Origin of the sequence: Streptomyces naganishii JCM 4654 (assembly GCF_014650575.1) — a bacterium.
Lineage (GTDB): Bacteria > Actinomycetota > Actinomycetes > Streptomycetales > Streptomycetaceae > Streptomyces > Streptomyces naganishii.
The window spans coordinates 57,672-114,663 of sequence record NZ_BMVF01000019.1 but is presented as its reverse complement, the minus strand read 5'-3'; the positions used below and the strand labels follow the sequence as shown (position 1 = coordinate 114,663).

The following is a 56,992-nucleotide window of genomic DNA, read 5'->3' as shown; positions in this document are numbered from 1 at the left end:
TCCCCCTCGCGTGGTTCTCCCCACTGTTCTGCCCAGAGCGTGGCTCGCACTCACGTTTCCCGGCGGCGGGCCGGTCGTTGGGCAGCCCGTGAGGCATGCACAAGGGCGCGCACGGCGCGCGGGGGCCGCGCTGGCCGCCGTACTGACATGGGCAGGACTGCTGGCCGGGGCCGCCGGCTGCACCTCGGGCGGCCCGGGCGGGCTGGACGGGGTCTTCGGCAAGCCGCCGGAGGCGAAGGACGTGATCCGCGTCGACCCGGACGACGGCAGCAAGGACGTGCGCCCCGGCAGAAAGCTGCGGGTACGGGTCGCCGACGGCCACCTGGAGTCCGTCAGGGCCGTCAAGTCCCAGGACGCGCAGGACACCCCGGTCGCCGGGCACCTCTCCCGCGACGGCCGGACCTGGCGGCCCGACGACGACCGGCTCGCGCTGGCCGCCAAGTACACCGTCGACGTGGTGGCCGTGGACGACGCGGGCCGCCGCTCCGCCCGGCACACCACCTTCACCACCTACGTCCCCGACGAGCGCTTCATCGGCTACGTCACCCCCGAGAACCGCTCCGTGGTCGGCACCGGGATGATCGTCTCCCTGGCGTTCAGCCGGGAGATCGCGAACCGCGCCGCCGTCGAACGCGCCGTCCACGTCACCGCCAGGCCCCCGGTGGAGATCCGGCCGCACTGGTTCGGCAAGGACCGCCTCGACTTCCGCCCCCGGCACTACTGGCAGCCGGGCACCCAGGTGACCGTGGAACTGCGCCTGCGGGACGTCGAGGGGGCGCCCGGCGTCTACGGGCTCCAGTACAAGACCTTCTCCTTCACCATCGGCCGCAGCCAGGTCTCCCTCGTGGACGCGGCCGCGCACACCATGCAGGTGCGGCGCGACGGCGAGCTGCTGGCCACCGTGCCCATCACGGCCGGGGCGCCCAAACACACCACCTACAACGGGAAGATGGTGGTGATGGAGATGCTCGAGGTCACCCGCATGAACAGCCGCACGGTCGGCTTCGGCGGCGAGTACGACATCCCCGACGTCCCGCACGCCATGCGGCTGACCGACTCCGGCACCTTTCTGCACGGCAACTACTGGTCCACGCCCGACCCGTTCGGCCGCGTCAACGTCAGCCACGGCTGCGTGGGGCTGAAGGACGTCAAGGGAGGCGGCTCGCAGACCCCGGCGGGCTGGTTCTTCGACCGCAGCCTGGTCGGTGACGTGGTGGAAGTCGTCAACAGCAATGACAAGGAGGTCTCTCCCGGCAACGGCCTCGGTGGGTGGAACATGGGATGGGAGGCGTGGAAGGCGGGCAGCGCGCTCGAGTAGCCGGCGGGGTGGGCCCTGGAACCGGTCCACGAGTGGTCGCAGTTGGGACGGAACAGTGACATTCGTCTGACAACTTGCCCCTGACCTTGTGGTTACTATGCGCCAGGGCGCGCGGGAGGCGCGCCGGGGCGCGGGTCGTGGACCGGCCCGGGGAGGGGAGAACAACTTGAACGTGCGGCCGATATCGGGGGCTTCGGTGGACGCGCGGGGACGTCGCAGGGGGGCGCTGGCACTCGTGTCGGGCGCGCTGCTCCTCGCGGTCACCGCGTGCGGCGGGGGCGGCTCGGGCCCGGGGTCAGCCGGCGGCGGGGGCAAGGGCTCCGGCACGGAACGGAGCAAGCAGTCGCAGGCGGTCGTCACCATCGCGCCCAAGGACGGCGCCAAGTCCGTCGACACCAGCGGGACGCTCAAGGTCGGCGCGAGCAAGGGCCGGCTCACCCAGGTCGTCGTCAAGGACGCCAAGGGCACCGCGATACCCGGGACGCTGTCCGGCGACGGCACCTCCTGGACGCCGTCCACCCACCTGGCCGCCTCGACCCGCTACACCGTCCACGCGGTCGCCAAGGACTCCGCCGGCCGCCAGGCCGCCGAGGACTCCAGCTTCACCACGCTGACCCCGCAGAACACCTTCGTCGGCAACTTCACGCCCGAGGACGGCTCCACGGTCGGCGTCGGCATGCCCTTCACCGTCAACTTCACCCGGGGCATCACGCACCCCGACGCCGTGAAGAAGGCCATCCAGATCAAGACGGAGCCGGCCGTCGACGTCGAGGGCCACTGGTTCGGCAACGACCGCCTCGACTTCCGCCCCGAGCACTACTGGAAGGCCGGCACCAAGGTCACCGTCAAGCTCAGCCTGGACGGCGTCGAGGGCCGCCCCGGCGTCTACGGCAAGCAGACCAAGACCATCTCCTTCACCATCGGCCGCGACCAGGTCTCCGTCGTGGACGCGGCCAAGCACACGATGAAGGTCATGCACGACGGCAAGGTCGTCAAGACCATCCCCGTCACCACCGGCAAGCCCGGCTACGACACGTGGAGCGGCCAGATGGTCATCAGCGAGAAGCTGGCGGTCACCCGCATGAACGGCGAGACGGTCGGCTACGGCGGCGAGTACGACATCAAGGACGTCCCGCACGCCATGCGCCTGACCACCTCGGGCACCTTCATCCACGGCAACTACTGGGGCGGCGACGCCTTCGGCAACTACAACGCCAGCCACGGCTGCGTCGGCCTGCGCGACGTGCGCGGCGGCTACGACAGCGGGGTGCCGGCCGCCTGGTTCTTCAACCACTCGATGGTCGGCGACGTGGTCGTCGTCAAGAACTCCCACGACCGCACCGTCGACCCGGCCAACGGGCTCAACGGCTGGAACATGTCCTGGGACGCGTGGAAGGCGTGAGCGCCCCCTCCTGACGGCCCGTACGGCTCCGGGGGAGTGGGCCCGTACCGCCCCGGCCCGGTGTGATCGACCGCACCGGGCCGGCTGTCGTTAGTCGCCGTTAACCTGCTTCCCATGACCGTAACCCTCGAAGTGGCGGACGGTGTCGGCACCCTCCGCCTCGACCGCCCGCCCATGAACGCGCTCGACGTCGCCACGCAGGACCGGCTCAGGGAACTCGCCGAGGAGGCCACCCGCCGCGAGGACGTGCGCGCCGTGGTCATCTACGGCGGGGAGAAGGTGTTCGCGGCCGGCGCGGACATCAAGGAGATGCAGGTGATGGACCACGCGGCGATGGTCCTGCGCGCCCGCGCCCTCCAGGACTCCTTCACCGCCGTGGCCCGCATCCCCAAGCCGGTGGTCGCCGCGGTCACCGGCTACGCGCTCGGCGGCGGCTGCGAACTCGCCCTCTGCGCCGACTACCGCATCGCCGGGGAGAACGCGAAGCTCGGCCAGCCGGAGATCCTGCTCGGCCTGATCCCGGGCGCCGGCGGCACCCAGCGGCTGTCCCGGCTGATCGGCCCCTCCAAGGCCAAGGACCTCATCTTCACGGGCCGTCAGGTCAAGGCGGACGAGGCCCTGACGCTGGGCCTGGTGGACCGTGTCGTCCCGGCCGGCGAGGTCTACGAGGCCGCGCACGCGTGGGCCGCCCGGCTCGCCAAGGGGCCGGCGATCGCGCTGCGCGCCGCCAAGGAGTCGGTCGACACGGGCCTGGAGACCGACATCGAGACCGGACTCGCCGTGGAGCGGAACTGGTTCGCGGGCCTGTTCGCCACCGAGGACCGCGAGCGCGGGATGCGCAGCTTCGTGGAGGAGGGGCCGGGCAAGGCCAAGTTCCTCTGAGCCGGATCCGCCTGGGACGGGCGGGGACATAAAGGGACCGCAGGACACTTGCTGTTGACGCCGTGTCTGGTCCGGTTCCCCCGATGGGGCGGTTTATGGCCGCCTTAAGGCAGCCTTAAGCGTGTCTTGTCGGGGGAGCGGCCCAGTCGCGGTAAAGCACCCCGTCCACGCAGGTCAGCCAGGTTGCGGCGACCCCCGAAATGCCTTTGGCATATGTCGGGCGAATGCGGGTGCGAGGGGGCCCCGACCGGGCGTATTCCGCAGGAACGGCCCCGGAGGGGCCTGGGGACGGCCATGATGGGGGCATGGCGGGGCTGGAAGGCATGGGACAGCCGCGGGGACCGGCACGTGCGACCGCGGCGCGCTGGTCGCCAGCGGTCGAGGACGAAGGCGCGCTCAAGGCGCTGGAGCTGTACGGCAACCCCACGGAGTCGGAGGTTCCGCTCCCGTCCCGTCCCGAGTCCGCCGCCACCGCCCGCCGGCTCGCCCAGGTCGTGGTCCTGCGGCAGTGGGCACTGAGTCCGATGCTGGCGGAGGACGTCGTCCTGCTCGTCTCCGAGCTCGTCGGCAACGCCGTACGGCACACCGGCGCCCGGGTGTTCGGGCTGCGCATGCGCCGCCGCCGCGGCTGGATCCGCATAGAGGTCCGCGACCCCTCCCGGGGACTGCCCTGCCTGATGCCCGTTCAGGAACTCGACGTCAGCGGCCGGGGCCTGTTCCTCGTCGACAAACTCGCCGACCGCTGGGGCGTGGACCTGCTGCCCCGGGGCAAGACCACCTGGTTCGAGATGCGCGTGGCGGACCGCTGACCGCGCTGACCGAGGCTCACCCGGCGCTCCATACGTGTGAATCGCCCGTTTTCTTACCTCGCCCCTCTTAAATGGTTCGGGTGACCACGACCGATCGACGCGGTGTGCTGAGGGCCGGGGCCGGGCTCGTCGCCGGGGGTGTCCTCGGCGCCGGGTGTTCCGCGGCCGGCACCGCCCCGCACCCCGCCCCGGACTCCGCCGCCTCCGGTGCTGCCGCCGACCCCTCGCACACGGACGCGCGCACCTCCGCCCCCCCGCTCGCCGCGCCCGCCCCGCGCGCCTTCCCGGGCGAGCCCGCCCAGATCACCCACGGCCCGCGCGACAAGCCCCGCCTCGCCCTCACCTTCCACGGCCAGGGCGACCCCGGGATCGCCCGCGCCCTGCTGGCCACGGCCGAGAAGCACGGGGCCCGCCTCACCGTGCTCGCCGTCGGCACCTGGCTCGACGAGCACCCCGAGATGGCCCGCCGGATCCTCGACGGCGGTCACGACCTCGGCAACCACACCCAGCGCCACCTGGCCGTCAACGCCATGTCCGAGACCGACGCCCGCGCGGAGATCACCGGCTGCGCCGACCGCCTGAAGCGGCTCACCGGGTCCATCGGCACCTGGTTCCGCCCCTCCCGCGCCCCGACCGCCTCCCCGCTGGTCCAGCGGCTCGCGCACGGCGCCGGATACCCGCACGTGCTCTCCTACGACGTCGACTCCCTCGACTACACCCGGCCGGGCGCCCCCGCCGTCGTCCGCAAGGTTCTGGCCGAAGCCCGCGGCGGCTCCGTGGTCAGCATGCACTTCGGGTACCCGGACACGGTCGCCGCCCTCCCCGACGTACTCAAAGAACTCGACCGCCGCGGACTGCACGCGGTCACCACCACGGAGCTGCTGAGCTGATGCCTTCCACGTCACCCTCCCGCATCACCCGCGCCCTGATCGCCGGCGCCGTCTGCGCCGCGCTGGCCGCGCTGTCCGGCTGCGACAGCGGCGGCTCGGGCCACCACGCCGACGAGGCGCTCGGCAGCAAGGCGCCCGTCAATCCCCAGCCGCCCAAGCAGCAGACCGACGGCCTGCCCGGCATGCCGCCCGTCCTGGATCCCACCGACGTCTACGCCGCCGACCGCCCGGGCAAGCTCTCGCCCGTGGTCAAGGACTTCCCGTCCCGGATCTACGTCCCCAACACCAACTCCGACACCGTCACGGTCATCGACCCGGCGACGTACAAGGTCATCGAGACGATCCCGGTGGGCCGCCAGCCGCAGCACGTCGTGCCGTCCTGGGACCTGAAGACCCTCTGGGTCAACAACGACCTCGGCAACTCGCTGACCCCCATCGACCCGAAGACCGGCAAGGCGGGCAAGCCCGTCGACGTGCACGACCCGTACAACCTCTACTTCACGCCCGACGGCAAGTACGCCGTGGTGATGGCCTCCAAGGACCGCCAGCTGGTCTTCCGCGACGCGCACACCATGAAGCGGGTCAAGACCGTCCCGGTCAGCTGCGCCGGCGTCAACCACGCCGACTTCTCCCTGGACGGCCGCTACTTCATCGTCTCCTGCGAGTTCAGCGGCGAGCTGCTCAAGGTCGACACCGCGCGCATGGAGGTCGTCGGCCGGCAGAAGCTGGACTTCCACGGCGCCATGCCGCAGGACGTGAAGGTCTCGCCCGACGGCAAGAAGTTCTACGTCGCCGACATGGTCGCCGACGGCCTGTGGATCCTGGACGGCGCCACCTTCGGCAAGCCCTCGTTCCTGCACACCGGCAAGGGCGCCCACGGCCTCTACATCAGCCGCGACTCCCGGGAGATGTACGTCTCCAACCGGGGTGAGGGCACCATCTCCGTCTTCGACTTCACCCAGGACAAGCTCACCAAGAAGTGGCGCCTGCCCCACGGCGGCAGTCCCGACATGGGCGGAGTCTCGGCCGACGGCAAGGTGCTGTGGCTCTCGGGCCGCTACAACTCCGAGGTCTACGCCATCGACACCCGCACCGGCGAGCAGCTGGCCCGCATCAAGGTCGGCAGCGGCCCGCACGGCCTCGCGGTCTACCCCCAGCCGGGCCGCTACTCGCTCGGCCACACCGGCATCTTCCGCTGAGCTTGAGTCTCCACCCGCTGGAAGCCCCAGACTCGCGTACGTGAACGACGACGGCACCGCACTCCTCACCATCGGCGACCTGGCGCGGGCCACCGGACTGACCGTGCGGACCATCCGCTACTGGTCCGACGAGGGCGCCCTGCCCCCGGTGGCCCGCTCGCCCGGCGGCTACCGCCTCTACGACGCGGCCTGTGTGGCCCGCCTGGAGCTGATCCGCACCCTGCGCGAGCTGGGCCTCGGCCTGGACGACGTGCGCACGGTGCTCTCGGGGGAGCGCACCGTGGCCCAGGTCGCCGAGGCGCATGTGGCGGCGCTGGACGCGCAGATCAGATCGCTGAAGGTGACCCGCGCGGTGCTGTCGAGCGTGGCCCGGCGAGGCTCGAGCGCACAGGAGACGACCTTGATGAACAGACTGGCACGGCTGTCGGCGGCCGAACGCAAACGGATCATCGACGACTTCATGGCGGAGGTCTTCGAGGGGCTCGACACGGCCGACCCCGACATCCGCACCCGGCTCCGGTTCGCCACGGCGGACCTCCCGGACGACCCCACGCCGGAGCAGGTGGACGCGTGGGTGGAGCTGGCCGAGCTGATCCAGGACCCGGAGTTCCGCGCCCTGATGCGCAGGATGATCGAGTTCAACGCGGCCGACCGGGGCCCGGACGTCCCGGCGGGCACCTCCCTGTGGTTCATGAGCCGCCTGGTGCAGCTCGCCGGCGAGGCACTGCGCCGGGGCGTCGCCCCCGAGGCGCCCGAGGCCGGGGAGATCCTGCGGGGACTGATCGGCGACGCCGACCCGGCCGCCGTACTTCAGCGCCTGACGGCCGCCTCGAACGAACGCGTCGCCCGGTACCGCCGGTTGTCGGCCACCCTGAAGGGCCTGGAGCCGCTGCCGTCGTACGAGGAGGAGTTCTCCTGGGTGGTCGCCGCACTGAGGTGCCGCGCGGGCAGTTAATCTGACCTGCGTCAGTACGACAGCACGTCAGAGCAGACGCGACACAAAGGGGCGGATCGGTGGCGGACATCGAGGAAGCACGCAAGGAGTTCCAGCGGATCGATGCGGACGGCGACGGTTTCATCACCGCCGCCGAGTTCAAGTCCGCCCTCGCTCAGGGGGGCGACTGGAACGTCACCGACACGGTGGCCGAGGCCGTCATCAAGACCCGTGACCTCAACGGCGACAAGGTCCTGTCGTTCGACGAGTTCTGGGCGTACCTGAGCAAGTGACCCAGGCACCCGGGGGTGCCCGTCCGTTTGGCGGCGGGCGCCCCCGCGGTCCGGAATAGCCCGCCCGTCGCGGAGGTTGCACAGCCCCGTCAGAGCTGCGCACGACAGCGACCCCGAAGGACGAGGCGAGCGGACATGAAGATCGGCATCATCGGCGCGGGCAACATCGGCGGCAACCTGACCCGGCGGTTCACCGCCGTCGGCCACGACGTGTCCGTGGCCAACTCACGCGGTCCCGAGACCCTCAAGGCACTGGCCGAGGAGACCGGCGCGACCCCCGTCCGCGTCGAGGACGCGGCGCGCGGCGCCGAGGTCGTGGTGGTCACCGTTCCCCTCAAGGCGGTGCCGGACCTGCCGTCCGGCCTGTTCGACGGGGCGGCCGAGGGCCTCGTGGTGATCGACACCGGCAACTACTACCCCCGGCAGCGCGACGGCAGGATCGCCGGCATCGAGGACGAGGGCCTCACCGAGAGCCGCTGGACCGAACGGCACCTCGGCCACCCGGTGATCAAGGCGTTCAACGGCACCTACGCCCAGGACCTCCTCGACCGCCCCCGCCCGGCCGGCGACCCCGGCCGCCTGGCCCTGCCGGTGGCGGGCGACGACGAGGCGGCCAAGGCGAAGGTCCGGGCGCTGATCGACGAGATCGGCTTCGACACCGTCGACGCGGGCGGCCTCGACGACTCCTGGCGCCAGCAGCCCGGCACCCCCGTCTACGGCCTCCGCGCCGGCACGCGGGCCGTCACCGAGGCCCTGGCACAGGCCCCGAAGGAGCGCCCGGCGGACTTCCGGGGCTGACGGGCGGCGGACGGACGCGAGGGGCGGCCGCCGGGCCCTCGGGCTCAGCCCGCCCACTCCTTCAGGGCCGCCTTGCCGGGGAAGTCGGCCACGTTCTGGTCGTGGGGCTCGTCGGTGTACTGGTGGAAGCGCCACTTGGCCTTGATGCGGGGGTGGCCGGCGCTCACGTAGTCGGCGATCCACAGGCCGTCGCCCGCGTACGAGGTGGTGTCGACGTTGAGCCAGAAGTCCCGGTTGGTGTAGAGGATCACCCGGTTGTGCGGCCGCAGGGCCTTCACCTTGCGGATGAACTGGTCCTTCTCGGCGTTCGTCGCGTGGGTGCCCTCGGCCGTGCGCTCCCAGTCGACGGCGAGGATGTCGCCGGCTCTCTCGGGGGCGTGCGAGAGGAAGTACTCGGCCTGGGCGGTGACGTCGCCCGGCCAGAGGAAGTGGTAGAAGCCGACGACCAGTCCGGCGTCGCGGCCGTGCTTGGTCTGGGCGCTGAGCCGCGAGTTGACGTACGAACGGCCCTCCGTCGCCTTGATGAAGACGAAGGAGAGGCCGTCCGTGCCGTACGTCGCCGACTGGTAGGCGCTCACGTCGATGCCGTGCAGCATGCGTACTCCCTGAAGGTGCCGTGGGGGGAAGGAGACGGTTGGTTGAGTTCTGCCCCGTCTCCCGTACGGCCCATCCCTCAGGGGTGTTCGAACATCAGCTCCGGTCGGTTACCGCGCCCAGTACGGCGGGGGACTTGGCCGACCAGTCGGACGTGATCAGACTGGCGTGGTCGGCGGCCAGCAGGGACAGCCGGGCGGCCACCTCCGCGTCCGTCGGAGTGGTCGAGGAGATCGCGGGCGAGACCCCGGCCGCGTCCGTGGTGATCAGGATGTAGTGGTTCCTGGAGTAGAACGACGTGTCGTAGCCGTTGCCGACGTACGCCGCCGCGTCGCCGTCGAAGAAGACGAACCAGGGCTGGATCGAGGCGTCGTAGCGGCTGGTGCGCGGGTCGCCCGCGGCGGCGCCGAGGACGGCGGGGAAGGCCTCGGCCTCGCCGATGTTCCCGGCCGCGTACAGGTCGCGCAGGTGGTCGCCGTACTCGCGGTCGGTCCAGTAGTGGTCGAAGGGGTTGGCCTGCTCGACCGTGCCGGGGATCAGCTCGAAGAGGACCTTGCCCCGCAGCGCGTCGCGCGAGGGCCAGGCATCGGCCCGGGCGGCCGCGTCCAGCGTCGGGTACGCCCCGCCCAGCAGGTCGGACGGCCTGTAGACCATGTCGCCGAGCTTCTGCCGCACCAGGGTGTCGAACTCGTCGGGCCCGAGGCCGATGTTGTTGTTGAAGCCGTTCTTCATCTCCACCTTGAAGACGATCGGCCGGTGGTCCGGGTGGAGCTGGTGCCAGGCGGCGATGTTGTCCAGGCAGCTGCCCAGGTCCTGGTTGCGGCTCTTGCTGTAGAGCTCGGCCGGGGTCCTGGCGGCCTCGCAGTTGTTGTCGTCGCCGAACGGGTTGCTGTGGCTGACCCGCCAGCGGCGGCTCAGCGGGTCGGTGTAGACGTCCAGTTCGAGCAGCGAGGCGCCGGAGTCCAGCGCCTGCGCGAAGTACGTGTACTTGGCCTTGTCGTACGCGTTGTGCGTGCCGATCGCCGTCGTCCGCGAGAACTTCGGCGCCTCGGCCGCACGGGCGTTGCCGGCCAGTCCTAACAGCATCGCGGCGGCGCCCAGCAGCGCCGCCGCCCGTCTCACCCCACGCATAATCCAACTCCCCTTCGCCGATGCCGAGTTGGCGGCAGCGTAGGGGTAAGTGGTTACCGTGCGGTAGCCCCCGGAGGAACGGGAATCAGCACTCGATGATGTTCACGGCGAGCCCGCCGCGGGCCGTCTCCTTGTACTTGACGGACATGTCGGCCCCGGTGTCCTTCATGGTCTTGATGACCTTGTCCAGGGACACCTTGTGCGAGCCGTCGCCGCGCATCGCCATCCGGGCGGCGGTGACCGCCTTGACCGCGGCCATGCCGTTGCGCTCGATGCACGGGATCTGGACCAGGCCGCCGACCGGGTCGCAGGTCAGGCCCAGGTTGTGCTCCATGCCGATCTCGGCGGCGTTCTCCACCTGCTCGGGCGTGCCGCCCAGCACCTCGGCCAGCGCGCCCGCCGCCATCGAGCAGGCCGAGCCGACCTCGCCCTGGCAGCCGACCTCCGCGCCGGAGATGGAGGCGTTCTCCTTGAACAGCATGCCGATCGCGCCGGCCGCGAGCAGGAAGCGGACCACGCCGTCCTCGTCCGCGCCGGGGATGAAGTTGATGTAGTAGTGCAGGACCGCCGGGATGATGCCGGCCGCGCCGTTGGTCGGGGCGGTCACGACCCGGCCGCCGGCCGCGTTCTCCTCGTTGACCGCCATCGCGTAGAGCGTGATCCACTCCATCGCGCGGGTGGCCGCGTCGCCCTCGGCGCGCAACTGGCGCGCGGTGACGGCCGCCCGGCGGCGCACCTTGAGGCCGCCCGGCAGGATGCCCTCACGGCTCATGCCGCGCTCCACGCACGCCTGCATCACCCGCCATATCTCCAGCAGGCCGGCGCGGATCTCCTCCTCGGTGCGCCAGGCGCGCTCGTTCTCCATCATCAGCGAGGAGATCGACAGGCCGGTCTCCTTCGTCAGCCGCAGCAGCTCGTCGCCCGTGCGGAAGGGGTACTTCAGGACCGTGTCGTCCAGCTTGATCCGGTCCGCGCCCACCGCGTCCTCGTCCACCACGAAGCCGCCGCCGACCGAGTAGTACGTCTTGGTCAGCAGCTCGGCGCCCGAGGCGTCGTACGCCCACAGGGTCATGCCGTTGGCGTGGTAGGGCAGCGCCTTCCTGCGGTGCAGGACCATGTCGTCGTCGAAGGAGAACGCGATCTCGTGCTCGCCGAGGAGGCGCAGCCGCCCCGAGGCCTTGATCGCCTCCACCCGCTCGTCCGCCGTCTCCACGTCCACCGTGCGCGGCGAGTCGCCCTCCAGGCCCAGCAGCACGGCCTTCGGGGTGCCGTGGCCGTGGCCGGTCGCGCCGAGCGAGCCGTACAGCTCCGCGCGCAGGGACGCGGCCCGCTCCAGCAGGCCCTCGCCGTGCAGCCGGCGGGCGAAGATGCGGGCCGCGCGCATCGGGCCGACCGTGTGGGAGCTCGACGGGCCGATGCCGATCGAGAACAGGTCGAAGACCGAGATGGCCACGGTGACTCCTCAATACGGGATGGTGCGGGGCTGCCGGGGTGTGGCGGAAGCCGGGGCGGTGGCCGGCACCGCGCACGGCCGGGGTCGCCGGCCGTGCGCGCTGTCGTTCCGGCGCGGTGGGTGTCTTACTTGTTCAGACCCGGGTACAGCGGGTGCTTGTCGGCCAGGGCGCGAACCCGGGCCTTGAGCGCCTGTGCGTCGTAGGACGGCTTCAGCGCCTCGGCGATCACGTCCGCGACCTCGGCGAAGTCCTCGGCGGTGAAGCCGCGGGTCGCCAGGGCCGGGGTGCCGATCCTCAGGCCGGAGGTGACCATCGGGGGGCGCGGGTCGTTCGGGACGGCGTTGCGGTTGACCGTGATCCCGACCTCGTGCAGCCGGTCCTCGGCCTGCTGCCCGTCCAGCTCCGAGTCGCGCAGGTCCACCAGGACCAGGTGCACGTCGGTGCCGCCGGTCAGCACGTCCACGCCGGCCGCCTTCGCGTCGTCCCGCACCAGGCGCTCGGCCAGGATGCGGGCGCCCTCCAGGGTACGACGCTGGCGGTCCTTGAAGTCGTCCGAGGCGGCCACCTTGAAGGACACCGCCTTGGCGGCGATCACGTGCTCCAGCGGACCGCCCTGCTGACCGGGGAAGACCGCGGAGTTGATCTTCTTCGCCAGCTCGGCGGTGGACAGGATCACACCGCCGCGCGGGCCGCCCAGCGTCTTGTGGGTGGTGGTGGTGACCACGTGGGCGTGCGGCACCGGGTTCGGGTGCAGCCCGGCCGCGACCAGGCCCGCGAAGTGCGCCATGTCGACCATCAGGTACGCGCCGACCTCGTCCGCGATCCGGCGGAACTCGGCGAAGTCCAGCTGCCGCGGGTACGCCGACCAGCCGGCCACGATCAGCTTCGGCCGGGACTCCTTGGCCAGCTTCTCCACCTCGGCCATGTCGACCAGGCCGTCCTCGCCCACGTGGTAGGCGACCACGTCGTAGAGCTTGCCGGAGAAGTTGATCTTCATACCGTGGGTCAGGTGCCCGCCGTGCGCGAGGTTCAGGCCCATGATCGTGTCGCCGGGCTTGAGCAGCGCGAACATCGCGGCCGCGTTGGCCTGGGCGCCCGAGTGCGGCTGCACGTTGGCGTGCTCGGCGCCGAACAGCGCCTTGACGCGGTCGATGGCGATCTGCTCGACCACGTCGACGTGCTCGCAACCGCCGTAGTAGCGGCGGCCCGGGTAGCCCTCGGCGTACTTGTTGGTGAGGACCGAGCCCTGCGCCTCCATCACCGCGACGGGGGCGAAGTTCTCCGAGGCGATCATCTCCAGCGTGGACTGCTGGCGGTGCAGCTCGGCGTCGACCGCCGCGGCCACGTCCGGGTCGAGCTCGTGCAGGGGTGTGTTCAGAACGGTCATGCGTGGGCTCCTCAGTTGCCGGAGAACTCGGCGTACTCGTCGGCGGAGAGCAGGTCGGCGGGCTCCTCGGTGACGCGCACCTTGAACAGCCAGCCGCCCGTGAAGGGCTCGGAGTTCACCAGCGACGGGTCGTCCACCACGTCCTGGTTGAACTCGGTGACCTCACCGCTGACCGGGGAGTACAGGTCGGAGACCGACTTGGTCGACTCCAGCTCGCCGCAGGACTCGCCCGCGGTCACCGTGGCGCCGGCCTCCGGGAGCTGGGCGTAGACCACGTCGCCGAGCGCGTTGGCCGCGAACTCCGTGATGCCGACCGTCGCGACGCCGTCCTCGGCGGCCGACAGCCACTCGTGCTCCTTGCTGTAACGCAGCTGCTGGGGGTTGCTCATGGCCTGGATTCTCCTGTACGCGGGGAAGTGCTGGTGAAAAGGGGGACAGCGAAGGACGTGCGTGACCAGGGGCGACGGGCGCCTCACGCGCCTCGCCCCGCGGACCGGTTACGACAGTGTCACTTCTGGCGCTTGTAGAACGGCAGTGCCACGACCTCGTACGGCTCGTGACTGCCCCGGATGTCCACGCCGACACCGGCGGAGCCGGGCGCGGCGTGCGCGGCGTCGACGTACGCCATGGCGATCGGCTTGCCCAGGGTGGGGGAGGGGGCGCCGGAGGTGACCTCGCCGATCACCTCGCCGCCCGCGACGACCGGGTAGCCCGCGCGGGGGACCCGGCGGCCCTCGGCGACCAGGCCGACCAGCACGCGCGGCGGGTTCTGCTCGGCCCGCCCGGCGGCGGCCAGCAGCGCCTCGCGCCCGACGAAGTCGCCCTCCTTCTCGAACTTGACCACACGGCCGAGCCCGGCGTCGAAGGGGGTGAGCTCCGTGGTCAGCTCGTGCCCGTACAGCGGCATGCCCGCCTCCAGGCGCAGGGTGTCGCGGCAGGACAGCCCGCACGGCACCAGACCCGCGTCCGCGCCGGCGTCGGTCAGCGCCTGCCACAGCTTCTCGGCGTCGCCGGGGGCGACGAACAGCTCGAAGCCGTCCTCGCCGGTGTAGCCGGTGCGCGCGATCAGCGCGGACACGCCGGCCACCGTGCCGGGCAGGCCGGCGTAGTACTTCAGGCCGTCGAGGTCGGCGTCGGTGAGGGACTTGAGGATGCCGGGGGACTCGGGGCCCTGCACGGCGATGAGCGCGTAGTTGTCGCGGTCGTCGCGCACCTCGGCGTCGAAGCCGGCCGCGCGCTCGGTGAGCGCGTCGAGGACCACCTGGGCGTTGGAGGCGTTGGCGACGACCATGTACTCGGTCTCGCCGAGCCGGTAGACGATCAGGTCGTCCAGGATGCCGCCGTCGGTGCGGCAGATCATGGTGTAGCGGGCGCGGCCGACGCCGACGGAGGCGATGTTGCCGACCAGTGCGTAGTTCAGCGCGGCGGCGGCGGCCGGGCCGGTGACCGTGATCTCACCCATGTGGGACAGGTCGAACAGGCCGGCCCTCGTGCGCACGGCGAGGTGCTCGTCGCGCTCGGAGCCGTAGCGAAGGGGCATGTCCCAGCCGGCGAAGTCGGTCATCGTCGCACCGAGCGAGCGGTGCAGCGCGTCGAGCGCGGTACGGCGGGGCTGGGGGGACGCGTGATGCGGTTCGGTACTGCTCATCGGTCGGTCTCCAAGGCAATGACGGACGAGGACGGATCTCGTGTCCTCCCCATCTGTCATCGGAACCTGAGAGGTTCGCCACGACCGCCGGGCGGACGATCACGGCTTGCACCTTGGGTGGAGCCGCCTGCGCCGGCGGCCCGCTTTTCAGATGTGCCTCGCCCGCGCGGTAACGGTGCCTGAGAGATTCAAGGGAGGGACTTGCTCCTTCGGCGCCCCAGCGGTGGGCTGAGAACTCTCCCGCGCGGATTCAAACGGCCGGTATGCAGTTGGCGCGCCCATCATTGCACGCCCGGGGCCGCCCGCGGCAGGGCCGGATCTGTAACCGGCCTGTGTCCGTACGCGCACGAAATGGCGAGGCGCCTGGCATTACCTTCTCTTTACACTCGACGGGGAGGCGAACCGTCACCACCCCAGGGGAGACGATGCCGGTGAACGAGACCGCGGCCTGCGCCACGACCCACCCCCTCACCCAGCCCCGCACCGGGCCGGCGCGGGCCCCCGGCCGGTCGCGCGGACGCGACGCCGCGCACCCCGCGCGCCCCGCGCCCGTCGTCCGCGACCTGCGCGGCCGGCGGGCCGGGCAGGGGCCGGGCGTGCTGCTGTTCGGGCCCGGCGACGTCGTGGTGGTGACCGGGCTGCCCGGTGGCGGCAAGTCCACGCTGATGCGGCGCGCGGTGCCCGGCCCCCGGATCGACTCCCAGGACACCCGCGACCGCTGGGACGCCCGCCTCGCCGGCCGCCTGCCCTACGCCGTCTACCGCCCCCTGGTCCGCCTCGCCCACTACGCCGGCCTGCGCCGCGCCCTGCGCACCGGCGAGGGCCTGGTCGTCCACGACTGCGGCACCCAGGCCTGGGTCCGCGCCTGGCTCGCCCGCGCCGCCCGCCGCCGCGGCGGCGCCCTGCACCTGCTCGTGCTGGACGTCGACGCCGGCACCGCCCTGGCCGGCCAGCGCGCCCGCGGCCGGGGCGTCTCCCGCTACGCCTTCCGCCGCCACCGCCGCGCCGCCCACCGCGTCCTGCACGCGGTGGAGCGCGGCGACCTGCCCGGGGGCTGCGCCTCGGCGCTGCTGCTGGACCGCACGGCGGCGACAGGACTGCGGCGGATCGGCTTTCCGGGTGAGGCCGCCAGGGCCGGCACCGGATAGCCTTTCCGCCCAGCGGCTCCGGGCGCCCCCAGCGGCTCCCGGGGCGGTATCGACAACTCCCAGCAGTTCCAGTGGTTCCCAGCAGGCGGTAGGCAGATGGACATCCCGGCGGACTTCTCCGCGGACTTTCCCCCGCACTTCCCGGCACAGCCGCACCCCCACCCGCACGGCGGCTGGCCCGGCAACGAGCTGGAGGAGGTGCTGTCGGCCTCCCTCGGGATCCCCGCGGCGGCCGGCCGGATCGTCGAGGTGCTCGGCCGCAGCTTCGTATGGGTGCCGCTGCCGAGCGGCCGCGGCCCGCACGGCGGCCCGCTCGACCTGCCCACCCTGGAGATCGACGGCCAGGCCTACGTGCCGGTGTTCAGCTCCGAGGAACAACTGCGCCAGGTCGCCGGCTCCCACATGCCGTACACCATCGCGCCCGCCGTGGAGTTCGCGCGCGGCCTGCCCGCCCAGGTCGGCATCGCCGTCAACCCCGACGGAGTGGTCGGCGTCCCGCTGCCGCCGCCCGCCGTGGCCGAACTGTGCCGGGCCGGCCGCACCCCGCTGGACGGCCCGGCGAGCGGTGGCCGGGTCCGCCTCTACGAGCCCGACTGGCAGGACGACCCGGTGGACTTCCTCGCCGCCGCCTCCGCGGAGTTCGCCGCCACGGGCGTGGTCCGCACCGCCCGCCGCTGCCTGGCCGCCATCGAGACGGCCGAACCGGTGATGTTCGTGGGCGTCGAGCTCTCCCAGTGGGAGGGCGACCTGAGGGCGCTGCCCCTGCAGGCCCTGGAACGCGCCCTGAGCGGCAACCCGGTGGTCTGGCCGGTCAACCTGGTGCTCCTTGACGTGGCCCAGGACCCGGTCGCCGACTGGATGCGGGACGGCGTCCGGCCCTTTTATCAGTACGATCGCTGAAACCCACGGCCGCACGACTCCGGCACGTACCCGGCCGGAACGCGGCCTTAAGCTAGACCGACGACTCGGTCGGAACGTCGGTCGTATGAAGGGGCGGTAAAAGTGACTGCCAGCGGCACCGCGGCCGGGCAGGTCGAGCAGACGCTGCGCCAGGTGACGCCCGGGCGTTACGACGCCTACGAGGCGCTGCTGCGCGCCCTCGCCTCCCCGTCCTCCGGCCAGGTGTGGATGCTGCTGTGGCACGGCCAGGCCGGCTCCCCCGACGCCCAGTACGGCCACATGGAGGTCGACGGCCACGGCTACGCGCCCTGCGTCACCTCCGCCCAGGAGCTCTCGGCGAGCGGCTGGATGCGGTCGTACGAGGTGGTGGACGGCCTCGACGTGGCCCGCACCCTCTACCCCGACCACTACGGCCTCTGGCTCAATCCGCACGCCCCCGGCGGCGGCGTGGGCATCCCCTGGCTGGACCTGCGCCGCATCGCCACCGGCCTCGACCGCCAGCCGGCCGGCCCCCTGCGCCTGTCCGAACCGGCCGTCGAGGTGTCCCAGTTCTACGCCCTGCTCGCGCAGAGCGCCCACCGCACCCCGGCGGTGCGCTCCCTGCGCCGCGCCTGGGTGCAGCCGGCGCTCGGGGCGCCGTACCTCGCCATCGGCCTGGACGTCTACGACACCTCACCGCCGGCCGTCGACTCGGTGCGGGCGATGATGCAGCAGTCCATCGGCGCCGTCCCCGACGGCCTGCCGGTGTCGACCGTCGCCATGTCCGACGAGTACGACCCGGTCGCCCTGTGGATGCGCGCCAACTCCCGCCCGTTCTACGACCGCGAATCCCACGCGTCCCCGTCCCCGGCGACGGGGTACGGGTATCCGCCGGCGCGTGGCGGATACTGAACCGGAACGCTTCCCACCGGGACGCCGACTCGTGTGCCAGGGCAACTTCTTCGCGCGTAGATGAGGGTGAATAGTCCGGTTCTCAACCGGAAAGCCCCAACTCGACCGCGTCCGACCCCCGTTACCCAGCGTCCGGATAACGGAACCCTCCTGCCCGCATCACGTTTACGCATCCATTCACCGCCAAGTCTGGCAACAGATCGCCAATGCGTTGAAGACTCCCGCAACAAGGGGGTGTTCGCCCCTGTGTACGACGGACTGATCATGCCGCCACAGCGGCAAGTGCGGGCCGGCTACCGCCGGTTGAGAGGGGTCCCTGCCTAATGACGGCACCATTGCACGAGCCGACCGCGGAAGCGGCCCCGAGCGCGGCCGAGGAAGCGGCGGTAGCCACCACCGGCGCCAAGGCCGTCCAGGGACGTTCCCTGGGCCGGATCGCCTGGGAGCGCCTGAAGCGGGACAAGCTCGCCCTGACGGGCGGCGTCGTCGTGCTCGTCCTCGTCCTGGTGGCGCTGCTCGCGCCGGTGATCACCAGCCTCGTCGGGCAGGACCCCGACGTCTACCACGAGAACCTGATCGACCCGCTCTTCGGCACCCCCACGGGTTCGCTGGGCGGCATCAGCGGCGACCACCTGCTGGGCGTCGAGCCGGTCAACGGCCGCGACATCTTCGCCCGCATCCTCTACGGCGCCCAGATCTCGCTGCTCGTCGGCTTCCTGTCGGCCCTGGTCGCGGTGGTGCTGGGCACCATCCTCGGCATCCTGGCGGGCTTCTTCGGCGGCTGGGTGGACGCGGTCATCAGCCGCGTCATGGACGGCCTGCTCGCCTTCCCGCAGCTGCTCTTCATCATCGCGCTGGTCTCCGTGATGCCGAACAACATGCTGGGTCTGACCGGCTCGAGCGTGCGCGTCTTCGTGATGATCCTCGTCATCGGCTTCTTCGGCTGGCCCTACATCGGCCGCGTGGTACGCGGCCAGACGCTCTCGCTGCGCGAACGCGAGTACGTCGAGGCGGCCCGCTCGCTCGGCGCCGGGCGCTTCTACATCCTGTTCAAGGAACTGCTGCCCAACCTGGTCGCGCCGATCATCGTCTACACGACGATGATGATCCCCACCAACATCCTCACCGAGGCGGCACTCAGCTTCCTGGGCGTGGGCGTCAAGCCGCCCACGGCCTCCTGGGGGCAGATGCTCTCGAACGCGATCGACTACTACGACTCGGACCCGATGTACATGATCGTTCCGGGCGTGGCGATCTTCATCACCGTTCTTGCCTTCAACCTCTTCGGCGACGGCGTGCGCGACGCGCTGGACCCGAAGGGCTCCCGCTGAACTGCCGTACCCCAAGCGACCCGTGGCACTTCACACGGGGTCTCTCATCTAATCCGGAGGATCCGAGATCGTGACTACCCAACGCACCTCAGGGCGGCGCAAGCAGGCATTGGCCGCTGCGGCTGTGGTCGCAGGGCTGCTGACCACGGCGGCGTGCGGCGGCGGCAACGACAGCGGCGGCGGTTCGAAGAACGGTGCGGCCGGCTTCGACGCGGCCAACAACAAGGTCGCTCAGGCCTCCGCCGTCAAGAAGGGCGGAACGCTGAAGTTCGGTGGCGCCCAGGACGCCGACTCGTGGGACACCACGCGCGGCTACTACGGCTTCATGTGGAACTTCGCCCGCTACTACAGCCGCCAGCTGGTCACGACCAAGGCGGAGCCCGGCAAGGCCGGCGCCGAGCTGACCCCGGACCTCGCCACCGGTCTGGCCAAGGTGTCCGACGGCGGCAAGACCTACACGTACACCCTGCGTGACGGGATCACCTGGGAGGACGGCAAGCCGATCACCTCCAAGGACGTCAAGTACGGCATCGAGCGCGTGTGGGCGCAGGACGTGCTGTCCGGCGGCCCGACCTACCTGAAGGACGTCCTGGACCCGGACGCCAAGTACCAGGGCCCGTACAAGGACAAGGCCGCCGACCACCTCGGCCTGAAGGCGATCGACACGCCGGACGACAAGACCATCGTCTTCCACCTGCCGAAGGCCAACTCGGACTTCGAGGAGATGCTGGCCCTGGTCTCGGCCTCCCCGGTCCGCCAGGACAAGGACACCAAGTCCAAGTACACCCTGCACCCGTTCTCCTCGGGCCCCTACAAGTTCGAGTCGTACAACCCGGGCAAGGACCTCACCCTGGTCCGCAACACCAGCTGGAAGCAGGCCTCGGACCCGATCCGCAAGGCGTACCCGGACAAGATCACGGTCAAGTTCTTCTCGAACGCCAACGAGCTGGACCAGCGCCTGATCAACGGTGACATCGACCTGGACATCAACCAGACCGGCATGTCGCCGCAGGGCCGCACCGAGGCCCTCAAGCAGCACAAGGCCAACCTGGACAACCCGGTCTCCGGCTACATCCGTTACGCGGTGTTCCCGCAGAGCGTGAAGCCGTTCGACAACGAGCACTGCCGCAAGGCCGTGATCTACGGCGCCGACCACGTCTCCCTCCAGACCGCGCGTGGCGGCCCCATCGCCGGCGGCGACATCGGCACCAACATGCTGCCGCCGTCCGTCCCGGGCTCCGAGGGCCAGAAGTACGACCCGTACGAGCTCGCCGGCGCCAACAAGAACGGCAACGTCGCCAAGGCCAAGGAGGAGCTGAAGGCCTGCGGCCAGCCCAACGGCTTCAGCACCACCATCGCCGTCCGCAACAACAAGCCGGTCGAGGTGGCCACGGCCCAGTCGCTCCAGGCGTCGCTGAAGAAGATCGGCATCAACGCCCAGATCGACCAGTACGACGGCTCGCAGACCACCGGCATCATCGGCAGCCCCGCCAACGTGAAGAAGAAGGGCTACGGCATCATCATCATGGGCTGGGGCCCGGACTTCCCGACTGTCCAGGGCTTCGGTCTGCCGCTGTGGGACAGCAAGTACATCCTGCAGAGCGGTAACAACAACTACGCCCTGATCAAGGACAAGACGATCGACGGCCTGTTCGACAGCTACGTCAACGCCACCGACGCGTCGAAGAAGCCCGGCATCGCCACCGAGATCAACCACAAGGTCATGGAGGGCGGCTACTACCTGCCCTTCGTGTTCGAGAAGTTCATCAACTGGCGCTCCTCGAACCTGGCGAACGTCTACACCACCGACGGCTACAGCGGTATGTACGACTTCGTCAACCTCGGCCTGAAGAACCCGAAGTAAACCCGGCACACCCGCCGTACGGCACGAAAGGCAGGTGAAGGCCGGCGCGGCGTGATGGCGGGCCGCCGGAAGACCTCCGGCGGCCCGCGGTCCGCGGCGGGCCGTAAGCTGTGCTCGCTTACCTCATCAGGCGGCTGTTCGCCGCCGCAGTGATGCTGGTGGTCATCATCATGGTGGTCTTCGGCATCTTCTTCCTCGTCCCCAAGTGGGCGGGCGTCGACATCGCCCTGAGCTTCGTGGGCAAGCAGGCCGACCCCGCCGCGGTCGCCGGTGTGCGGGAGAAGCTCGGTCTGAGCGACCCGATCTACATGCAGGTCTGGGAGTTCTTCAAGGGCATCTTCGCCGGCCGCACCTACTCGGCCGGCGGTGACGTCACGCACTGCGCCGCACCGTGCTTCGGCTACTCGTTCAAGAGTGAGCAGGCCGTCTGGCCGGTGCTCACCGACCGCTTCCCGGTGACCCTGGGTCTCGCGCTCGGTGCCGCCGTCCTGTGGCTCGTCTTCGGTGTCGCGGCGGGTGTCCTCTCCGCGCTCAAGCGCGGCAGCCTCTGGGACCGCAGCGCGATGGTCGTCGCCCTCGCGGGCGTCTCCCTGCCGATCTACTTCACCGGCATGCTCTCCCTGGCGATCTTCGCCTTCGGGCTGAAATGGCTCAACGCCCAATACGTGCCACTGGACCAGAGCTTCACCGGCTGGTTCGGCGGCATGATCCTTCCGTGGATCACCCTCGCCTTCCTCTACGCGGCGATGTACGCCCGGATCACCCGGGCGACCATGCTGGAGGTCCTCGGCGAGGACTACATCCGCACCGCCCGCGCCAAGGGCCTGCGTGAGCAGACCGTCATCGGCAAGCACGCCATGCGCTCCACGATGACGCCGATCCTCACCATGCTGGGCATGGACCTCGGCGCCCTCATCGGCGGCGCCATCCTGACCGAGTCCACGTTCAACCTGCCGGGCCTCGGCCGGGCCGTGCTGGACGCGATCAGGAACCAGGACCTGCCCATCATCCTGGGCGTCACCCTGATCACCTCCCTCGCGGTGCTGCTGGCCAACCTCGTGGTGGACATCCTGTACGCCGTGATCGACCCCCGAGTGAGGCTCGCATGACCGAACTCAGCAAGAGCGGCGCGGCCGTGGGTGAACCCACCGCGGCCTCGCACGCCGCGACCGCCTTCCTGGAAGTGCGCGACCTCAAGGTGCACTTCCCCACCGACGACGGCCTGGTGAAGTCCGTCGACGGGCTCAGCTTCAAGCTGGAGAAGGGCAAGACCCTCGGCATCGTGGGCGAGTCCGGCTCCGGCAAGTCGGTGACCTCGCTCGGCATCATGGGCCTGCACACCGCCGGCCAGTACGGCAAGCGCAAGGCCCGCATCTCCGGCGAGATCTGGCTGAACGGCACCGAGCTGCTGTCCGCCGACCCCGACCACGTGCGCAAGCTGCGCGGCCGCGACATGGCGATGATCTTCCAGGACCCGCTGTCCGCGCTGCACCCGTACTACACGATCGGGCAGCAGATCGTGGAGGCGTACCGGATCCACCACAACGTCGACAAGAAGACCGCCCGCAAGCGGGCGGTCGAGATGCTCGACCGGGTGGGCATCCCGCAGCCGGACAAGCGGGTGGACAACTACCCGCACGAGTTCTCCGGCGGTATGCGCCAGCGCGCGATGATCGCGATGTCGCTGGTGAACAACCCCGAACTGCTCATCGCGGACGAGCCGACCACCGCCCTGGACGTGACCGTCCAGGCGCAGATCCTCGACCTGATCCGGGACCTGCAGAAGGAATTCGGCTCCGCGGTCATCATCATCACCCACGACCTGGGCGTCGTCGCCGAACTCGCCGACGACATCCTGGTGATGTACGGCGGCCGCTGCGTCGAGCGCGGACCGGCCGACAAGGTGTTCTACGAGCCCCGGCACCCCTACACCTGGGGCCTGCTCGGCTCGATGCCGCGCCTGGACCGCGAGCAGCAGGACCGGCTCATCCCGGTCAAGGGCTCCCCGCCCTCGCTGATCAACGTCCCCTCGGGCTGCGCCTTCAACCCGCGCTGCCCGTACGCCGACGTCCCCAAGGACAACCTCACCCGCACGGTCCGCCCCGAGCTGACCGAGGTCGGCAGCGACCACTGGGCCGCCTGCCACATGACGCAGGAGCAGCGGGAGCGGATCTGGACCGAAGAGATTGCGCCGAAGCTGTGAGTGAGAACGCAGAGGACAACGCAGTGAGCATCCCTGCACAGAGCGACGGCACGCAGGCCGCGACCTCCGCGACGGCCACCCTCACCAAGGACGCCGGCGCCGGCGAGATCCTGCTGAAGGTGACCGGGCTGCAGAAGCACTTCCCGATCAAGAAGGGCCTCTTCCAGCGGCAGGTCGGCGCGGTGCGCGCGGTCGACGGCATCGACTTCGAGGTGCGCGCGGGCGAGACCCTGGGCGTCGTGGGCGAGTCCGGCTGCGGCAAGTCGACGATGGGCCGGCTGATCACCCGGCTGCTCGAACCGACGGCCGGCACGGTCGAGTTCGAGGGCAAGGACATCACGCACCTCGGCGTGGGCGGCATGCGCCCGATGCGCCGCGACGTGCAGATGATCTTCCAGGACCCGTACTCGTCGCTGAACCCGCGCCACACCATCGGCACGATCGTCGGCGCTCCCTTCAAGCTCCAGGGCGTCACGCCCGAGGGCGGCATCAAGAAGGAAGTGCAGCGGCTGCTGTCGGTCGTGGGCCTCAACCCCGAGCACTACAACCGCTACCCGCACGAGTTCTCCGGCGGTCAGCGCCAGCGCATCGGCATCGCCCGGGCGCTCGCGCTCAACCCGAAGCTCGTGGTCGCGGACGAGCCGGTCTCGGCGCTGGACGTGTCGATCCAGGCGCAGGTCGTCAACCTCCTGGACGACCTCCAGGAGGAGCTCGGCCTGACGTACGTGATCATCGCGCACGACCTGTCGGTCGTCCGGCACGTCTCGGACCGGATCGCGGTGATGTACCTCGGCAAGATCGTGGAGCTGGCCGACCGGGAATCGCTCTACAAGGCGCCGATGCACCCGTACACCAAGGCGCTGATGTCGGCCGTCCCGATCCCGGACCCGAAGCGGAAGAACGCCAAGAGCGAGCGCATCCTGCTCAAGGGCGACGTGCCCTCGCCGATCTCCCCGCCGAGCGGCTGCCGTTTCCACACTCGGTGCTGGAAGGCGACGGAGATCTGCCGGACGACCGAGCCGCCGCTGCTGGAGCTGAAGCCCGGCCAGCGGGTGGCCTGCCACCACCCGGAGAACTTCGAGGACCAGGCGCCCCAGGACACCGTCCTGCTCACGGCGGCCAAGGAGGCGGCCGAGCTGGTCGCCGACGAGGTCCTGGCGGAGTCCGCGGCCACCTCGGCCGCGGTCGCCGCGGAGGTCGCCGAGATCGCGGAGGCCGCCGAGGCGGCGGAGACCGCGGAGGAGACCCCCGCGGCTGCCGAGAGCGCGGACAAGACCGCCGCGGCTGCGGAGACCGCGGACGAGACCGCCGAGGCCGAGGCCGCCCCCGCGTCCCCGTCCGCGGAGAACTCCTCCGAGCCGGAAGGCGAAGGCAAGAAGTAAGCGGCGAATCACCGACGCGTGGGCCCCGGAAACCAGGAATCGGTTTCCGGGGCCCACGCGCAGGAAAAGCCGGAGCCGGAGAAATCCGGATCAGGAACTGGTCTCCCAGTAATGCCACCCGACCGAGGTCGCCGGCAGTTTGGCGGTGCCCGAGGCGAGAGTGGTCACCGAGCAGTTCGGGTTCGTCCGGTTGGACTCCCAGCTCACCTGATAGCCGTTGGAGCCGTACTGCAGGTTGCCGTACTTGCGCGCGCTGATGTTGTGCGAGTAGGTGTGACCGGTGGTGACGGCCACCGACTTGGTGATGCTGCCGCTCACCGACGCCTTGGCCGAGGCGAACAGGTAGCTGGCGCTCACCTCGAGGGAGGTGGAGACGCTGTACGTGATGGTGGTGGCCTTGGTCACCGAGGCCGTCATGGTGCCGCCCGGGCCGTCCTTGAAGTAGGCGCCCTTGGCGGGAAGCCGGTAGGCCTTGTGCGACGTGATGAGAACCCCGTAGTCCACCGGGCAGGAGCGCTTCGGCGTGACGGCCGCGGACGCCGGCGCCGCCCCCGCGAGAACCGGCGTGATGCCCGCGACGAGCAGCGCGGCCAGCTTTGCTCTCTTACGCATGAGAATCCCCCCTATTGTGTGGTCCGGCCCCCGCTGCGGCGGAAACCGTCAAGCGCGAGCGAGCCTATGCAGTTGACAGTGGCCGGTCAATTGCAATCCGGATTGGTTGAGGAAGAATTGAGCCTGCCGGCGCCTGCCGCATTTACCCGGCAAAACCTCTTCCCAAGTCCTCGAAAAGCCCGGCGCATGACGACTTGGCAAAGTCATGCGCATGACTGAGCGGGAGAGCGCACAGTCGTCCCTGTCCGTGTGATCCGCAGATCCGCGCACGCCTGAAGGGATGACTCATGGCACTCTCCCGTTCGGCACGCTTAGGAGCCGTCGTCACCGCGGCGCTCTCCTTCCTGACCGTCGCCGCCTCCTCGGCCCCCACCCCCGGCGCCCCGGGCATCGGCGACACCTACTTCCCGCTCGCGGGCAACGGCGGCTTCGACGCCCGTCACTACGACCTCGACATCGCCTACGCCCCGGACACCGGCCGCCTGGACGGCCGTACGACGATCACCGCGCGCGCCACCCAGAACCTGTCCTCCTTCGACCTCGACCTCCAGCAGCTCACCGTCACCCGCGTCGAAGTGGACGGCAGACGCGCGCGGTTCACCCGCGACGGCGACGAACTGCGCGTCACCCCGCGCGGGGTGCTGCGCGAGGGCCGTACCTTCCGGGTCGCCGTCACCTACGGCGGGATGCCCCAGCCGCTGAGCGGCCCCATCGTCTTCGGCTCGAAGTACGGCTGGATGAGGACCGAGGACGGCGTCTTCGTCGCCTGCGAGCCCAACGCGGCCTCCACCTGGTTCCCCTCCAGCGACCACCCCTCCGACAAGGCCACCTACGACATCCGCGTCAAGGCGCCCAAGGGCCTGACCGCCGTCTCCAACGGCCGGCTGGTGTCCACGAGCGACCGGGGCGGCTCCACGTACACCCACTGGCGCGAGAGCCGGCCCATGGCCACCTACCTCGCGACCGCCACCATCGGGAAGTTCGACGTGCGGACCGGGCGGACCCCCTCCGGCATCCCGATCTACGTGGCCATCGACCCCAAGCTGAGGAACAGCAACAGCGTGGACGTGTACGCCGTCACCGCGGCCGCCACCGACTACTGGTCGCAGGTGTTCGGGCCGTACCCGTTCGAGGAGACCGGCGCCATCGTCGACGACATGCCGGAGGCCGGGTTCTCACTGGAGGTGCAGAGCAAGCCCGCCTACTCGGCCGTGCGCAACGAGACGACGATCGTGCACGAGCTGGCCCACCAGTGGTTCGGCGACTCCGTGTCGGTCCGCCGCTGGAAGGACGTCTGGCTCAACGAGGGCTTCGCCACCTACGCCCAGTGGCTGTGGGCCGAGCACCAGGGCACCCGCTCGGCGCACGACTCCTTCCTCGCCGCCTACGACTCCCGCCCCGCCGACAGCCCCTTCTGGCAGGTCGAGGTGGCCGACCCGCAGCGCGACACGATGTTCGCCTCCGCCGTCTACCAGCGCGGCGCGATGACGCTCCAGGTGCTGCGCGAGCGCATCGGCGACCGGGCCTTCTTCCGCCTGCTGCCGGCCTGGACGGCCCTGCACCGCTACGGCAACGCGGACACCGCCGACTTCGTGCGCCTGGCGGAACGGATCTCCGGGCAGCGGCTCGGCGACCTCTTCGACACCTGGCTGTTCACGACCTCGAAACCCGCCCTGTAAACGCCGGCATCCACGGTGGGCCTTGCATCGCAAGGCCCACACCCCGCGCCGAGTAAGAATGTGGGGTGCCTCCCGAACTGTTCAGCCCCACCGTCCAGCACACGCTCGACCTGGTCGGCATCTTCGTGTTCGCCATCTCCGGCGCGCTGCTGGCCGTCCGCAAGAACTTCGACGTCTTCGGCATGGCCGTCCTCGCCGAGGTCACCGCGCTGGGCGGCGGGCTGTTCCGCGACGTGGTCATCGGAGCCGTGCCGCCGGCCGCCTTCACCGACCTCGGGTACTTCCTGACCCCGCTGTTCGCCACGCTCGTCGTCTTCTTCCTGCACCCGCACGTGGAGCGCATCCAGCGCGCGGTCTACGTCTTCGACGCGGCCGGCCTCGGCCTGTTCTGCGTGTCCGGCACGACGAAGGCGTACGCCTACGGCCTCAACCTCACCGCGTCGGCGACCCTCGGGCTCGCCACCGCCGTGGGCGGCGGTGTGCTGCGGGACGTGCTCGCCAACGAGGTGCCCTCGCTGCTGCGCTGGGACCGCGACCTGTACGCGGTCCCGGCGATCGTCGGCGCCACCATGGTGGCGCTCTGCATCGATCAGGACGTGCTGAGCCCGCTCACCAGCGGCCTGGCGGCGCTCACCGCTTTTGTCCTGCGCCTGCTCGCGATGCGGTACCACTGGCGAGCTCCGCGGGCCTGGAACCGGCGCTCGACGGTACGCGAGGAGTAGGCGAGCCCTTGTGCGGCTGCCGGTTGTCCTTCTGGCTCAGCTCCATGGTCAGCCAGCGGAACACCGTGGGCACCTGCGGCCGCCACAGCGCCATGCTGTGCCCGCCCGCGCTGCGCGGCAGGAAGACCACGCGCACGGTGGTCGGCGCCTTCGCGATCTGCTCCATGGCCACGCCGGCCTGGTAGCCGTCGTTCGCCTCGCCGGAGTAGTACAGCGCGACGCGCGGCGGCTTGCGGTAGTTCTTCAGCAGCACGAACGGGTTGTTCGCGCGCCGCACCTCGATGTTCTGCGAGGCCAGCGAGTTGCGCTCGCCGATCGGGTCGTTGTAGCCGGACAGGCTGACCCCGGCCCGGTAGCGGTCGGGGTGGGCGACGGCGAGCTTGGCCGCGCAGTGGGCGCCCGCCGAGTAGCCGGCCACGGCCCAGCCGTCCGGCGCCGGTTCGGTGCGGAAGTTGTCCATGACCATCTTCGGCACGTCGATGCTCAGCCAGCTGTCCGCGTTGACGGTGCCCGGGATGTTGGCGCAGCCCGTGTCGATCTTGGCGATCAGGTTGGTGCGCGGGGAGACCAGGATGAACGGCGCGACCTTGCCGCTGCGCATCAGCGGTTCGAGCTGCTCGTGCGCGTGCGCGGAGCCGAACCAGGCCTTCGCCGAGCCCGGGTAGCCGGACAGCAGCTCCACCACCGGGAACTTCTTGTCCTCGTAGGCGGGGTCGTCGTACTGCGGCGGCAGCCACACGTAGACCTCGCCGCTCACACCGGAGACCCGGCCCTTGAGCTGGGTGACCTTGACCCCGCCGGCCGCGTGCATCCCGGGCCCGTCGGCCTGGGTGAACGTCTGGTGGACCTTGGGCAGCTTCCGGTAGGCGATGCCGCCCGTGCCGTCGGCGCCCAGGTCGGCGGCCTTCTGCACGTGGTTGCCGGTGCCGAGCAGGTCGGCCCAGTTGTCGTACAGGTTGTTGGAGTTGTTCACCAGCACGAAGACCAGGGTGATGGCCGTGGCCTGGGCGAACAGCAGCATCAGCGCGCGGGCCGCGTGGCGCAGCGCCTTCGGGCCCTTCATCCGTGTCCACAGGGCGAACGGAAGGACCATGGCGATCACGGCGAACGCGATGGTGGTGTACAGGAACGGAGTCCCGGTGAGGCTCATGTCCTCATAGAGGGAAAACAGGGGCCTCGGGTCACGGACGAGGGGGGACACTTACCGAGAAATTGCTGAAGCCTCACTCTCTGAGCTGCGGCGGAGCGACCAGAGTGGCGTTCGTCATATGAGCCGAAAGCGGAAAGCTACCGCTTAGTAGTTTCCTGTTGTACCGTTCACCCATGCCAGATGCAGCTTCCGCCCCGGCCGCGCGCCGGGCCGCGATCGGCGCCGCCGAGTTCGACCGTGACACCGCCGTCGTCCGGCGCGCCCCCGGCGTCTACGACATCGACCTCTCGGCCGGCTGGACCATCATCAACGCCGTCAACGGAGGCTACCTGCTCGCCGTGCTCGGCCGGGCGCTCGCGGACGCGCTGCCGCACCCCGACCCGTTCACCATCTCGGCGCACTACCTGACCGCCTCCCGGCCCGGCCCGGCCGTCGTCCGCACGGACGTGGTCCGCACCGGCCGCACCCTCTCCAGCGGCCAGGCCTCCCTCTTCCAGTACGACGCGGACGGCCAGGAGGTCGAACGCATCCGCGTCCTCGCCTCCTACGGCGACCTGGACGCCCTGCCCGACGACGTGCGCACCACGGCCGAGCCGCCCGCCATCCCGCCGATGGAGCAGTGCTTCGGCCCCCAGGACGGCCCGGCCCCCGTGCCCGGCAGCTCGGCCATCACCGACCGCCTGATGCTCAAGCTGGACCCCGCCACCCTCGGGTGGGCGCTCGGCTCGCCCTCCGGCAAGGGGGAGATGCGGGCCTGGTTCGGACTCGCCGACGGCCGGGACGCAGACCCGCTCTCCCTGCTCCTCGCGGTGGACGCGCTGCCCCCGACCGCCTTCGAGATCGGCCTGAAGGGCTGGGTCCCGACCGTCGAGCTGACCGTGCACGTCCGTTGCCGCCCGGCTCCCGGCCCGCTGCGGGTGTCCGTCACCACCCGCAACCTCGCCGGCGGCTTCCTGGAGGAGGACGCCGAGGTGTGGGACAGCGCCGACCGGCTGGTGGCGCAGTCCCGTCAGCTCGCCCGGGTCAGGCTCGGCTGAGCGGCTCGCGGCCCAGCCAGGCCGCCAGCCGCCCGTAGGCGCCGGCCCCTTCGCCGGCCGGGACGGCGGAGGCGAAGGGGGTCTGCTCGTCCCGCTGCTCGTCCGGCAGCACCCGGCGGGCGATCCCCAGCGCGAACTCGGCGAGCTCCGGGTCGAGTTCGACGGGGTGCCCGAGCGACTCGCTCAGGTCCCAGGTGTGGGTCACCAGCTCCATCACGTACCCGGACAGGGCGGCGGCGCCGGGCACCTCGCCCCAGGGCACGCGCACCGTCGCGGTCATGCGGTCGTCGGCCTCCCAGGCCTTGAGGACCCGGGTGCGGACCTCGTCGTAGGCCGCCGCCCAGTCCTCGTCGCCGACGCCCTCGGCGAACGGGTGCACGGCGAGCCCGTCGCCGCCCTCGCCGACGACCGCGATCCGCAGGGTGCCGCCGACCATGTGGCTCAGCAGGCCGCGGACGTCGAACTCCGTGCAGGGGGTCGGGCCGGCCAGCTGCTCGGGCCGTACGGTCCCGATCAGGGCTGCGGCCTGCTCGGTGGCGCGGGCGTAGACGGGGCGGGGGTCGATGGCGTTCATGGTGTGCCTTCCTCGTCGGTTCGGTGTGCCGAGCATCGCGGGAAAACCTGACAGTTTCCGTCAGCATTTGCGGGGCGTTCCCGGGGTGGGCGATCCTGGCCGGTGTGAAGTCGGACCGCCTGCTGTCGATCCTGCTGCTCCTGCAGACCCGGGGCCGGGTGCCCGCGCACGAACTCGCCGGGCGGCTCGAGGTGTCGGTGCGCACCATCTACCGCGACATCGAGGCCCTGTCGGCCTCCGGCGTCCCGGTCTACGCCGAGCGCGGCCGGCACGGCGGCATCGAACTGCTCGCCGGGTTCCGTACGGACGTCACCGGCCTGACCGCCGACGAGTCCCGCGCGCTGTTCGTGCTGGCCGCCCAGGGCGCGCACGCCGCGCTCGGCCTGGACGCGGCGCTCGGCTCGGCCCTGCGCAAGGTGATGGCCGCGCTGCCCGCCCCGCACCGGCCCGCGGCCGAGGAGACCAGCCGGCGGATCCTGGTCGACGCCACCCGCTGGAAGGGCGGCCCGCGCCCGGCCGTCGACCTCCAGGTGCTCCAGGACGCGGTCTTCGCCGACCGGCGGCTCAGGCTGCGCTACCGGCACGGCGGCACCCGCGAGCCGCGGACGTACACCGTCGACCCCTACGGCCTGGTCTCCAAGGCGGGCGTCTGGTACCTGGTCGCCGACCGGAGCGCCGAGCCGCGGCTGTTCCGCGCCGACCGGGTGCGCTCGGCCCGGCTCCTGGACGACCCCGTGCGGCGGCGCCCTGGCGTCGAACTCGCCGGCGTCTGGGAGGTGCTGCGCCGCCAGGTCGAGGAGCGCCCGGGCGGGTTCGAGGTGACGGTACGGGTGCGGCGCGACCGCCTCGACATGTTCCTGCGCCTGAGCGGCTCGTCCCTGGCCGAACTCCCCGAGGACGACGGCGCCGGCGAGTGGATCACGGCCCGCCTCTCCTACGGCTCGCCACGCGAGACGCGTCAACTCCTCGCCTACGCCGACAGCGTGGAGGTCGTCTCCCCGCCCGAGGCGCGCGAGGAGCTGAGGGAGGCGGCCGCGTCGCTGGCGCGGCTGTACTGCTGAACCGGCCGCCGGCGCCGGGGAGTCAGGCGGTCGGCCAGTGCTTGCGGCCGAGGCTGATCAGGCGCAGCTGGCGGGTGGCCATGTCCGTGACGCGGGCCCGTTCGCGGGCGTCGGACGCCTCCAGGAAGAGGGAGGCGGTGATCAGCATCTGGTCGACGTAGAGATGGGCGAGCATGAGCAGGTCGTCCTCGCTCCAGCCCGCCGCCAGGCGGTCCTTGGCCAGCTCGTCCTTCACCTCCGAGGCGAACCGGGCCAGTTGCTCGCGGATGGCCTCCCGCACGGGCTGCACGCCACCGTGCCGTTCCCGGGCGATGAAACGCACGTGCGCGGGGTACGCGTCCACGTGACGGCCGATCAGTTCGACGGCGCGCGCTATGCGTTCGTCGCTGTCGTCCGCACCGGACACCGTCGTCCGGATCATCGGGTGCAGGCTGCCGAGCGCCTCCTCGACCAGGGCGACCCCCAGGTCGGCGGTGGAGCGGAAGTGCCGGTAGAAGGCCGTCGGCGCCACGCCGACGGCGCGCGTGACCTCGCGCAGACCCAGGCTGCTCAGGCTCTGCTCCTCCAGCAGGGCCAGCGCCGCGTCGAGGAGGGCCCGCCGGGTCTTCTGCTTCTGCGCCTGGCGGACACCGAGAGTGTGACTCATGCCATGCAGTTAACAACTGTTCTCCGGAATTGAAAAGCGGCCGGACACGCTAGACTCGAGAGTCAGTGAACAACTGTTACTACAAGCGTTCACCGAAACTTCACCGGAGGGGGATCCGAACCCATGCTGTTCCTCGTCGCCGCACTCATGCTGCTCGGCCTGGTCCTGGGCACCGTGGCCCACGCACCGCTGGACTTCACTGTCGTCGCCGCCGTCGCGATCGCCGCCTGGCTCGGCGTCTTCGCGCTCCGCGAGCGCCACGCCCGCCGCCGCGGCCCGTCCCACTGACCCGGGCGGGCCGGCCGGTCAGCGCCGGCCCACCGCCACCAGCACCGGGGCTCCGCGCGAGCGGAAGGCCCCACCGACCGTCGGGAGACACACCATGCAGCTCACCGCACCGGCCACGCGCCGTACCGCCGCCCGTGACGCGGACGGCATGGCCGTCGCGTCCTTCATCCTCGGCCTGCTCGGCCTGCTCGTCCTCAACCTGTTCCTCGGCCCCATCGCCATCGCCCTGGCCGGCGTCGCCCTGTGGCGCGGCACCACCCGCCCCGGCCGCGCCTACCTCGGCCTCGGCCTCGGCATCGCCGACCTGCTCGTGCTGCTCGCCTTCATGCAGGCCGACAACACGGTGTCCTGGAGCTTCTGAGCCGCCCGGTACCGGACGCCACCCCGTGGCCCCGTGGACGACGGGGCACCGCCGAGCGGGCCGGCCGGGCGCACCGCCCGTCCGAGACCCCACCCCGCTCCCGGCCCGAGGGCGCCAGGGGCGGGCCGTAGAATCGGCCTCACCATGGCTTACCTCGACCACGCCGCGACCACCCCCATGCTGCCGGAGGCGGCAGAGGCGCTGACCGCCGCGCTGGGTGTCACCGGCAACGCCTCCTCCCTCCACGCATCCGGCCGCAGAGCCCGCCGGACGGTCGAGGAGTCCCGCGAAACCCTCGCCGAAGCCCTCGGCGCCCGCCCCAGCGAGGTCGTGTTCACCTCCGGCGGCACCGAAGCCGACAACCTCGCCGTCAAGGGCCTGTACTGGGCGCGCCGCGAGGCCGACCCGGCCCGTACCCGCGTACTGGCGAGCCCCGTCGAGCACCACGCCGTCCTCGACGCCGTCCACTGGCTCGGCGAACACGAGGGCGCCACCGTCGAGTACCTCCCCGTCGACGCCCACGGGCGCGTCCACCCCGGCGCCCTGCGCGAGGCCATCGCCCGCGACCCGGACGACGTCGCCCTGGCCACCGTCATGTGGGCCAACAACGAGATCGGCACCGTCCTGCCGGTCCGTGAACTCGCCGAGGCCGCCGCCGAGTTCGGCGTCCCGCTGCACGCGGACGCGGTCCAGGCCTTCGGCCAGGTCCCCGTCGACTTCGCCGCCTCGGGCCTCGCCGCGATGACCGTCTCCGGCCACAAGATCGGCGGCCCGTACGGCATCGGCGCGCTGATCCTCGGCCGCGAGCACACCCCCGTACCCGTCCTGCACGGCGGCGGCCAGGAGCGGCACGTGCGCTCCGGCACCCTCGACGTACCCGCCGTGGCCTCCTTCGCCGTGGCCGGCCGGCTCGCCGCCGAACAGCGCGAGTGGTTCGCCCGTGAGATCGGTGCCCTGCGCGACGACCTGATCGAGGCGGTCCGCACGGCCGTCCCCGACGCGATCCTGGGCGGCGACCCCGACCCGGCCGGCCGGCTGCCGGCCAACGCCCACTTCACCTTCCCCGGCTGCGAGGGCGACTCCCTGCTGCTGCTGCTCGACGCCCAGGGCATCGAGTGCTCCACCGGCTCCGCCTGCACCGCCGGCGTCGCCCAGCCCAGCCATGTCCTGCTCGCCACCGGCACCGACCCCGATCTCGCCCGCGGCACCCTCCGCTTCACCCTCGGCCACACCTCCACCCGGGCCGACGTGGAGGCGGTCGCCAAGGCCATCGGCCCGGCGGTGGCGAGGGCACGGGCGGCGGGCCTGACCTGAGACGGCTCAGGCCCGCGAGGGCGCGACGGCCCGGGCGGGGGCGGTGGTGGCGTGACGGCCCGGGCGGGGGCGGTGGTGGCGTGACGGCCCGGGCGGGGGCGGTGGTGGCGTGACGGCTCAGGTCCGCGTGGTCCGGGCCGCGCGGACCAGGCGCAGGTAACGGTCCCAGTCCCAGTGCCGGCCGGGATCCGTGTGGTCGGCGCCCGGCACCTCCGCGTGGCCGATGATGTGCCGCCGGTCGACGGGTATCCCGTACCGCGCGCAGATCCGGGCCGTCAGCCGCGCCGAGGCCGCGTACATCGCGTCCGTGAAGGACGAGGCGTCCTCGACGAAACCCTCGTGCTCTATGCCGACACTGCGCTCGTTGTACTCCCGGTTGCCCGCGTGGAAGGCCACGTCCAGCTCGCGGATCATCTGCGTGACGTGCCCGTCCTTGCGGACTATGTAGTGCGCGGCGGCCTTGTGCCCCGGATCCTGGAAGACCTTCACCGCGCTCGCGTAGCTGCCCTGGGTGACATGGACGACGACCCGGTCGATCCGGTAGTCGTCCGGGCGGTCCGCCCGCCGGTAGTTGGCCGGGGAGGCCTCCACCCACCGCGCGCCCCCGAAGTCCACCGCGCCCTGAACCCGCGGCTTCTGAGCGCCCGGCAGCCGCCACCACAGCCGGGACAGCCCGCTGCGCTCCAGCGCGGCCCCGCCCACGACCACCGCCGCCGCGCCGATGAGCAGCGCCCGCCGCCCCGGCCGCCGGTCCGCGTCGCCCTTGCCGCCCTTCTTCGCCCCCATGCGATCTGCAACGGATATCCGGCGGTCCCGGTTCCCGCGCCCCCGTACCCTGGAGGGGCTATGACTGACACCCCGCAGCGCACCCGTCCCCTCCGCGTCCTCGCCGCCATGTCGGGCGGGGTCGACTCCGCCGTCGCCGCCGCGCGCGCCGCGGAGGCCGGCCACGACGTCACCGGCGTCCATCTCGCGCTCTCCGCCAACCCCCAGTCCTTCCGCACGGGCGCGCGGGGCTGCTGCACCATCGAGGACTCGCGCGACGCCCGCCGCGCGGCCGACGTCATCGGCATCCCCTTCTACGTCTGGGACCTCGCCGACCGCTTCCGCGAGGACGTCGTGGAGGACTTCGTCGCCGAGTACGAGGCCGGGCGCACCCCGAACCCCTGCCTGCGCTGCAACGAGAAGATCAAGTTCGCCGCGCTGCTGGACAAGGCGCTCGCCCTCGGCTTCGACGCGGTCTGCACCGGTCACTACGCGCGCGTGGTGACGCTGCCCGACGGCACCCGCGAGCTGCACCGCGCCTCCGACATGGCCAAGGACCAGTCGTACGTCCTCGGCGTCCTCGACAGCACCCAGCTCGCGCACGCGATGTTCCCGCTCGGCGACACGGTCACCACCAAGGAGGAGATCCGCGCCGAGGCCGAGCGCCGGGGCCTGGCCGTCGCCAAGAAGCCCGACTCGCACGACATCTGCTTCATCGCCGACGGCGACACCCAGGGCTTCCTCGCCCGCCGCCTCGGCAAGGCCGAGGGCGACATCGTCGACGAGTCCGGCGCGGTGGTCGGCACCCACGAGGGCGCGTACGGCTTCACCATCGGCCAGCGCAAGGGCCTGCGCCTGGGCACCCCGGCCCCCGACGGCAAGCCCCGCTACGTCCTCGACATCTCCCCGGTGGACAACACGGTCACGGTCGGCCCGGCCGCCGCGCTCGACGTCACCGCGCTCACCGCGATCAGGCCCCGCTGGTGCGGCGCCGCGCCGGCCGGCCCCGGCGCCTACACCGCCCAGCTGCGCGCCCACGGCGGCGAGACCGCCGTCACCGCCGAACTCGCCGACGGCGAACTGCGGGTCGCCTTCGCCGAGCCGGTCCGCGGCGTCGCCCCCGGCCAGGCGATCGTCCTGTACGACGGCACCCGCGTGGTCGGCTCGGCGACGATCGCGACCACGGAGCGGGCGACGGCGGACGTGGTCTGAAGGCACTCCTCCAGGCAGGGCGCAGGAAGAACGCGGTCAACCTTCGATGACGAGGTCTGGCGCATCTCCACGAGTCGTTTTAGGCTCGACCGTGCGGATTACCCGCACATAGGAGCCCAAGGCGGTGAACCAGGTACCCGCCTCGTCTGGAGGTCGGCCGTGCTGCTCAGTTTTCGGGTGGCCAACCACAGGTCCATCCGGGAGGAGACCGAACTCTCCCTCGTGGCCACCGAGCTCAACGAGAGCACGGCCCGGCAGACCCCCGCGCGCTCCGAGGGCAGGCCGGTGTCCGTACTGCCGGCCGTCGGCATCTTCGGAGCCAATGCTTCCGGCAAGAGCAATGTCCTGGACGCCCTGCGGTTCATGCGGAAGGCGGTGCTGGAGTCCTTCGCGGACTGGGGCAAGAGGCCCGGAGTGCCACGGGAGCCGTTCGAACTCGCCTCGGAGGCGCAGGACGAGTCCAGTCTCTTCGAGGTGGATCTGCTCCTCGGCAAACGACCCGTCCGCTACACCTACGGCTTCGAGTTGTCCGACGACCGCGTGGAGGCCGAGTGGCTGCACGCCTATCCGTCCGGGCGACGACAGGTGTGGTTCGACCGCGAGGCGGACCGCCCGGACGAGGAGGGTGGCGAGTTCCGCTTCCCCGGAAACGGGCTGAAGGGGCACAAGGACGTGATCGTCTCGTCCACTCGCCCTGACGCCCTGTTCCTGACAGCCGGGGCCACGCTCAATCATCCGGCGCTCTCAGCCGTCCACCGCTGGTTCGTGGACAATCTCTGGCTCGTGACGTCCGGCGCGGACGTTCCCCATCGGACGGAGTGGACCCGTACGCGGCTGACCGACCGCAAGAATGGTGCCGGGCTGCGCAAGCGCATCGGTGCGATGCTGGCCGCGGCGGATCTGGGGATCACCGGACTGACCCTGGACCCCGAGAGCGGCGAGGTGCAGCTGCTGCACCGCAGCGCCGACGGCACCCCCCGCCCCCTGGACTTCTGGGACCAGGAGTCCCTGGGCACCCACGCCTGGTTCGCCTTCCTGGGGCCCCTCTTCCACGTCCTGGACCAGGGCGGGGTGCTCCTCGCCGACGAACTCGACTCCAGCCTCCACCCGATCCTCGCCGCGGAGGTCATCCGCCTCTTCCAGGACGAGGAGGCCAACCCGCGGACCGCCCAGTTGATCTTCACCACGCATGACGCGACCCTGCTGGGCCCGTCAGTGGTGGAGCGGCCACTCGACCGCGACCAGGTGTGGATCGCCCTCAAGAACGCCACCGGCGAGTCCCAGCTCTACCCGATCACGGCGGCCCGCAAGGCCCGCCGCGACGACAACCTGGAACGCCGCTACCTGCACGGCCACTACGGGGGCGTCCCCCGACTGACCAGCGGCGAGATCGCACGGCAGATCGCACTCATCGAAGAGGGGCTGCGGGCAACAGCGTGAGCAGGGGACCACAGGACCGCCGCCAGAACCGGGACCAGCCGCGAGGCCGCCGGCGCCGCCGCGACGCCGACGAGGCCAGGCCGCTGCGTCGGCCGCCCCAGTCCTACGAGGACGAGTCGCGCCGGGTGGTCTACATCGCCGCCGAGGGCGAGAAGACCGAACGGGACTACATCGCGCTGCTGAACAAGACCTACGGCGAACGGAAGAAGTTCGTGCTCAAATTCCACGGAGCCAGGAACGGGCTGCGCCCCACCGAGGTCGTGCAGAAGGTGATCGAGTCCGCCTCCGACCCGGCGGACGAGAAGTGGGCGCTCTTCGACCGTGACGCGCGGGACAACCGGGACCAGGACATCCCGGACGCGATGCGCGAGGCCGCCGAGCAGGGCGTCCAGGTCGCGCTCTCCCACCCCTCCTTCGAACTGTGGCTGCTCCTGCACTTCCAGCAGTTCACCAGCCAGGAGGGAGGCGTGAACGACGCCGTCCTGCGCCGGCTGCGCGAGCACCGGGACGCCAAGGGCTTCGCGGAGTACGACAGGTCCTCGGGCGATCGCGGAAAGGGCCTCGACGACCAGCGCGGCCAGTCGCTCCTGGGGCGGGAGAAGGACGCCGTACGCCATGCCCGCAAGCTCGTGAGCCTGTGCTCGCACGGGTCGTGCTCGGCCCGGAACCTCGCGCACGCTCCGATTCCCGGGCCGCGCACCGAGAGCTACGAGGAGTGGAACCGACGCAGCGGCCACGCGGAAAACTGCGACCCGCTCAAGCGCGACCCGTCCACCGACGTCTGGCGGCTCCTGGTCCACCTGGGAATCGTCGAGGACGAGACGTCGGCCCGGTGAGGCCGGGAATCGTCCGCGGTCCGACAGGCGATTTCTTACGGGCCGACCGACCGGACTAGGCTGCCGGGGTTCTCTCGAATCCCGACGGCGCACGAAGGACCGGTCCGTGGCCAGACTGACCCTGCCCCAGCTCGAACGGCATTTGTTCTCGGCCGCCGACATTCTGCGTGGCCGGATGGACGCCTCCGAGTACCGGGACTACATCTTCGGAATGCTCTTCCTGAAGCGTTCCTCGGACGAGTTCCAGCCGGAGTGGGAACGGATCTACCGCGCGGAACTCGACAAGCCGGGCAAGGACGAGAAGGACGCCCTTGCCCGCGCCAATGACCCCGAGAGCTACCCCCGCGTCTTCTACGTGCCCCAGAAGGCACGCTGGTGGAAGGGCCCCCACAAGTACCACGAGCCCCTGGAGAAGGGCGGCCCGATCCCGGAGCCGGAGCCCGGCATCTCCGGTCTCACCGAGCATGTGGGCCAAGGGCTCGACCAGGCGCTGGCGGCGCTCACCGGCTCCAACGAACGGCTGGCGGGCGTCACCTCCCACATCTCCTTCAACGACACGGTCGGCACCAAGTCCCGTTTCACGGCGGTTGAACTGCGTGCACTGATCCGGCACTTCAGCCTCTACCGGCTGCGCAACGAGGACTTCGAGTTCCCGGACATGCTCGGCGCCGCGTACGAGTACCTGCTCGGCCGCTTCGCGGACTCGGCGGGGCAGCGTGGCGGCGAGTTCTACACCCCGCGCGAGGTCGTGCGGATGATGGTCCGGCTCGTGGACCCGAAGGAGCGGGAATCGGTCTACGACCCATGCGCGGGTTCGGGCGGCATGCTGATCGCAGCACGGGAACACGTCGAGGAGCATGGCGAGGACCCGCAGCTGCTGTCGGTCAACGGACAGGACAAGAACGGCCCTTCCTGGTCCATGGCCAGCATGAACATGGTGCTGCACGGCATCCGCGAGTTCGATCTCCAGCTCGGCGACACCCTCACCGAGCCGCTGCACTGGCGGCCAGGCAGCAAGCGGCTGCGGACTTTCACCAAAGTGCTGTCGAACCCGCCCTTCTCCCTCCCCTACGACAAGGACGAGGTCGAGAAGGCCGAGGAGGCGCACGGCACCCGGATGAAGTGGGGCTGGGCGCCGGAAACGGGCAAGAAGGCCGACTTGATGTTCGTCCAGCACATGATCTCTGTGCTGGAGCATGACGGCGTCGCCGCCACCGTCATGCCGCACGGTGTGCTGTTCCGGGGCGGCAAGGAACGCGACATTCGCAGGGAGTTGCTGAAGGACGACTGCGTCGAGGCGGTGATCGGCCTCGGCCCGAACCTCTTCTACGGCACCGGCATCCCGGCCTGCATCCTGATCCTGCGCAAGCCGCACCGCAAGCACGGCGACCGGCAGGGCAACGTCCTCTTCATCAACGCCGACCGCGAGTACCGGCCGGGCAAGAACCAGAACGTCCTCGGCCCCGAGCACGTCGAGAAGATCGTCACCGTCTACCGCGACTGGACTCCGATCGACGGCTACTCGCGCGTCGTCAGCAGGGACGACCTGCTGGCCGCCGACTGCAACCTCAACATCCGCCGCTGGGTCGACAACTCGCCGGCCGTGGAGCCGCAGGATGTGCGCGCTCACCTGTACGGCGGGGTGCCGAAGGCGGAGATCGACACGAAGACGGAGGCCTTCGGGGCCTACGGCGTGGACCTGTCGTCCCTCTTCGCGGCACGAGCGGACGACGAGGACTACGTCGACTTCCTGCCCGAGGGACCGGACGCGACAGCCGAGCGCATTCCGGTCCTCGCGGCGGCGAAGGAGCGCGAGCTGGGTGAGGCGTACGAGAAGTGGTGGGCCGAGCAGGCCGAGCATTTCTCGAACCTAAGCGTGGACCGGCAGCCGATGCGGTTGCGGGAGCGGCTGGTCGCCGGCTTCCGGGCGGCGATCGAGCCGGTCGGCATCCTGGACCGGTACGAGACGGACGGGATCGTCGCCGACTGGTGGTCCTCCGCGCGGTACGACGTGAAAGCGCTGGCGGCCGGAGGATACGAGCGGGTGCTCGACGGCTGGGTGGAGACCGTGGAGACCATGGTCAACCCGGTGGTCCCCGACGAGGAGGAGAGCGAGGGCGGTCGTCCGCGCCGTGGCCGCTCCAAGTCCACGGTCACCACAGCGGACAAGCGCCGCGCGCTGGACGAGCCGGTCGTACGGTCCCTCATCCCGGAGTTCCTGGCAGAGGTCGCCCGAGCGGACGCGGCGCTGGCGGAGGCGGACGCGGCGTACAAGGAGGCGGTGGCCAGGCTGGCGGAGGCGCAGGGGACTGCGGCCTCGGATGCGGACGCGGGCGAGGAGGAGGAAGAGACCTCCGAGCCGGAGGGTGCGGAAGCCGAGGCGGTCGGCCCTGAGGAAATGGCTGCCCTGGAGAATGTGGTCACCCAACGCCGCAAGGAGCGCACGGCGGCCTCGAAGCGCCGGTCGGCCTTCGACACGAAGTTCCTGCCGGAGCTGAAGGCGGCGGCCGAGATGGCCAAGGCCGAGGACGGCGGACAGCGTGTTGTTCTTGAGGTCCTCGGCGAGGGCCTCTCCACTCGCCTGGAGGCGATGTCGGCTACGGGCCGTCGCGAGCTGGTCGTGGACTTCGGCCGCTGGGCCGAGAAGTACGCGGTGTCGCTGGCGGAGCTGGAGGCGGACAGCGACGGTGCGGCGGAGGAGTTCGGGGCGTGGCTGAAGGAGCTCGGCTATGCGCGATGACGTCTTCCTGCCGGGTCGGCTGGCCGAACTCTGTGTGCCGTTGAAGCACGTCACGAAACCTGTCCTCGCTGGTATCACATTGGGTCCTCATCGAGTACCCAAGAGGCATGCCAGTGGATATCTCCGGGTGGCCAACGTGCGTAAAGGTTGGATCGACACCTCGGACATCGCCACGCTTGAGGAGCAGAAACAGGACCGTCCCCGATACGAACTGGCTCGCGGTGATGTCCTAGTGGTGGAGGGCCACGCAGATCCGGGACAGATCGGACGAGCGGCTATCGTGACTGATGAGCATTCTGGGCTTCTGTACCAGAATCATTTGTACAGGTTGCGCTTCACCGGGGCCGTTCCCGAGTTCGCAGTTCTCTGGCTCAACTCGCCGTATGTACGCTCATACTGGATGACGCGTTGTGCCACGAGTTCGGGGCTGTACACGATTAACTCAAAGTTGCTTGAGGAAGTTCCTTTTCCTGATCTTGATGAAGCTGAACAGCGCAGCATCGTCGCTGCTCATGCGGTGGTGGAGCGGCGGATCGCGGCGTTGGAGCGTCTGCGGGCCAAGTTCAGGGTCACTGAGGCCTCTTTGGCTGTTGAAGTATTCGCCGACATGGGCTCACGTTGGCCCACTGCTCGCCTGGAGTCGATCGCAACGGTTGCCGCTGGTGTGACACTGGGCTCCGAACCGGTGGGAGAGGGGACTGTAGAACTTCCCTACCTGCGTGTCGCAAACGTACTGGACGGAAGGATCGACACGGCTGACCTGAAGCGGGTGCGCATTCTCCGCTCGCAATACGAGCGCTTCGCGCTACGCAAGGGCGACCTGCTCTTGACGGAAGGCGGAGATCTGGACAAGTTGGGCCGGGGTGCGGTTTGGGATGGGCGTATCGACCAGTGCTTGCATCAGAATCACGTCTTCCGGGTGCGGTGCGGAGCGGAGATGTCGTCGGAGTTCCTCTCGTTGTACACCTCGTCCGATGCCGGCCGTGCCTATTTCCAGCGGGTCGGTAAGCAAACGACGAACCTCGCCTCTATCAATTCCACTCAGGTCAAGCACATGCTGGTCCCGGTACCGTCGCTCACTGAGCAGGCGAAACTACTCGGTCCGATTCGTTCGGTTCGGTCTCGTGTTGCTGCGGTGGATCGCCAGTTGTCCAAGTTCCGCGTTATCCAACAAGGGCTTCTGGAGGATCTTCTGAGTGGCAGAGCCGTCTCCGGTCAGCCTGGTGAGGTCGTGCGTAGGTGAGTGACCAGGGCGGCGAACGCGGCGCGACTGGTTCTGATGGTCAGCTGTGGGCAGGTGCTGTTGCGTATCGCTACGTCGCCGTCCTCGTCGGAGATGGCAATCTCCACGCAGGCGTTGCCGGACGCCTCTGAGAAGGAGGACTTGAACCACTTCAACTCGGACAAAGGTGGCACCTCTTACAGATCGCCGATGATTTCGAGGAGGAGGTCCCTCGATTTCCTCGGATTCAACGCCACCTGTTCGACCAAGTCCAGCCGTGTTCGGAAGTTGGCCAGATGGGTGGGGGAGTCGAAGAAGACCGCGCCGATGGGGGAGTCCACCTGCACGGTGTCCAGGTGCGGGTTCGGTGCTGACGCGTACATCACGGTGTCCCCGGCCATGGGGAAGCCCTCTGCCGTGAAGGGGATGACGAGCAGCCGGACGTTGTCGCGTTCGCTTTCCTCGAGCAGCCTGTTCAGTTGTGCCTTGGCCACGTGCCGTCCTCCGATCCGCATGCGTAGGGCTGCCTCATGGACGTATCCCACGTACGGCACCCGGGGGCTGTCCGCCACCACGGTGTGACGGCCGAGTCGCTGCGCTACTCGCAGTTCCACTTCCAGGCGGGGGAGTGCTGGTACGAACAGATCGAACAGGGCTCGGGCATGATCTTCTGTCTGGAAGATGCCCGGGATGTGGGCGGTCTGAAGGGTTCTGAGACTGGTGGCGTGGTACTCCAACTCCGCCACGTCGAGGAAGTCCGGCGGAATCTTTCCCTGGTACTCGTCCCACCAGCCCTTGGGGCGGCCGCCTGTCATCGTGGCCAAGGCGTCGATCAGGTCAGGGTCGTTGCACTCGTAGATGCTCGCGAGTCGCCGTAGCCGCTCCTCGCTGATGCCGAATCGGCCCGACTCGATGTTCGAAATCATCGTGCGGTCCGCGCCGAGCCGTGTCGCGGCCGCAGGTGCGGCCATGCCGGCGGCTTCGCGCAGCCGTCGCAGTTCGGCCCCGAACCGGCGCTGACGGATGCTCGGCTGTTGCCGTGGTGCCATGAACAACTCCTCGCTCGCGCGGACAGTTTGCCGATCACCTGGGCTCTGCGTCCATCGGTATCCGAAATAGAACCCGTTTTAGTGAAGCTAGTAGCACGCGTTTTAGTCGACGCGCTAGCGTGTGATCCACGCCACCACTGCGTACCCCTCCGGCGGAAGCGCACCGCCCGCCCCATTCCCGTACCGGGCCCGACGGGACATGGGGTCGGCGGCAGGCCACCGCTGGGTGCCATGGACTCGGCCCATGCCGTGGGCGGCGCCGTACGGGACAGCACACCGACCGACCTCAACGAACCGACACCGTGACCGTCGCACCGCGAACCCGCACAAGGAGGTGACGCGTGAAGAACGCGGAACCGGAACACGAGCAGACCCCCGAACCGCTCCGCCGGGACGACCCCGTCGTCCCCGCCCCACCCCTCATCCCCTTCACCGAACCCTGGGAGTACGAGCTGCACTTCCCCCGTGACCCGCGCGGGCCGGCCGTGGCACGTACGACGCTCAAAGCCGTGCTCGGTGCGCACGGACTCGGGGAGTTCACCGACCGGGCGGAACTGCTCACCTCCGAGCTGACCACCAATGCCGTCCGCTACTCGCTCGGACCCGCCACCGTGCGACTGTGCTGGACGAACCCGGTCCTGCGAGTCAGCGTGATGGACACCTGTCCCGTCTTTCCCGTGCCGTTGGCGCAGGACCGGCCGGACGCCGAGCGCGGCCGAGGGCTGCTGATCCTCGACCTGTTGGCCGACGCGTGGGGCGGATGCAGCCTCGGGGAGCCGCTGTTCGGGGTGGGCGGCAAGACCATCTGGTTCGAGCTGGTGCTCGGCGGAGGTGATCCGCCGCCCGGCGGCGGCACCGGCGACGGCGTCGCGCCGAGACCGCCCGCACTGCCGGTGCTCGCGGCCTGAACGGCCGCCCCGGCCCACCAGAGAACCGTGAACACTTGCCGCGCAAGTGTTCACGGTTCCACGACTGCCCATCCCATGCCCCACAAGCCGGTTGGCCGGATATGCCACCTCACTCACGCTCCTCCTGACGTCAACCACCCGCGCGGGTAGGCTGATCCGCGCCTCTGTTCACGACGAGGTGAACGGTGCGTACGGCAACGGGCGGGGCAAGGGGAGCCGGTGGCGGAACAGCCGGAATACGTACAGGTCGAACGGCCGCTGATCGAGCAGCTTGAGGCCATGGGGTGGGAACACTTGCGGGGCGCGCCCCCGGGAAAGCCCGCCACCCGACCCGAGGACTCCGGGCGCAAGTCGTTCACCGACGTCGTCTACGTGGACCGGTTCCGCAACGCCGTGGCCCGGATCAACGTCCGCCCGGAGGACGGCACCTCCTGGCTCACCGCCCAGCAGCTCGACCACGTCCTCGCCCGCGTACGCGGCACCGCCCCCGGCCAGGGCGCGGCCGGTCGGGGAGTCACCGCCAACTTAGAAGTCACCCGGCTGCTGAGGGAGGGCATTCCCGCCCGGACCATTCCCGGCTGGACCAAGGGCGACCCGGAGCACATCCAACTCGTTGACTGGGACGGGCGGTTCGAGGACGGCAACGACTTCCTGGCCGTCTCCCAGTTCCGGGTGGAACGTCCCGGTGCAGCGGCTGCCACCCCCGACCTGGTGCTGTTCGTGAACGGTCTGCCCTGGGTGGTCGTCGAGTGCAAGGCGCCCGTGACCAGCAGCCGCAAGCACGCGCGCTTCGCGCTCGACCAGGCGGTCATGGAGGCCATCGCCTACGCGGGCACGGACGCCGCCGCACCCGTGGCCGAGTTCACGCGTTTCGCGCAGCTGCTCGTCGGCACCGACTGGACGCACGCCGAACTCGGCACCGTCACCGCCGAGGCCAAGCACTTCGCGCCCTGGCGGACCGTGACACCTGCCCGGGAGGCGGAGGTCAAGGCGGAGACCGGGGTCCCGGAGGACCGGGAGCTCTCGGCGCAGCAGACGCTGGTCGCCGGCGTCCTGCGGCCGGCCCATCTCCTCACCCTCATCAAGGACTTCACGACGGAGACCCGGCACGGCTCACGCACCGTGAAGGCCGTCGGCCGCTTCCAGCAGTTCCGGGCAGTCCACGCGATCGCCGCGACGCTCCGCGAACGCCACCGGGCCCTCGACGCGGGGGAGGACGTCCACCAGCGCGGCGGGGTCGTCTGGCACACCCAGGGCTCCGGCAAGAGCCTCACCATGGCCTTCCTCGTCCGCCATCTCAGGAGCACCAAGGACCTGCGCGGGCACAAGGTCGTCGTGGTCACCGACCGCATCGACCTGGAGAAGCAGATCCGGCGCAGCCTCGCCGCGGCCGAGGAGAAGATCTACCGCTCACGCACGGTCGAACAGGCCCGCAAGTACCTCGCCGTCGACGTCCCCGACGTCACCCTGGTGATGCTCCAGAAGGCGCGCAGGGACGACACCGCCTGGGACGGCCGCGAGGAGAAGCTCGCCGAGACGCCGGACGAGCAGGACGTGGTTCAGAATCACGTCGCCAACCCCGGGCACGACATCGTCGTCCTGGTCGACGAGGCACACCGGGGGCACCACGCCTGGCAGCACGCCAGGCTGCGCGCCATGCTGCCGAACGCCGTCCTGGTCGGTTTCACCGGCACCCCCATTCTCAGCAAGGCGCGCAAGACCACCGAGGACGTCTTTGGTGGCTTCACCGACACCTACACCCTCCGCGACGCCGAGATCGACCGGGCCGTCGTCCCCGTGCGCTACGAGGCCCACAACGTGCGCCTCGAAGTCATCGAGAAGGCAGTTCTGGACGCGTCCTTCGACGTGGAGGTCCCCGCCGACCCGGAGCAGCGGGAACGGGTCCTGCGGAAGTTCGCCCGCAGGAAGGAAGTCCTCGAAACGCCCTCGGTGATCGCGGTCAAGGCCGAGCACATGCTGCGCCACTGGGCGCGCACCGCACTGCCGGACCGGTTCGGCGCGCAGGTCGTGACGGTGTCCCGGAAGGCGGCCGTCCGCTACCGTGACGCGCTGCTCGCCGCCCGGACCCGCCTGGTGGAGGAGATCGACGAACTCGACCCGGATCTGGTGCACGACCCCGGCGGCTACGAAACCGCCTCCCCGCAGGAGCGCGAACTGCTGGATCTGCTTCCCCACCGGCACCTGCTCCGCTCCATCGACGCCGCGGTGGTCATCTCCCAGGCGTCCTCGGGGCAGACCCCGGACCCGGAGGGCTGGAAGACCTGGACGGCGAAGTCCCGGCAGGACGCGTACATCGCGCGCTTCAAGCGCGGACTCGGTGATCCGCGGGCCGCCGCGGACGATCCCTCCTGGGAGGCGACGACGCACGGCAGATCCGTGGATGCCGCGTACCCCGCAGGCCCTGCGACGTCGGGTGACCCATGGCACGCCGACTGGCCCGGCGCGCGGGACGACACAGCGCGGACCGGGGGCGACGACGGCCCGATCGCCTTCCTGGTCGTCCAGTCCATGCTGCTCACCGGCTTCGACGCCCCCGTGGAGCAGGTTCTCTACCTCGACTGCCCGCTCTCCGGGGTCGGACTGCTCCAGGCGGTTGCCCGCACCAACCGCCTCTACCCGTACAAGGAGTGGGGCCAGATCGTCGACTACATCGGCGTAGGGCCCGAACTCGCGCGTTCCCTGACCGAGTACGACGAGGCCCACCTGCGCGCCGTGTACGGCTATCAGGACCTGTCCTTCGACCACCTGCAGCCGGACTACGAGGGCGACCAGCCGGTCCGCGACCGGATGTGGCTGGAGACCGAGGCCGCCGCCGACGACCGGCTGGCCGACCTGCGCACACAGATCACCGAACTCCTCGCGGACCGGGGCATCGCCTCGCTCGCCGACCAGCAGCAGCGCGACGACCTGCTCGCCGCGCTCGCCGACCCCCTGCTGCTGGGCGAGTTCGACGAACTCGTACGCGACTTCCTGACCGCGCTCAACGCCGTACTGCCGAGGCCCGCCGCACTGAAGTACGAGACCGACGCGCGCCTGCTGGGCGAGACCCAGTACCTGGCCCGGCAGCGCTACCTGGACGGACGCGACGACTTCAGCCCGCGCCGCTACGGCGCCAAGGTGCGCGGGCTCATCTCCCGCCACCTGCGGGTCTCGGGCATCGAGGAACGCATACCGTCGGTCGAACTGTCGGCGGCGGACTTCATGGAAAGGATGGACGCCAACCCGGACCCGCGGACCAGAACCGACTACATGAGGAGCAGGCTCCGGCTCCACATCGACGCCCGTCTCGGCGCCGACCGCACGCTCCACCAGCGGTTCAGCGCCCGGCTGGAGGAGATCGTCCGCCAAATGGGCGACGACTTCGAACAGGCCGCGGCCGCGCTCGCTGCCCTGCGCACCGATGTCCTCGCGGCCGAGGACGGGGATTACGTTGACGCCGGGGACGACCGGGTGCACGACCTTGACCGGTGGACCGAACAGCCGGTCTACGGACTGCTGAGGGAGGCATTCGAGGAGACCGGGACTCCGGAGGGATTGGACATCGTCCAGGGGGCCCTCGACCTCACCGCCGAGATCGCGCGGCTCGTCGGCTCTCAGGACTTCGTCGTGCTCGTGGACACCCAGATCAGGGTGCGCCGGGAACTGCGGGTTTACCTGGAGAAGGACTTGCACATGGACTGGGCGTGGGGCGGTCCGCTCGCCGGGCACCTGGTGGAACTTGCCCGCGAGCGGCACGCCGACTTCCTGCGCTACCGGCGCCGGACCGAATGACCGCAAGGACTGCCCGCACCCGGAGCGCTCCGCGCGATGGTAGGAATGGCAGGTGGCCAGCCCCGTCCATCCCGCCCAGCGAGCGATCGCGGCCCTCCCGATCCCCGACGAGTGGGAGTGGGAGCTTGTTGTGCGGCCCCGGCGACGGACCCTGGGCATCGACATCGCGGCGGACGGCGGCGTGCGCTTCGCCGTACCACCGGACGCCGATCCCCGCGAGGTGGCCGATGCCGTTCGTTCACGGCTGCCCCGTCTCGCGAACGAGGTACGGCGACGACGTGAGCGTCCCGCCGGACTGGTCAAGGAACTGGTGGACGGGACGGGTTTCTCCTACCTCGGCCGACGCCATCGGCTGCGGCTCGTTCCGGCCGGTGCGGGGCGTCGGGTACGGCTTCACCAGGGCTGGCTCGAACTGCCTCGGCCCGTCGACCGACGAGCGGGTGGCCGAAGCGTCGTCGACTGGTACATGGAACGTGGCAGCCGGTGGCTCGTCATGCGCATGCCCTCGTATGCAGGACTGGTCGGCGTGGCACCGAAGGAACTGGCAGTCCGTGACCTGGGCTCCCGCTGGGGGGCCTGCGGACCCGACGGCACGATCACCCTTCACTGGGCCGTCCTGCAACTACCCGCCGCGCTCGTCGATCTCGTCCTGGTACACGAACTGTGTCATCTGCGGGCGACCGGACACGGAGCCGAGTTCCGCGGACACCTCCGGCGCGTGCTGCCGGATGCCGACGAGCGCGAGTGCCTCTTCGCGGACGAGGAACCGCGGCTGTGGCGGGGCGCGGTGAGGTGATCCCGCACGCGCCTGCGGCTTACCGCGAACCCTGCCGGCGCCAGCGCAAATACCGAGCCCGCGTCCCCGCCGCCCCGCGCCCGGGTCAGTCCCAGTCCCAGTTCAGGCCCACGTGGCCGGGGCGGATCTCCGGTTCCACGAGGTGCACGGTGCCGTGCGCGTTCAGGGTCAGGTCGGCCGCGTACTCCGGCGGGGCCAGCGCCGAGGGCCGGGTGAAGCGGCGGCACCGCACCGGCAGCGCCGCCCGGTCGAAGGCCACCTGCATCACATAGCCGCCGCCCGCATAGCTGAAACCGCGGAAGTACTCGCGGCTCGGCTCGCCCGTGCCGTCCTCGAACCGGTAGCGCAGCACCGCCGTCTCGCCGGCCGCCAGCCGCGCGTCGAACAGCAGCTCCGCCGCCACCACCCCGGCCTCCGGCGCCCGCCGCACCCGTCCGACCCGGCAGTTCTCCAGCCCCGCCACCCTCACCAGGCCGGTGTCGCAGCCGATCTCCCCGCAGTGGATCGCCACGTAGCGGTCCACGCCGTCCCGGTGTGCCCGCACCACGTGCTGGGCCTCACGGGCGGCCAGCCGCCGGTCGCCGTCGATCTCCACCCGCTCGTACTGGAGCACGGTGTGCAGTCCGCCGTCCCGCGGCGCCTCCAGCTCGGCGAGCAGCCGCTCCGGCGCCGAGTCGGGGCCGGCCAGCGACCGCAGCGGCCGGGCCGCCGGCTGGTCGGCCGCGGTGCGCGGTCCGAGCAGGCGGGTCAGGGAGTGCTCCGGCAGGTCGAGCACCTCCTCCAGCGCCGTCACCGCGCGCAGCGACTCGGGCCGGTCCGGCCGGCGGATCCCGCGCTGCCAGTAGCTCAGGCTGGTCACCCCGACGCTGATGCCGCGCTGCTCCAGCCGGTGCCGCACCCGGTGCAGCGCGAGCCCGCGAGCGGCGAGCGCGGCCCGCAGCGCCACCGGGAACGGCCCCGTGCGCAGCGCCTCCGCGAGCCGCGCCCCGGCGTCGGGATCACCGCCGCCCTGTGCCTTCATCACGCCACCACTTCGCCGCGTCCCACGTTCACGCCGGCCGGCGTGAACGTTCACTTCCCCGGTCGCCGGCGGGCTCGCCGGGCCGCGATGTTACCAGTGGTAAGGAATCTGGCGTTCACAGCCGTACACCCTCCGTTCACACCCGCGCCCGTGCCCCGAGGACCGGCGTTGACCGTGCACGTTCACTCCCGGATTCTCTTCCAACAAGCGTCCGGACGCGCTCCTTCCGCCCGATCTCCCCCAGGGAGGACCGCCCCATGTCTTCCACCCCTGCCCGCCCGCCGCACCGCCGCAGACGCGGCGCCGGCCTCGCGGGCCTCCTACTGGCCACCGCCCTGTCCCTCACCTCGGCGAGCGCCACGACCGCTTCGGCATCCACCGGAGCCAACCAGCTGAACATCACCATGCAGGTCCAGCAGCAGTCCAACTGGTGCTGGGCGGCCAGCGGCGCCACCATCGCCTCCTGGTTCGGCTACGACTACAGCCAGAACTCCTTCTGCGACGCCGCCTTCGGCTACAGCCAGGGCACCGCCTGCCCCAACAGCCAGGCCACCCTCGCCGACGACCAGACGGCGTACGACTGGATGGGGCTGAACCCCGGCCGCTACATCCAGGGCCGGATCAGCTACGGCGGCGTCCAGAGCGAGATCGACGCCGGCCGCCCGGTGCAGACCCGCATCCAGTGGAGCTCCGGCGGCGGCCACATGGAGGTCCTCTACGGCTACGACACCTCCCAGAACTGGGTCTACTGGGGCGACCCCTGGCCCGACGACTACCGCTACAACTGGGCGACCTACGCCTACTACGCGAACAACGCCGACTTCAGCTGGACCCACACGCTGTACGGAATAGGGGCGTGAACGCCGTGAAGACCAACCGTGCCGTCCTGCGCCCCGCCGCCGCCGGAACGCTGGCCGCCGCCGTGCTCGTGCTGAGCGGCGCCGTCTCGGCCGGCGCCGCCCCCCAGGCCCCCGCTCCCACCCCGTCCGCGGCGGCCCCCGTCGCACCGCCCGCCCTCGCCGCGGCCCAGATCGCCGCGGCCCGCGACGCGGCGGGCAGCGGCGCCACCCTCGGCGTGCTCGAGCGGTTCTTCGCCCACGACCCCGACCGCGGCACCGGCGCCGCGCCCGCCCTGACCGCCGGCGGCAAGGGCGCCGCGCCCCGCCTCACCGGCGCCGCCGTCCCCGTCTACACGCTCAACGCCGACTTCGTCGCCGGACGCGCGGGCGCCCCGGTCGCCGTCCCGGCGTTCGTCGCCACCGAGGCCGTCTCGGCCACCGGGCAGCACGCGTCGGTGTGGAGCGCCCGCACCGCGCACGGCTGGCAGGTGGTGAACATCGCCAGCGGCGCCGACGAGACCACGTACGCCGCCAAGGCGCAGGGCCACGGCATCGTGTTCCGCGAACCGCAGATCAACGCCTGGTACCTGCTGCGCGGCGATCACCTCGCGCCGCTCAACGGCGAGGCACGGGCGGCGATCGGCGCCCACGGCACGACCGTGGCCGGCTACCGCGCCCACGTCCGCTTCGCCTACGGGTCCCGGCTCGCCGGATCGGCGTACGACCACTCGGGCTACGCGGGCGGATTCAGCAAGGAGTCCGCCCGGGCCGCCGCCGGGCCGGCCGCCCGTCCCGCCTCCACGACGGTGAAGACGGCCGCGGACCAGCCGTCCGGCACGGACACCGGCACCCTGACCGGACTGGCCGGCGCCGGTGCGGCGCTCACCCTGGCAGCCGCCCTCGCCGGACGGCGGCGGCTGCTGCGAAGCCGCGGCGCGCGGTGACCTGACCCACGGCGCGCCGCAGGACGCGCGTACGGCGGCGGCCCCACACGCCGACGGCACGCGCGCCCCTGGGGGATGGGTCCGGGGAACGGCGGCCCACAAAGGTCCGGACCCATCCCTCCAGGCACACCTGCGCGGCCGTTCCCTCCGCGCACCGTCCACGCGGCCGCTCCCTCCGCGCACCGTCCACGCGGCCGTACCCTCCGCGCACCGTCCACGCGGCCGTACCCTCCGCGCACCGTCTACGCGGCCGCCCCGCCCGCGAAGAACTCCGCCAGCACCGGCGCCAGCACCTCCGGCTCCACCATGTGGGTCTGCCCCTCCAGGACCCGGTGCGTCCCCCGCGGCACGGTCTCCGCGATCTCCCGGGACGCCGCGCGCATCCACGCGGGGCTCGCGCCGCCGACGACCGCCAGCACCGGCACGGAGACCTCGGCCAGCCGCTCCCGGGGCACCAGACCGTCCCCCATCACGGCGTCGTCGTAGGCCAGGCTCGGCGCGACGGCCTCCATGCCGGCCCACATCGGCGACTGGCGGGCCCCCTGGATCATCTGCTCGCCGAGGCCGGTCAGGCGCAGGAACAGCTCCACCGCGTCCCCGCGCCGGTCCTCCGCCAGGGCCTGGTTCAGCCGCTCCTTGTACGCCGCCTCCTGCTCGGCGCCACCGGCCAGATGATCCGCGTACGGCACCTCGTACACCGCGACCCGGCCGACCGCCAGCCCGCTCGCGGCCGCCTCGAGCACCAGCGCGCCGCCCGAGGACACGCCGAACAGCCCCGCGTCGCCGCCCACCGCGTCGATCAGCGCGGCCAGGTCCTCGACCTCGCGTTCGACCGCGTACGGCTTGGTGTCGCCGCTCGCGCCGCGGCCCCGGCGGTCGTAGACGACGGCCGTGCAGCGGTCCGCGAGCCGCTGGGCCAGGGGCGCCATGGTGCCCCCGGTGGACATCGCGCCGCTCACCAGGATCACCGTGGGCCCCTGGCCGGTCACTTCGTAGGCGAGGGAGGTGCCGTCGCGGGAAGTCGTCTTCTTGTCCATGCCCGTGCAGACTGCCGCAAGACACCCAACTCATCGGTCACGACACGGCGAAGCCGGGGCTGTTCATGAGACTTCCACCTCGTAGAAGCAGAGGTGGCCCTTGATCGCGGCGACGTCCGGTTTGGGTTCGGGGTACGCCCACACCAGGTCGGCCGCGTCCGGCAGCGACCAGTAGGACGCGTCGCCCTTGAAGGGGCAGTGGGTGTGCGTGTCCGACGGGGTCAGCAGGTCGAGGCGCACGTCCTCGGGCGGCAGGTAGTAACGCGGGGGGCAGCCGGTCTCGCGCAGCACCAGGGCGCGGTCGCTCTCCGCGAGGACCTGGCCGCCGTGCACCACGCGCACGTGCTCGCCGCTCTGCTCGATGGTGATCGTGTGTCCTTGGGTCATACCGGGGACAGCGCCCGCGCGGACCGGCTTCTTCCCGTGTACGGCACACCTTTCCCGCGCGCGTACCGTGGCCGCATGAACATCTGCGTCTTCCTCTCCGCCGCCGACCTCGACGACCGCTACACCCGTCCCGCGCGGGACTTCGCCCGGATGCTCGGCAAGGGCGGCCACACCCTGGTGTGGGGCGGCTCGGACTCCGGGCTGATGAAGGTGGTCGCGGACGGGGTGCAGGAGGCCGGCGGCAGGCTGGTCGGCGTGTCGGTCGACTTCCTGTCGTCCAAGGCGCGGCCCGGCGCCGACGAGATGGTCATCGCGCGGGACCTCGCCGAGCGCAAGAAGCTGCTGCTGGAGAAGGCGGACGCCGTCGTCATCATGGTGGGCGGCACCGGGACGCTCGACGAGGCCACCGAGATCCTGGAGCTGAAGAAGCACGGCCGCACCGCCAAGCCGGTCGTGCTGCTGAACACCGCGGGCTTCTACGACGGACTCCAGCAGCAGTTCCGCCGGATGGAGGAGGAGGGCTTCCTGCCCCGGCCGCTGTCCGAGCTCATGTACTTCGCGGACGAGCCGGCGGCCGCGCTGGCCTACCTCGAGGAGCCGCCCGCCGCGCACTGAGCGCGTGGTGCGAGCATGGCGGTCATGGCTACACATGTGATCACCGGGGCCGGTTCCGGCATCGGCGCGGCCGTCGCCCGCCGCCTGCACGCGCGCGGGGACGAACTCGTGCTGCACGCGCGGGACGCGGGCCGCGCCAAGGAGCTCGCGGCCGCGTTCCCCGGCGCGCGGACGCTGGTCGGCGACCTCGCCGACCCCGGCCGGCTGTCCTGGGCGTTCTCGCACCAGAGCCTGCCCGACCGGGTGGACTCCCTGCTGCACATCGCGGGCGTGGTGGACCTCGGTCCGGTCGGCGAGCTGACCCCCAAGTCCTGGCGCCACCAGCTCGACGTCAACCTCGTCGCCCCCGCCGAACTGACCCGCCACTTCCTGCCCCAGCTGCGCGCCGCCCGCGGTCACGTGCTGTTCGTCAACTCCGGCGCGGGCCTGAACGCCCACGCCGGCTGGTCCGCCTACGCCGCCTCCAAGCACGGCCTGAAGGCCCTGGCCGACTCCCTGCGCCAGGAGGAGCACGCGAACGGCGTCCGCGTCACCTCCGTCTACCCCGGCCGCACCGCCAGCCCCATGCAGGCCAAGGTCCACCAGCAGGAGGGCAAGGAGTACGACCCCGCGAAGTGGATCGACCCCGAGTCGGTCGCCACGACGATCCTCACGGCCCTTGACCTCCCCAGGGACGCCGAGATCAACGACCTGACGGTCCGCCCGGGCAACTAGGGCGCGTCAGGGGCACGCTCTGGTCACCGGGTGACACCGGACAGCCCGTCCGGCGTTCGAGGACGAGGCCGTCAGGCCGAAGCGGGGCCCGGGGCGCGGCACCCAGGGCCGTACCGCATCCCACGGCGCGGTAAATCCGCACAACCGCCGGAGGCATACTGCACGGGTGAGCGAGAACACCCAGTTCAGGTACGGCCCCGCGACCGGCGTCGGATCCATGCCGGGCGAGGACGCCCGGGAGGCCGCCAAGGCCGTCACCGGCACCTTCGAGGACTTCCCCTTCCTGCCCGAGCTGCCGGCCCGCGGCCCCGGCGCCGACATGATCGGCCGCACCGCGGGGATGCTCGTCGAGCTGTACGCGCGCGTGGAGCCCAGCGGCTGGCGGATCGGCGACCGGCCCGGCCGGGACACCCGGCGCGCGCGGTCCTGGCTGGTCGAGGACCTCGACGCGCTGGAGGAGTTCACCCAGGGCTACGAGGGCGCGCTCAAGGTGCAGGCGGTCGGCCCCTGGACGCTCGCCGCCCACCTGGAGCTGAGGAACGGCGAGGCCGTCCTGTCCGACCCCGGCGCCTGCCGGGACCTCGCCGCCTCGCTCGCCGAGGGGCTGCGGCTGCACCTGGCCGAGGTCGCGCGGCGGGTGCCCGGCGCGCGCGTGGTGCTCCAGCTCGACGAGCCGTCGCTCACCGCGGTCCTGCGCGGCCAGGTGCGCACCGCCAGCGGCTACCGCACCCACCGGGCCGTCGACCGGCAGGCCGTGGAGGCGACCCTGCGGGACGTCGTCGCGGTGCACACCGCCGGGCCCGTCGCGGTCCACTCCTGCGCCCCGGACGTGCCGATCGCCCTGCTGCGCCGGGCCGGCGCCGACGCGGTCTCCCTGGACTTCTCGCTTCTCACCGAGCGTGACGACGAGGCGGTCGGGGAAGCGGTGGAGGGAGGCACCCGGCTGCTCGCCGGTGTCGTCCCCACCACGGACGGCCCGTTGTCAGACCCTGCCGGTAGCGTCATGGGTGTCAGGACGCTGTGGCGCAGGCTGGGACTGCGGCCGGGGCTGCTCGCCCAGTCGGTCACGGTCACCCCGGCGTGCGGACTCGCGGGCGCTTCCCCGGCGTACGCGCGCCGGGCGCTCGCCCACTGCGTCCGGGCGGCGAGATCGCTCGCGGACAACCCTGAGTAACGGGAGGACATGACGGTGGCCGGCGACAAGCAGCAAGCCGAGACAGCGGTGCCCGCCGAGGCGCGCCACAAGCACGCGCAGCTCGCGGAGCAGGTCGAGGAACACCGCTTCCGTTACTACGTCAAGGACGCTCCCGTCGTCAGCGACGCGGAGTTCGACCGGCTCCTGCGCGACCTTCAGGCGCTGGAGGAGGAGTACCCGGAGCTGCGCACCCCCGACTCCCCGACACAGAAGGTCGCGGGCTCCTACGAGACGGAGTTCACGGCCGTCCGCCACCGCGAGCGGATGCTCTCGCTGGACAACACCTTCAACGACGAGGACCTCGCCGCCTGGGCCGACCGGGTCGCCCGCGAGCTCGGCGACCAGACGTACCACTTCCTGTGCGAGCTCAAGGTCGACGGCCTGGCCGTCAACCTCACCTACGAGCACGGCCGGCTCACGCGCGCGGCGACCCGCGGCGACGGCCGCACCGGCGAGGACATCACGCCCAACGTCCGCACCATCGCCGAGATCCCCGACCGGCTGGGGGGCGAGGAGGTCCCGGACCTGGTGGAGATCCGCGGCGAGGTCTACTTCCCGATGTCGAAGTTCCTCGAGCTCAACGAGCGCCTGGTCGCGGCCGGCGACAAGCCGTTCGCCAACCCGCGCAACGCGGCGGCCGGTTCACTGCGCCAGAAGGACCCGCGCGTCACCGCCACCCGCCCGCTGCACATGGTGGTCCACGGCATCGGCGCCCTGGAGGGCTTCACGGGCCTGACCCGTCTCTCCCAGGCCTACGACCTGCTGCACACCTGGGGCCTGCCCACCTCCCCGCACAACAAGGTGGTCGACGGCCTCGACGGCGTCCGCGAGTTCATCGCCTACTACGGCGAGAACCGCCACTCGGTGGCGCACGAGATCGACGGGGTCGTGGTCAAGCTCGACGAGATCCCGCTCCAGGGCCGCCTCGGCTCGACCTCCCGCGCCCCGCGCTGGGCCATCGCGTACAAGTACGCGCCGGAGGAGGTCAACACCAAGCTGGTCAACATCCGCGTGGGAGTGGGCCGCACGGGCCGCGTCACGCCGTACGCGCAGGTCGAGCCGGTCACGGTCGCCGGCTCCGAGGTCGAGTTCGCCACCCTGCACAACCAGGACGTCGTCAAGGCCAAGGGCGTCCTGATCGGGGACACGGTCGTGCTGCGCAAGGCCGGAGACGTCATCCCGGAGATCCTCGGCCCGGTGGTCGACCTGCGCGACGGCAGCGAGCGGGAGTTCGTGATGCCGTCCGAGTGCCCCGAGTGCGGTACGCCGCTGCGGCCGATGAAGGAGGGCGACGTCGACCTGCGCTGCCCCAACTCCCGGTCCTGCCCGGCCCAGCTGCGCGAGCGGCTGTTCTACCTCGCGGGCCGCAAGGCCCTGGACATCGAGCACTTCGGGTACGTGGCCGCGGCCGCCCTCACCCAGCCGCTGGAGCCGGCCGAGCCCCCGCTGAGGGACGAGGGCGACCTGTTCGACCTCACCGTCGAGCAACTGCTGCCCATCAAGGCGTACGTACTGGACCAGGACAGCGGTCTGCCCAAGCGGGACCCGAAGACCGGCGAGGAGAAGGTCGCCACGGTC

The 56,992-nt window shown here is 70.9% G+C and carries 54 protein-coding genes and 2 riboswitches (1 of these 56 running past the window's edge); of the genes, 38 read left to right on the top strand and 16 right to left on the bottom strand.

Annotated features, from left to right (window positions below):
• Positions 1-88 precede the first annotated feature (88 nt).
• The 9 genes from IE217_RS28240 to IE217_RS28200 all read left to right on the top strand — a co-directional run bounded on the left by IE217_RS28240 (position 89) and on the right by IE217_RS28200 (position 8,525).
• Positions 89-1,318: a L,D-transpeptidase gene (locus IE217_RS28240; protein ID WP_190180785.1), complete on the top strand. Its 1,230-nt coding sequence runs from the start codon at positions 89-91 to the stop codon at positions 1,316-1,318.
• A 166-nt stretch (positions 1,319-1,484) separates the two neighbouring features.
• Complete coding sequence (locus IE217_RS28235) at positions 1,485-2,720, top strand: L,D-transpeptidase (RefSeq protein ID WP_190180784.1); 1,236 nt, start codon at positions 1,485-1,487, stop codon at positions 2,718-2,720.
• 114 nt (positions 2,721-2,834) lie between these two features.
• Positions 2,835-3,602 (top strand): enoyl-CoA hydratase/isomerase family protein, encoded by a 768-nt coding sequence (locus IE217_RS28230; protein WP_190180783.1) that lies wholly within the window; start codon positions 2,835-2,837, stop codon positions 3,600-3,602.
• Between the two features lie 305 nt (positions 3,603-3,907).
• Positions 3,908-4,411: an ATP-binding protein gene (locus IE217_RS28225; protein ID WP_190180782.1), complete on the top strand. Its 504-nt coding sequence runs from the start codon at positions 3,908-3,910 to the stop codon at positions 4,409-4,411.
• 71 nt (positions 4,412-4,482) lie between these two features.
• Positions 4,483-5,301, top strand: coding sequence for a polysaccharide deacetylase family protein (locus tag IE217_RS28220; RefSeq protein ID WP_190180781.1), 819 nt, complete (start codon positions 4,483-4,485; stop codon positions 5,299-5,301).
• Positions 5,301-6,500, top strand: a complete 1,200-nt coding sequence (locus IE217_RS28215; protein ID WP_190180780.1) for a YncE family protein — start codon at positions 5,301-5,303, stop codon at positions 6,498-6,500. Before IE217_RS28220 ends, IE217_RS28215 begins: the two co-directional genes overlap by 1 nt.
• A 40-nt stretch (positions 6,501-6,540) precedes the next feature.
• Positions 6,541-7,455 (top strand): MerR family transcriptional regulator, encoded by a 915-nt coding sequence (locus IE217_RS28210; RefSeq protein ID WP_190180779.1) that lies wholly within the window; start codon positions 6,541-6,543, stop codon positions 7,453-7,455.
• 59 nt (positions 7,456-7,514) lie between these two features.
• On the top strand, positions 7,515-7,727 hold the full coding sequence (locus IE217_RS28205; RefSeq protein ID WP_189709431.1) for an EF-hand domain-containing protein: 213 nt from the start codon (positions 7,515-7,517) through the stop codon (positions 7,725-7,727).
• 15 nt (positions 7,728-7,742) lie between these two features.
• A complete protein-coding gene (locus tag IE217_RS28200) occupies positions 7,743-8,525 on the top strand; it encodes an NADPH-dependent F420 reductase (RefSeq protein WP_268249179.1) in 783 nt (260 codons plus the stop codon).
• Positions 8,526-8,569: 44 nt separating this feature from the next.
• Here the strand turns inward: IE217_RS28200 and IE217_RS28195 are convergent, their stop codons facing one another.
• The 6 genes from IE217_RS28195 to gcvT form a co-directional block, all read right to left on the bottom strand.
• A complete protein-coding gene (locus IE217_RS28195) occupies positions 8,570-9,121 on the bottom strand; it encodes a GH25 family lysozyme (protein ID WP_190180777.1) in 552 nt (183 codons plus the stop codon).
• A 94-nt stretch (positions 9,122-9,215) separates the two neighbouring features.
• Positions 9,216-10,250, bottom strand: a complete 1,035-nt coding sequence (locus IE217_RS28190) for a phosphatidylinositol-specific phospholipase C domain-containing protein (RefSeq protein WP_190180776.1) — start codon at positions 10,248-10,250, stop codon at positions 9,216-9,218.
• 85 nt (positions 10,251-10,335) lie between these two features.
• On the bottom strand, positions 10,336-11,703 hold the full coding sequence (locus IE217_RS28185) for an L-serine ammonia-lyase (protein WP_190180775.1): 1,368 nt from the start codon (positions 11,701-11,703) through the stop codon (positions 10,336-10,338).
• Positions 11,704-11,828: 125 nt separating this feature from the next.
• Positions 11,829-13,091, bottom strand: a complete 1,263-nt coding sequence (gene glyA / locus IE217_RS28180; protein ID WP_190180774.1) for a serine hydroxymethyltransferase — start codon at positions 13,089-13,091, stop codon at positions 11,829-11,831.
• A gap of 11 nt (positions 13,092-13,102) precedes the next feature.
• Positions 13,103-13,480, bottom strand: coding sequence for a glycine cleavage system protein GcvH (gcvH, locus tag IE217_RS28175; protein ID WP_190180773.1), 378 nt, complete (start codon positions 13,478-13,480; stop codon positions 13,103-13,105).
• Between the two features lie 119 nt (positions 13,481-13,599).
• Positions 13,600-14,739: a glycine cleavage system aminomethyltransferase GcvT gene (gene gcvT / locus IE217_RS28170; RefSeq protein ID WP_190180772.1), complete on the bottom strand. Its 1,140-nt coding sequence runs from the start codon at positions 14,737-14,739 to the stop codon at positions 13,600-13,602.
• Between the two features lie 43 nt (positions 14,740-14,782).
• A riboswitch (glycine riboswitch) is annotated at positions 14,783-14,896 on the bottom strand.
• Positions 14,897-14,992: riboswitch (glycine riboswitch) on the bottom strand.
• A 172-nt stretch (positions 14,993-15,164) separates the two neighbouring features.
• Between gcvT and IE217_RS28165 the strand changes: the two genes are divergently transcribed.
• The 8 genes from IE217_RS28165 to IE217_RS28130 all read left to right on the top strand — a co-directional run bounded on the left by IE217_RS28165 (position 15,165) and on the right by IE217_RS28130 (position 24,458).
• Positions 15,165-15,887 carry an AAA family ATPase gene (locus tag IE217_RS28165; protein WP_190180771.1) on the top strand — a complete coding sequence of 241 codons (723 nt, stop codon included), beginning with the start codon at positions 15,165-15,167 and terminating at the stop codon, positions 15,885-15,887.
• 96 nt (positions 15,888-15,983) lie between these two features.
• Positions 15,984-16,787, top strand: a complete 804-nt coding sequence (locus IE217_RS28160) for an enhanced serine sensitivity protein SseB (RefSeq protein ID WP_190180770.1) — start codon at positions 15,984-15,986, stop codon at positions 16,785-16,787.
• A 102-nt stretch (positions 16,788-16,889) separates the two neighbouring features.
• Positions 16,890-17,678 (top strand): enhanced serine sensitivity protein SseB C-terminal domain-containing protein, encoded by a 789-nt coding sequence (locus tag IE217_RS28155; RefSeq protein WP_190180769.1) that lies wholly within the window; start codon positions 16,890-16,892, stop codon positions 17,676-17,678.
• A 323-nt stretch (positions 17,679-18,001) separates the two neighbouring features.
• The gene (locus IE217_RS28150; RefSeq protein WP_189709453.1) at positions 18,002-19,009 is read left to right on the top strand and encodes an ABC transporter permease; all 1,008 of its coding nucleotides are present in this window, start codon (positions 18,002-18,004) and stop codon (positions 19,007-19,009) included.
• 70 nt (positions 19,010-19,079) lie between these two features.
• A complete protein-coding gene (locus IE217_RS28145) occupies positions 19,080-20,873 on the top strand; it encodes an ABC transporter substrate-binding protein (RefSeq protein ID WP_190180768.1) in 1,794 nt (597 codons plus the stop codon).
• 110 nt (positions 20,874-20,983) lie between these two features.
• Positions 20,984-21,982: an ABC transporter permease gene (locus IE217_RS28140; protein WP_190180767.1), complete on the top strand. Its 999-nt coding sequence runs from the start codon at positions 20,984-20,986 to the stop codon at positions 21,980-21,982.
• Entirely contained in the window at positions 21,979-23,076 is a 1,098-nt protein-coding gene (locus tag IE217_RS28135) for an ABC transporter ATP-binding protein (protein WP_190180766.1), read from the top strand. The genes IE217_RS28140 and IE217_RS28135 overlap by 4 nt, the downstream gene beginning before the upstream one ends.
• A gap of 23 nt (positions 23,077-23,099) precedes the next feature.
• Positions 23,100-24,458, top strand: coding sequence for an ABC transporter ATP-binding protein (locus IE217_RS28130; protein WP_229865657.1), 1,359 nt, complete (start codon positions 23,100-23,102; stop codon positions 24,456-24,458).
• Positions 24,459-24,548: 90 nt separating this feature from the next.
• Here the strand turns inward: IE217_RS28130 and IE217_RS28125 are convergent, their stop codons facing one another.
• On the bottom strand, positions 24,549-25,070 hold the full coding sequence (locus IE217_RS28125; protein ID WP_190180764.1) for a hypothetical protein: 522 nt from the start codon (positions 25,068-25,070) through the stop codon (positions 24,549-24,551).
• Positions 25,071-25,357: 287 nt separating this feature from the next.
• Here IE217_RS28125 and IE217_RS28120 point away from each other — a divergent pair, with 287 nt between their 5' ends.
• Positions 25,358-26,749: a M1 family metallopeptidase gene (locus tag IE217_RS28120; protein ID WP_190180763.1), complete on the top strand. Its 1,392-nt coding sequence runs from the start codon at positions 25,358-25,360 to the stop codon at positions 26,747-26,749.
• Positions 26,750-26,814: 65 nt separating this feature from the next.
• Positions 26,815-27,471, top strand: coding sequence for a trimeric intracellular cation channel family protein (locus tag IE217_RS28115; protein WP_190180762.1), 657 nt, complete (start codon positions 26,815-26,817; stop codon positions 27,469-27,471).
• Here the strand turns inward: IE217_RS28115 and IE217_RS28110 are convergent.
• Entirely contained in the window at positions 27,380-28,621 is a 1,242-nt protein-coding gene (locus tag IE217_RS28110; RefSeq protein ID WP_190180761.1) for an alpha/beta hydrolase, read from the bottom strand. The genes IE217_RS28115 and IE217_RS28110 overlap by 92 nt on opposite strands.
• Before the next feature lie 173 nt (positions 28,622-28,794).
• Here IE217_RS28110 and IE217_RS28105 point away from each other — a divergent pair, with 173 nt between their 5' ends.
• Positions 28,795-29,658, top strand: a complete 864-nt coding sequence (locus IE217_RS28105; RefSeq protein ID WP_190180760.1) for a thioesterase family protein — start codon at positions 28,795-28,797, stop codon at positions 29,656-29,658.
• Here IE217_RS28105 and IE217_RS28100 read toward each other — a convergent pair.
• Positions 29,645-30,232, bottom strand: a complete 588-nt coding sequence (locus IE217_RS28100; RefSeq protein WP_190180759.1) for a TIGR03086 family metal-binding protein — start codon at positions 30,230-30,232, stop codon at positions 29,645-29,647. The genes IE217_RS28105 and IE217_RS28100 overlap by 14 nt on opposite strands.
• 104 nt (positions 30,233-30,336) lie before the next feature.
• Between IE217_RS28100 and IE217_RS28095 the strand changes: the two genes are divergently transcribed.
• Complete coding sequence (locus tag IE217_RS28095) at positions 30,337-31,293, top strand: helix-turn-helix transcriptional regulator (RefSeq protein ID WP_190180758.1); 957 nt, start codon at positions 30,337-30,339, stop codon at positions 31,291-31,293.
• Between the two features lie 22 nt (positions 31,294-31,315).
• Here the strand turns inward: IE217_RS28095 and IE217_RS28090 are convergent, their stop codons facing one another.
• Entirely contained in the window at positions 31,316-31,939 is a 624-nt protein-coding gene (locus IE217_RS28090) for a TetR family transcriptional regulator (RefSeq protein ID WP_190180757.1), read from the bottom strand.
• A gap of 123 nt (positions 31,940-32,062) precedes the next feature.
• Here IE217_RS28090 and IE217_RS28085 point away from each other — a divergent pair, with 123 nt between their 5' ends.
• The 3 genes from IE217_RS28085 to IE217_RS28075 all read left to right on the top strand — a co-directional run bounded on the left by IE217_RS28085 (position 32,063) and on the right by IE217_RS28075 (position 33,902).
• Positions 32,063-32,227, top strand: coding sequence for a hypothetical protein (locus IE217_RS28085; RefSeq protein WP_190180756.1), 165 nt, complete (start codon positions 32,063-32,065; stop codon positions 32,225-32,227).
• A gap of 94 nt (positions 32,228-32,321) precedes the next feature.
• The gene (locus tag IE217_RS28080; protein WP_190180755.1) at positions 32,322-32,588 is read left to right on the top strand and encodes a DUF4190 domain-containing protein; all 267 of its coding nucleotides are present in this window, start codon (positions 32,322-32,324) and stop codon (positions 32,586-32,588) included.
• A 144-nt stretch (positions 32,589-32,732) separates the two neighbouring features.
• Positions 32,733-33,902, top strand: a complete 1,170-nt coding sequence (locus IE217_RS28075; protein WP_190180754.1) for a cysteine desulfurase family protein — start codon at positions 32,733-32,735, stop codon at positions 33,900-33,902.
• Between the two features lie 117 nt (positions 33,903-34,019).
• Here the strand turns inward: IE217_RS28075 and IE217_RS28070 are convergent, their stop codons facing one another.
• Positions 34,020-34,688, bottom strand: coding sequence for an N-acetylmuramoyl-L-alanine amidase (locus IE217_RS28070; protein ID WP_190180753.1), 669 nt, complete (start codon positions 34,686-34,688; stop codon positions 34,020-34,022).
• A 60-nt stretch (positions 34,689-34,748) separates the two neighbouring features.
• Here IE217_RS28070 and mnmA point away from each other — a divergent pair, with 60 nt between their 5' ends.
• From mnmA to IE217_RS28045, 5 genes are all read left to right on the top strand, one after another.
• A complete protein-coding gene (gene mnmA, locus IE217_RS28065; protein ID WP_190180752.1) occupies positions 34,749-35,879 on the top strand; it encodes a tRNA 2-thiouridine(34) synthase MnmA in 1,131 nt (376 codons plus the stop codon).
• Positions 35,880-36,038: 159 nt separating this feature from the next.
• Positions 36,039-37,319, top strand: coding sequence for an AAA family ATPase (locus IE217_RS28060; protein WP_190180751.1), 1,281 nt, complete (start codon positions 36,039-36,041; stop codon positions 37,317-37,319).
• Complete coding sequence (locus IE217_RS28055; RefSeq protein WP_190180750.1) at positions 37,316-38,155, top strand: RloB family protein; 840 nt, start codon at positions 37,316-37,318, stop codon at positions 38,153-38,155. Before IE217_RS28060 ends, IE217_RS28055 begins: the two co-directional genes overlap by 4 nt.
• Positions 38,156-38,261: 106 nt before the next feature.
• The gene (locus IE217_RS28050; RefSeq protein WP_190180749.1) at positions 38,262-40,895 is read left to right on the top strand and encodes a type I restriction-modification system subunit M; all 2,634 of its coding nucleotides are present in this window, start codon (positions 38,262-38,264) and stop codon (positions 40,893-40,895) included.
• A complete protein-coding gene (locus tag IE217_RS28045; RefSeq protein WP_190180748.1) occupies positions 40,885-42,138 on the top strand; it encodes a restriction endonuclease subunit S in 1,254 nt (417 codons plus the stop codon). Before IE217_RS28050 ends, IE217_RS28045 begins: the two co-directional genes overlap by 11 nt.
• Here IE217_RS28045 and IE217_RS28040 read toward each other — a convergent pair.
• Both IE217_RS28040 and IE217_RS28035 read right to left on the bottom strand, forming a co-directional pair.
• Complete coding sequence (locus IE217_RS28040; protein ID WP_229865659.1) at positions 42,111-42,245, bottom strand: hypothetical protein; 135 nt, start codon at positions 42,243-42,245, stop codon at positions 42,111-42,113. The genes IE217_RS28045 and IE217_RS28040 overlap by 28 nt on opposite strands.
• A 69-nt stretch (positions 42,246-42,314) precedes the next feature.
• Entirely contained in the window at positions 42,315-43,166 is an 852-nt protein-coding gene (locus tag IE217_RS28035; RefSeq protein WP_190180746.1) for a helix-turn-helix domain-containing protein, read from the bottom strand.
• Between the two features lie 341 nt (positions 43,167-43,507).
• Between IE217_RS28035 and IE217_RS28030 the strand changes: the two genes are divergently transcribed.
• The 3 genes from IE217_RS28030 (at position 43,508) to IE217_RS28020 (ending at position 48,662) form a co-directional block, all read left to right on the top strand.
• Entirely contained in the window at positions 43,508-44,074 is a 567-nt protein-coding gene (locus IE217_RS28030) for an ATP-binding protein (RefSeq protein ID WP_229865656.1), read from the top strand.
• 219 nt (positions 44,075-44,293) lie between these two features.
• Positions 44,294-47,866, top strand: a complete 3,573-nt coding sequence (locus IE217_RS28025; protein ID WP_229865655.1) for a type I restriction endonuclease subunit R — start codon at positions 44,294-44,296, stop codon at positions 47,864-47,866.
• A gap of 52 nt (positions 47,867-47,918) precedes the next feature.
• A complete protein-coding gene (locus IE217_RS28020) occupies positions 47,919-48,662 on the top strand; it encodes a M48 family metallopeptidase (RefSeq protein ID WP_190180745.1) in 744 nt (247 codons plus the stop codon).
• 85 nt (positions 48,663-48,747) lie between these two features.
• Here IE217_RS28020 and IE217_RS28015 read toward each other — a convergent pair whose 3' ends face one another.
• On the bottom strand, positions 48,748-49,683 hold the full coding sequence (locus tag IE217_RS28015) for a hypothetical protein (RefSeq protein WP_190180744.1): 936 nt from the start codon (positions 49,681-49,683) through the stop codon (positions 48,748-48,750).
• 257 nt (positions 49,684-49,940) lie between these two features.
• Between IE217_RS28015 and IE217_RS28010 the strand changes: the two genes are divergently transcribed.
• Both IE217_RS28010 and IE217_RS28005 read left to right on the top strand, forming a co-directional pair.
• Positions 49,941-50,543, top strand: coding sequence for a papain-like cysteine protease family protein (locus IE217_RS28010; protein WP_190180743.1), 603 nt, complete (start codon positions 49,941-49,943; stop codon positions 50,541-50,543).
• On the top strand, positions 50,540-51,466 hold the full coding sequence (locus IE217_RS28005; RefSeq protein ID WP_229865661.1) for a hypothetical protein: 927 nt from the start codon (positions 50,540-50,542) through the stop codon (positions 51,464-51,466). Before IE217_RS28010 ends, IE217_RS28005 begins: the two co-directional genes overlap by 4 nt.
• A gap of 242 nt (positions 51,467-51,708) precedes the next feature.
• Here the strand turns inward: IE217_RS28005 and IE217_RS28000 are convergent, their stop codons facing one another.
• Entirely contained in the window at positions 51,709-52,503 is a 795-nt protein-coding gene (locus tag IE217_RS28000) for an alpha/beta fold hydrolase (protein ID WP_190180742.1), read from the bottom strand.
• Between the two features lie 63 nt (positions 52,504-52,566).
• On the bottom strand, positions 52,567-52,890 hold the full coding sequence (locus tag IE217_RS27995; RefSeq protein WP_190180741.1) for a DUF427 domain-containing protein: 324 nt from the start codon (positions 52,888-52,890) through the stop codon (positions 52,567-52,569).
• Between the two features lie 75 nt (positions 52,891-52,965).
• On the opposite strand from IE217_RS27995, the gene IE217_RS27990 reads away from it, so the two are divergent.
• The 4 genes from IE217_RS27990 to ligA form a co-directional block, all read left to right on the top strand.
• Positions 52,966-53,505: an LOG family protein gene (locus IE217_RS27990; protein WP_190180740.1), complete on the top strand. Its 540-nt coding sequence runs from the start codon at positions 52,966-52,968 to the stop codon at positions 53,503-53,505.
• Positions 53,506-53,520: 15 nt separating this feature from the next.
• A complete protein-coding gene (locus tag IE217_RS27985) occupies positions 53,521-54,219 on the top strand; it encodes an SDR family oxidoreductase (protein WP_190180739.1) in 699 nt (232 codons plus the stop codon).
• Positions 54,220-54,385: 166 nt separating this feature from the next.
• Positions 54,386-55,393, top strand: coding sequence for a methionine synthase (locus tag IE217_RS27980; RefSeq protein ID WP_190180738.1), 1,008 nt, complete (start codon positions 54,386-54,388; stop codon positions 55,391-55,393).
• A gap of 15 nt (positions 55,394-55,408) precedes the next feature.
• Positions 55,409-56,992: the 5' portion of an NAD-dependent DNA ligase LigA gene (gene ligA, locus IE217_RS27975; protein WP_190180800.1), read on the top strand. 612 nt of this gene lie beyond the right edge of the window; 1,584 of the gene's 2,196 nt are visible here — the first part of the coding sequence; its start codon is at positions 55,409-55,411; its stop codon lies beyond the right edge, outside the window.

Bases quoted from the DNA above. Each gene is read 5' to 3' on its own strand.
- IE217_RS28230 (WP_190180783.1), top strand. From the start codon at position 2,835: ATGACCGTAACCCTCGAAGTGGCGGACGGTGTCGGCACCCTCCGCCTC.
- IE217_RS28225 (WP_190180782.1), top strand. From the start codon at position 3,908: ATGGCGGGGCTGGAAGGCATGGGACAGCCGCGGGGACCGGCACGTGCG.
- IE217_RS28220 (WP_190180781.1), top strand. From the start codon at position 4,483: ATGGTTCGGGTGACCACGACCGATCGACGCGGTGTGCTGAGGGCCGGG.
- IE217_RS28215 (WP_190180780.1), top strand. From the start codon at position 5,301: ATGCCTTCCACGTCACCCTCCCGCATCACCCGCGCCCTGATCGCCGGC.
- IE217_RS28195 (WP_190180777.1), bottom strand. From the start codon at position 9,121: ATGCTGCACGGCATCGACGTGAGCGCCTACCAGTCGGCGACGTACGGC.
- IE217_RS28190 (WP_190180776.1), bottom strand. From the start codon at position 10,250: ATGCGTGGGGTGAGACGGGCGGCGGCGCTGCTGGGCGCCGCCGCGATG.
- glyA (WP_190180774.1), bottom strand. From the start codon at position 13,091: ATGACCGTTCTGAACACACCCCTGCACGAGCTCGACCCGGACGTGGCC.
- gcvH (WP_190180773.1), bottom strand. From the start codon at position 13,480: ATGAGCAACCCCCAGCAGCTGCGTTACAGCAAGGAGCACGAGTGGCTG.
- gcvT (WP_190180772.1), bottom strand. From the start codon at position 14,739: ATGAGCAGTACCGAACCGCATCACGCGTCCCCCCAGCCCCGCCGTACC.
- IE217_RS28165 (WP_190180771.1), top strand. From the start codon at position 15,165: ATGCCGGTGAACGAGACCGCGGCCTGCGCCACGACCCACCCCCTCACC.
- IE217_RS28160 (WP_190180770.1), top strand. From the start codon at position 15,984: ATGGACATCCCGGCGGACTTCTCCGCGGACTTTCCCCCGCACTTCCCG.
- IE217_RS28150 (WP_189709453.1), top strand. From the start codon at position 18,002: ATGACGGCACCATTGCACGAGCCGACCGCGGAAGCGGCCCCGAGCGCG.
- IE217_RS28135 (WP_190180766.1), top strand. From the start codon at position 21,979: ATGACCGAACTCAGCAAGAGCGGCGCGGCCGTGGGTGAACCCACCGCG.
- IE217_RS28125 (WP_190180764.1), bottom strand. From the start codon at position 25,070: ATGCGTAAGAGAGCAAAGCTGGCCGCGCTGCTCGTCGCGGGCATCACG.
- IE217_RS28120 (WP_190180763.1), top strand. From the start codon at position 25,358: ATGGCACTCTCCCGTTCGGCACGCTTAGGAGCCGTCGTCACCGCGGCG.
- IE217_RS28110 (WP_190180761.1), bottom strand. From the start codon at position 28,621: ATGAGCCTCACCGGGACTCCGTTCCTGTACACCACCATCGCGTTCGCC.
- IE217_RS28105 (WP_190180760.1), top strand. From the start codon at position 28,795: ATGCCAGATGCAGCTTCCGCCCCGGCCGCGCGCCGGGCCGCGATCGGC.
- IE217_RS28100 (WP_190180759.1), bottom strand. From the start codon at position 30,232: ATGAACGCCATCGACCCCCGCCCCGTCTACGCCCGCGCCACCGAGCAG.
- IE217_RS28090 (WP_190180757.1), bottom strand. From the start codon at position 31,939: ATGAGTCACACTCTCGGTGTCCGCCAGGCGCAGAAGCAGAAGACCCGG.
- IE217_RS28085 (WP_190180756.1), top strand. From the start codon at position 32,063: ATGCTGTTCCTCGTCGCCGCACTCATGCTGCTCGGCCTGGTCCTGGGC.
- IE217_RS28080 (WP_190180755.1), top strand. From the start codon at position 32,322: ATGCAGCTCACCGCACCGGCCACGCGCCGTACCGCCGCCCGTGACGCG.
- IE217_RS28075 (WP_190180754.1), top strand. From the start codon at position 32,733: ATGGCTTACCTCGACCACGCCGCGACCACCCCCATGCTGCCGGAGGCG.
- IE217_RS28070 (WP_190180753.1), bottom strand. From the start codon at position 34,688: ATGGGGGCGAAGAAGGGCGGCAAGGGCGACGCGGACCGGCGGCCGGGG.
- mnmA (WP_190180752.1), top strand. From the start codon at position 34,749: ATGACTGACACCCCGCAGCGCACCCGTCCCCTCCGCGTCCTCGCCGCC.
- IE217_RS28045 (WP_190180748.1), top strand. From the start codon at position 40,885: ATGCGCGATGACGTCTTCCTGCCGGGTCGGCTGGCCGAACTCTGTGTG.
- IE217_RS28035 (WP_190180746.1), bottom strand. From the start codon at position 43,166: ATGGCACCACGGCAACAGCCGAGCATCCGTCAGCGCCGGTTCGGGGCC.
- IE217_RS28015 (WP_190180744.1), bottom strand. From the start codon at position 49,683: ATGAAGGCACAGGGCGGCGGTGATCCCGACGCCGGGGCGCGGCTCGCG.
- IE217_RS28010 (WP_190180743.1), top strand. From the start codon at position 49,941: ATGTCTTCCACCCCTGCCCGCCCGCCGCACCGCCGCAGACGCGGCGCC.
- IE217_RS28000 (WP_190180742.1), bottom strand. From the start codon at position 52,503: ATGGACAAGAAGACGACTTCCCGCGACGGCACCTCCCTCGCCTACGAA.
- IE217_RS27995 (WP_190180741.1), bottom strand. From the start codon at position 52,890: ATGACCCAAGGACACACGATCACCATCGAGCAGAGCGGCGAGCACGTG.
- IE217_RS27990 (WP_190180740.1), top strand. From the start codon at position 52,966: ATGAACATCTGCGTCTTCCTCTCCGCCGCCGACCTCGACGACCGCTAC.
- IE217_RS27985 (WP_190180739.1), top strand. From the start codon at position 53,521: ATGGCGGTCATGGCTACACATGTGATCACCGGGGCCGGTTCCGGCATC.